Source organism: Pseudonocardia adelaidensis (assembly GCF_039543345.1).
Lineage (GTDB): Bacteria > Actinomycetota > Actinomycetes > Mycobacteriales > Pseudonocardiaceae > Pseudonocardia > Pseudonocardia adelaidensis.
The window spans coordinates 1-57,671 of sequence record NZ_BAABJO010000040.1 but is presented as its reverse complement, the minus strand read 5'-3'; the positions used below and the strand labels follow the sequence as shown (position 1 = coordinate 57,671).

The window sequence follows — 57,671 nt, the reverse complement described above, 5'->3', positions numbered from 1 at the left end:
CCGCCGGTCGGTGAAGGTGTCGATCGTGTCGGCGAGCTGGTCGCGGGCGGTCGCGTCCATGCCGGGGTCGATGATCCGGGCGAGGACGGCCTGGCCATCGGCCGAATCGGGCGCGATGCCGGCGGCGACGGCGGCGCCGGCGTGCTCGACGATCGGCCCCGGGTCGAACTGCGGCTGGTCGCCGCGGGACTCCGCACCGGCAACGGCCATCTCCCGGGCCCGCGCGCGGAACGCCGGATCGTTCACGAGCTCGGCGAGCTCCACCCAGGCCTCCACCTGCTCGGTGGTCGGTTCGTCGGGCAGTTCGGTCGGGAGCGTCCGCATGTTGTTCGCGATCCGGGCGCCGGGGGCGTCGGGGTCGGTGCCGGCGAACGTCGAGTCATCAAACACGAAATCGACGAACTCGTCGATCATCTGCTGGCGCTCGGCGGCGGAGAGCCGTGCGAGGTCGTTCATGAGTGCTGCCTTCCGTGGGGAGGGAGCGCCCCGCGCGAGCAGCGTGCACACGGCACGCTGCGTCCGCAGGACGCGGATCTGGTGGTCGATGGCCTGCACGTGGGCGGCAGCCACGTCCTCGACGCTGCGCCTGCGCTCGAGCACGAGCCGGACGTCGTCCAGACCCATGCCGAGCTCGCGCAACGTGCGGACGAGGTCGAGCCGTGCCACCGCCCGGCCGTCGTACCGGCGGTAGTTGCCGGACGACCGGTCCGTCTCGGGCAGCACGCCCTCGTCGGACCAGAACCGGATGGTGCGCACCGGCACGCCCGTGCGGCGCGCGAGCTGCCCGATCGTCAGCAGGGGTTCCTCGGCCATGAACCGATCCTCGAGTCTCCAGCGGCTGGAAGGTCAAGGCCGATTCTGGACCCGTGCCAGACTGGCTCGTGTGGGTGACGGAACGGCGACGGTCCAGCGCGTCGTCGACACCGTCACGGTGCTCCTCGACGAGCGGCCCACCGTGCTGCTCGCCGCGGCGCTCGCGCTGGTGGCCGTGAGCTGGACGGCCTCATGGCGCTGGACGCGCACCGTCGTGACGATCGCCCACGAGGGCGGCCACGCGCTCGTGGCGGTGGTCGCCGGGCGCGGCCTCACCGGGATCCGGCTGCACTCCGACACGTCCGGCCTCACCGTCTCCACCGGCGCCCGCCGCGGCCCGGGGCTGGTGTTCACGTTCCTCGGCGGCTACCCGGCGCCGTCGCTGCTCGGGGTCGGGGGCGCCCTGCTGGTGGCCGCCGACCACACCGCGCTGATGCTGTGGATCGCGATCGCGCTGCTCGTGGCCACGCTGGCGCACGTCCGCAACGCCTACGGCGTGTTCGCCGTCCTGGTCACGGGGGCGCTCGTCGGGGCCGTCGCGTGGTGGGGTCAGCCGCGGCTGCAGGACGGGTTCGCGGCGGCGCTGTGCTGGTTCCTGTTGTTCGGGGGCCTGCGCGCCGTGCACGAGCTGCAGCGCAGCCGCCGCCGCGGCGCGTCGGACGCGGACATGCTCGGCTCCCTCACGTGGGTCCCGCGGGGAATGTGGGTGCTGCTGTTCTGGTTGACGGCCGCAGCGGCCGTGATCGTCGCGGCCGGGGTCCTGCTCTTCGGGTGAGGGGAAGATGAGCGACTGGAACGACAAGATCATCGAGGAGTTCCGCGCCAACGAAGGCCGCGTCGGCGGGATGTTCGAGGGCGCACGGATGATCCTCATCCACCACATCGGCGCGAAGTCCGGGGCCGAGCGGGTCACGCCGCTGGCCCACTTCCCGGAGGACGACGACCACACGGTGATCGTTGCCTCCGCCGCAGGGGCGCCGAACCACCCGGGGTGGTTCCACAACCTCAAGGCCAACCCGAAGATCGAGGTCGAGGTGGGCACCGAGCGCTACACCGCGCTCGCCGAGGAGCTCCCCCGCCCCGAGCGCGACGAGTTCTGGAAGCGCGTGGTGGCCGAGAGCCCCGGCTTCGGCGACTACGAGCGGAAGACCGACCGCGTGATCCCGCTGGTGCGGCTGACCCGAGTGTCCTGAGGCAGGATCGGCTCATGCCGATCACTCTCGACCAGGCCCAGACCATCGTGCGCGCCGCCCTGCAGCACGGCACCGAGCAGGGCTTCCAGCCCCTGACGGTGGCGGTGCTCGACCCGGGCGGCGCGCTCGTCGCACTCGGCAGGCAGGACGGTTCCGGCTACCTCCGCCCCGACCTCGCCACGGCGAAGGCGTGGGGCCTGCTCGGCATGGGCATGAACAACCGCACGCTCGCCGCGCGCGCCGAGTCCGCGCCCGACCTGTACACCACGCTCGTCGCCCTCTCCGGCGGCAAGCTCGTCTCCGTGCCCGGCGGCGTGCTCGTCCGGGACGGGGACGGTCAGCTGCTCGGCGCCGTCGGCATCAGCGGCGACACCTCGCTGAACGACGAGGCCGCGGCCGTGGCCGGGGTCGCGGCGGCCGGGCTCGTCGCGGAGACCGGCGCGGAGGACTGATCGACGAGGTCTCCCTTCTGAATCGAAGCCGAGGCTCGACCCTTATCGTTTCAGTTCCCGCGCTAGACTCGTCCGCGTGAGCCGACGTACCAAGATCGTCTGCACCATCGGTCCCGCCACGGCGACGCCGGACCGGATCCGCGAGCTCGTGCAGGCCGGCATGGACGTCGCCCGCATGAACTTCAGCCACGGCAACCGCGACGACCACAAGCGGGTCTACGAGATGGTCCGCGCCGCGGCCGACGCCGAGGGCCACGCCGTGGGCATCATGGCCGACCTGCAGGGCCCCAAGATCCGGCTGGGCCGCTTCGCCGCCGGGCCCGTCGAGTGGCTCACCGGCGAGGAGGTGCGGATCACGGTCGACGACGTGGCCGGCACCCACGACCGCGTCTCCACCACCTACACCGGCCTCGCCAACGACGCTCGCACGGACGACCGGCTGCTCGTCGACGACGGCAAGGTCGCGCTGCGCGTCGTGAAGGTCGAGGGCAACGACGTCGTCTGCCGGGTCACCGAGGGCGGCCCGGTGAGCGACAACAAGGGCATCTCGCTGCCCGGCATGAACGTCTCGGTGCCGGCGATGTCCGACAAGGACTGCTCCGATCTCGAGTTCGCCCTGGACCTGCGGGTCGACACGGTCGCGCTGTCGTTCGTCCGCAGCCCGGCCGACATCGACATGGTCCACAAGATCATGGACAGCAAGGGTGCCCGGCTTCCCGTGATCGCCAAGCTGGAGAAGCCGGAGGCGGTCGACAACCTCGAGGCCATCGTCCTCGCCTTCGACGGCGTGATGGTCGCGCGCGGAGACCTCGGCGTGGAGCTTCCGCTCGAGCACGTGCCGCTGGTGCAGAAGCGCGCCATCCAGATCGCGCGCGAGAACGCCAAGCCGGTCATCGTCGCCACGCAGATGCTCGACTCGATGATCACCAACTCCCGGCCGACCCGCGCGGAGACCTCCGACGTCGCCAACGCGGTGCTCGACGGCGCCGACTGCGTGATGCTCTCCGGCGAGACCAGCGTCGGCCGCTACCCGATCAAGTCCGTGAGCACGATGGCGACGATCATCGAGGCCGTCGAGGACGGGCCGGTCAACGTCCCGCCGCTCAACCACGTGCCGCGCACCAAACGGGGCGTGCTGTCCTACGCGGCGCGCGACATCGGCGAGCGGCTCTCGGCCCGCGCGCTCGTGGCGTTCACGCAGTCCGGCGACACCGTGCGCAGGCTCGCCCGGCTGCACACCCGGCTGCCGTTGCTCGCGTTCACCCCGGCCCCCGAGGTGCGCAGCCAGCTGGCCATGAGCTGGGGCGTCGAGACCTTCCTCGTCGACTACGTCGAGTCCACCGACGCCATGGTCCGCCAGGTCGACCACGCGATGCTGTCGATCGAGCGCTTCCAGCCCGGCGACCTCGTCGTGATCGTGGCCGGCTCGCCACCCGGCACCATCGGCTCCACCAACCTCATCCGCGTCCACCGCCTGGGCGAAGAGGACCACGCCTGACGGGTGGTCGCCCGCCGGGCGCACCAGCGGAGCGATCACACGCCGCGGAGCTCGAAGTGGTCGGCAACCAGGTCGGCGAGCCCCTCGGCCGGCACCGACCCGTCGACCTCGATCACCCGGATGCCGAGCGCGGCGGCGGACCGGACCGCGTCCGCCGCGACCAGCCGGTCACGCTCCACGCGGTTGCGCCGCGCCCGCTCCGGGTCGCGCACGCCGTCGGGCGGAGCGGCCGCCCGGTCCAGCGTCGCGAGCTGGCGGCGCCGGAACTCCTCGGTGGGAACCATGACCACCACCTGCATCGTCGACCGCACGATCGGCGCCACCAGCTCGGGGCGCAGCCCCCAGCCCTCGGCCAGCAGCGGCCGCCCGGACACGAGGCCGCGGAGATCGTCCAGCGCCCATGAGAAGCGCTGCGGGAAGCCGGCGAGGGTGGTCGCGGCCATCTCCTCCGGCGACGGGTCGACCCACATCGCGTCCGGGGCCGGCCCCTCCGGCCGCACGCCGCGGCGCACCCGGTCGGCGATGCGCCGGTCCTCGTGGCCGCGGGCGTCGTGGTAGTCGTAGTGGTACGCGGTGAGACCGTGCCGGCGGGCGAGGATGCGGGCCACCGTGGACTTCCCCGCCCACTGGGAGCCGGTGATCCAGAGCGTTGCGGCGAGCGTGCCGAAGGGATCCCAGACCACATGCCGAGTGTGCCCTGAGAGGATGCGCCGGTGACGCGATCGCCCGCCGTTCCCGACACCGACGCCGACGGCGTGGCCCGTGGCCAGGCCGTGCTCGACGGCCTGGTCCGGCTGCTCGACCTGGAACAGCTGGAGGTCAACCTGTTCCGCGGGGTCAGCCCGCCCGAGCGCCCCACCAGGGTCTTCGGCGGCCAGGTGGCGGGGCAGGCCCTGGTCGCCGCAGGCCGCACCGTGCCGGACGACCGCGCCGTGCACTCCCTGCACGCCTACTTCGTCCGCCCGGGCGACCCCCGGGTTCCGATCGTCTACGAGACCGAGCGCGTGCGGGACGGCCGCTCCTTCACCACCCGGCGCGTCCTCGCGATCCAGCACGGGGAGGCGATCTTCTCGCTGTCGGCGTCGTTCCAGCTGCAGGAGGACGGGCTGGAGCACAGCGAGCCACCCCCGTCGGACGTGCCCGCGCCCGACACCCTGCCCAGCATCGGCGAGCGGGTCGTCCGCGGCGACGACGCAGGCTGGCTCGCCCGCACCCCACGCCCTATCGACATGCGGTTCGTCGACGAACCCGCGTGGTCGACGGCCCGGCACGGCGGCTCCGACGCGCCCGTCAGGGTCTGGATGCGCGCCGACGGCTCCCTCCCCGACGACCGCCTGCTGCACGTCTGCCTCCTCACGTACGCGAGCGACATGACCCTGCTCGGCTCGGTCGTCGCCCGCCACGACGTCCCCGCCGAGAGGCTGCAGATGGCGAGCCTCGACCACGCGATGTGGTTCCACCGCCCCTTCCGCGCCGACGAGTGGCTGCTCTACACCTGCTACTCCCCCAGCGCGTCCGGTTCCCGGGGGCTCGCGACCGGCCGGTTCACCACCGAGGACGGAGTACTGGTCGCCACCACCGTCCAGGAGGGCCTGGTGCGGCTGCGCCGCGAGCGCGGGTCGGGATGATCAGCGAGTGATCAGCGCGATCCGTCACCAGAGGGTGACCGGGCCGCTACGGTGCACGGGTGGCCGGGGTGCGGGGTGCGGTGGTGGTCCTGATCCTGCTGCTCCTCGCGGGGTGCACCACGATCAGCGGGCAGCCCGAGCCGGCTCCGCCCTCGCCGTCGGCGCCGGTGCGGCCGCGGGAAGTCCGGATCGACGGGGTGGACCCCTGCACCCTCCTCACCGAGCAGCAGCGGGCGGAGCTGGGGTTGGACGCCGAGCCCCGTCTCGATGTCGGCCCACTGCCGCCGTATCCCGGCAGTGATATCCCGTTGTGCGTGTTCGGTGGATTCCGGCCGCGCGCAGTCTCCTTGACCGTAGCTACCGTGACGACAACAGGCATTGATCTGTTTCGGTCGGGCAATCTGCTTGCTGAGGTGCGGCCGATCGAGGTCGGCAGCTTCCCTGCTCTCGTCGCAATCGCAACACGCAATACGGACTTTTGCACCATCGTCGTTGACGTCGCTCCGGGTCAGGTGCTTGATATCAGCTTCGGGCTTGACGGCCCGCAAGCGGCAGCATCGCTGGACTCGCTCTGCCAGGACGCAGAGCGAGCGGCACTCGCAGTGACCGACACTCTGCTGAGGATTCGCTGACCTGGAGCAACCACGTTCGCAATCGCGAACGATCACGAGCGTTCGCACCCGACAGGCTGAGTGGCAGTCGTACGGTCGCCCCGCCAGGGAAGCGAGGGGGTCCTATGCCCGGAACTCAGCCAGCCGTCACGCTCCGCGTCGATCCGCAGGCGCTACCGGCGGTCAAAGCGGTATTTGACGAGGCGATTGCAGAAGTACGGTCGCATGTCCGACGGCTCGGTCGTACTGCATTCATCCCGGAGCCGTGGCTCGGCGACCCGGTCAGCAGCTCGGTTCAGCAGCACTACAACAGCGTCGTCATGGAATCGGCCGATGGCCCCTATGCTGCGATGGTCGCCTACGCCGATGAGCTGATCCGGATCCGCGGCAGCCTCCAGGTGATGGAGGACAGCTACCTCCGCACCGACGGCGACATCGCCGGAGACCTGGGCCGGCAGGCGTGAGCGACGTCCGCTGGGAAGGCCTCAGCCACGACGAGATCTACGCCGCCGTGCACCAGGGCCCGGGGGCGGCGGTCTCGAAGCCTGCGGAGGATGCGTGGACGGAGACGGAAGCGCTGATCCTGCGGATCGACCAGCGGATCGCGTCGGCGATGGCCGGGTCGCAGGCCGTGTGGGAGGGCAGCGCCGCGGACGCGACGCGGTCGGCGATGACGCCGCTCGGTCAGTGGGCGCTGGATGCGGCGAGGAGCGCGAAGCTCACCGCGGGGGCCGTGACGGGGCAGGGCCTGCAAGCGAGCTACGTGCGGGAGAACATGCCGGAGCCGGTCACCGAGCAGCGCAACGCGATGATCGGGGACGCCCTGACCGACCCCACGTACATCTTCCACGGCCTCGACGACCTGCAGGCCGTGGAACAGGACGCGGCCAACAGGGCCGCCCGCGCCGTCGAACTGATGAACACCTACACGGACACCTCCGAGGGGAACCGGCAGTTCTGGGTGGCCGCGCCCTTCCCACCGCAGGTCACGGTGGTCACCGACGTTGCCAATGCGGGCCCGGCCGGGCCGGGAGCGCCCGGGGGTGTCGCCGGCGTACCGACGCCTCCCGCTGACGTCGCGCCACCTCCTCCGGGCGGCGGCCCACCGGTTGGGCCGGGCGCGGTCCCGCCTGCCGGCCCGGCCGGCGCGCCGCCGGGCGGTGGAGGTGGCGCCCCGCCGCCGGCGCCTCCGGCCGCCCAGGTGCCGGTGGCGCCCCTCCCGTCGCCGGTCGTCGCTCAGGCGCGCCCACCGCACGGGGATCGGCCGGGGACGGGTCCGCTCGCCACGCCCACGGTCCCCGCCGGCCAGGGCCGCGTCCCGCCCGCGAACGGCACGCCACCGCCCGGCCCTCCGGTCGTGCCGGGCACGAGGGCGCCGGGGCAGCCGGGCCTCGGATCCCGCCCCGTCGCCCCGGGCCCAGCCCGCCCGGGTCCCCCGCCCAGCTGGCGCGATGTGGTGGTCCCCCGGGGCCCGTCCTCACCGGGCACGCGGTTCCCCGCCCCCGGCGGAGCCGTCCCGGAGCGGGCCCTGTCTCCCGGGCCCCGCTCCCCCGCGCCAGAACCGCCGGGTGCCCGACCCGTCGGCGAGCTGGCCGCCCGATCCGCCACCCCCGGGACTCCTGCCGCGACCCGGGCGGGCACCACCGGGGGCCTGTACCCACCGCTCACCTCCGGTGGGACGGCCGCTCCGGAGCGGGAACGCCGCAGGCCCGACTACCTGCTCGACGACTCCGGCGCCTTCGTCGACGACCGCTGGTTCACCCCGGCCGTCATCACCCCGGACGACGACCCACCGCCGCGACGGTGAAGCGGCCGGCGGCCTCGAAGATCACCACCCCGGATCGCCGTACCGATCGGCGCGAGCAGCGCCTCACTGCTGCCGTCTCCGCACCGACGTACCGCTCGCGGCGATCACCCCGCGTCGTGGGCGCGAGCAGCGGGCCGCCGCTGTGGTCCTGACCGGGAAGCACTGCTCGGCGCGATCACGGGCCGCTCAGGGCGCGGCACACCACACCGACCCCCACGCCTGCGACAACAGCCTCACATCCGCCGGCCGCGACGATCACTATCTTCCGCGCGCACCTCTGACGCAGGATGGACGGCATGAGCAAGCAGGATCGCAGTTGGGGCTTCCGCACCCGCGCGGTGCACGCCGGGCACGTCCCCGACATCGCCACCGGCGCCCGCGCGGTGCCGATCTACCAGTCCACGAGCTTCGTGTTCGAGGACACCACCGACGCCGCGAGCCTGTTCGCGCTGCAGAAGTACGGGCTGATCTACAGCCGGATCGCGAACCCGACCGTCGCGGCGCTCGAGGAGCGGCTCGCGAGCCTGGAGGGCGGGCTGGGCGCGGTCGCGACGGCGAGCGGGCAGGCCGGGGAGTTCCTCACGTTCGCCTGCCTCGCGGGCGCCGGGGACCACATCGTCGCGGCCGCCGGGCTGTACGGCGGCACGATCACCCAGCTCGACGTGACGCTGCGCCGGTTCGGCGTGGACACCACGTTCGTCGCGGGCGGCGACGCCGACGCGTTCGCCGCGGCGATCACCGACCGCACGAAGCTGCTGTTCACCGAGGTCGTGTCCAACCCGGGTGGCGAGGTCGCCGACATCGCCGCGCTCGCCGACGTCGCCCACGCCGCGGGCATCCCGCTGATCGTCGACGCCACGGTCGCCACCCCGTACCTGTGCCGCCCGATCGAGCACGGCGCCGACATCGTGATCCACTCGGCCACGAAGTTCCTCGGCGGCCACGGCACGACGCTGGGCGGGGTCGTGATCGAGTCCGGCCGCTTCCCCTGGGGCAACGGGAAGTTCCCGCAGATGACGGAGCCGGTGCCCTCCTACGGCGGGCTCACCTGGTGGGGCAACTTCCAGGAGTTCGGCTTCCTCACCAAGCTGCGGGCCGAGCAGCTGCGCGACATCGGCGCCTCGCTGTCGCCGCACAGCGCGTTCCTGCTGATCCAGGGCGTGGAGACGCTGCCGCAGCGGATGGAGGCGCACGTCGCGAACGCGCGTGCCGTCGCGGAGTGGCTGGACGCCGATCCACGGGTCTCCTACGTCCGCTGGGCCGGACTGCCCGACCACCCCCACCACGACCGCGCCGCCCGCTACCTGCCGCAAGGGCCCGGCGCGGTGTTCTCGTTCGGGGTGGTCGGCGGCCGCGAGGCGGGTTCCCGCTTCATCGAGTCGGTGCAGCTGTGCAGCCACCTCGCCAACATCGGCGACGCGCGTACGCTCGTGATCCACCCGGGGTCCACCACCCACCAGCAGCTCACCGACGACCAGCTCCGCGATGCGGACGTGCCGCCGGACCTGATCCGGATCAGCGTGGGGCTCGAAGACCCCGAGGACATCCTGTGGGACCTCGACCAGGCGCTCGCCGCCGCGGCGAAGGAGGGTTCATGAGCTGGGAGAACCCGTCGGCCACCCGGCGGCAGCAGATCCTGCGGGCCACCCGCACCGTCGCGATGGTCGGCGCGTCGCCGAACCCGGCCCGCGCGAGCAACTTCGTGGCCACCTACCTGCTCTCGAGCACCGACTACGACGTGTACTTCGTCAACCCGAACGCCACCGAGATCCTCGGCAGGCCCGTCTACAAGAGGCTGGCCGACCTGCCGGTGGTGCCCGACCTGGTCGACGTCTTCCGCCGCCGCGAGGACCTGCAGTCCGTCCTGGACGACGTGCTGGCCGTCGAGGGCGTGCGGACGTTCTGGCTGCAGTTCGGCCTGTTCGACGAGGAGGTGGCGCGGCGCGCGGAGGTGGGCGGGCTCGAGGTCGTGATGGACCGCTGTCTCAAGGTGGAGCACGCGCGCTTCCACGGCGGGCTGCACATCGCCGGTTTCGACACCGGCGTGATCAGCTCGCGACGGCGCGCGTCTCGGTGAGGAAGGCGCGGATCGCAGCCGTGAGCGCCGCGGGCTGGTCCTCGGGCACCAGCGTGTAGCTGTCGGGGATCGTCACCAGCCTCCCCTGCGGGTAGAGCGCGGCGAGCCGGGCGCCGTGGTCGGCGGGCATCAGCCGGTCCTCGGCCGCCCACACGACGAGCACCGGCCCGGTGAACGACCGGTTTCGCTCGGCCCAGTCCAGCAGCACCTCGCGCGGCGGGACGCTGCGGCCGTAGGACGCGAGATCCCGCCGCACCGCGGCCTGCTCCCGCGCCGGCCGGAACCACTCGTCCATGACGCCGTCGGGCACGGGGCGCTTGCTCATCCAGCCCCAGCCGCCGGGCGCCCGCCGGACGGCGCGGAAGCGCAGCAGCTGGGTGAGCAGCGCGAGTCCGCCCGGCACGCGGGCGGTCAGGACGAGCAGGCGCCCCGGGATGCCCGGCGGGTAGTTGTCGAACGCCTCGCAGGCGACGAGCACCATCCGCGCCACCCGTTCGGCGCCGCCGTGGGCGACCAGGATCTGCGCACCACCCCAGTCGTTCTGCACGAGCGTGACGTCGCGCAGGTCGAGCTTCTCCAGGAACTCGCCGATCAGCATCGCCATCCCGGGCAGCGACAGGTCCGCGTCCGGCCGCATCGGGCGTGGGTGCGATCCGAGCGGGAGGTGCGGGAGCACGCACCGGTACTCGCCGGAGAGCTCGGCGACGACGTGGCGCCACTGCGACGGCGCGACCGTGACGCCGTGCAGGAACACGAGGACGGGGCCGCCCCCGCCGGTGTCGGCGTACTCGATGGCGCCGGCCGACAGCTCGATCTCCGCCATCGCTCCTCCGAGGCTCGACATGCGACTTGATAGATCGCTCTACTGATCCGAGGCTAGGGTGGGTGGGACCGGATCGCAAGGAGGAGCGGTGGCAGGGACCAAGGAGCGGATCGTCGCCACGACGAGCGAGCTGTTCCGGCGCCAGGGGTACCCGAGCACCGGCCTGAAGCAGATCGTCACGGAGGCGGGCGCGCCGTTCGGGTCGATCTACCACTTCTTCCCGGGCGGGAAGCAGCAGCTGGCCGCCGAGGTGATCCGGACGTCCGGGCGGGCGTACCAGCAGCTCGTCGAGGCGATCCTCGACCAGGCCCCGGACGCGGTCACCGCCGTGGAGACCGGGTTCGCGGCGGCCGCCGAGACCCTGGTCGCCACCGACTACGCCGACGCGTGCCCGATCGCGACCGTGGCGCTGGAGGTCGCGAGCACCGACGAGACGTTGCGCGCCGCCACCGCCGAGGTCTTCGACGCGTGGGTCGAGTCCGGCGCCACCCGGTTCGGGCGCTGGGGGTTCGCGCCTGCCGACGCCCGCCGGCTGGCGATCGTGCTGATCACCAGCCTGGAGGGTGCGTTCGTGCTGTGCCGGGCGGTGCGGAGCACCGAGGCGCTCGGCGCGGCGGCGAGCGCGGTGACGGCCGCCGTGCGCGCCGCCCAGGGCGGGGTCAGCTCGTCGGAAGGGTCATGAAGATCGCGCGGAACACCCAGAACAGGGGCGCTGCGACGAGCACGAGCAGCCAGAACGCCCACGCACGGCGGCGGGCGATCGACCACACCAGCACCGCGGCCAGCAGGGTGGGGAGGACCAGCGCGCCGACGAACTCTCCGAGTGCCGCGGCGCCGGGCGGAGCGCCGGCGACGGCGAGGACCAGGACGAGGTTCGCGGCCGCCCAGACGGCCGCCGCCCCCAGCGCCGTCCCGAACCGGGTCCGCCGCGGCCGCTTCCCCACCGGCGGCGGGCCGTGCTCCGGCGCCTCGGGGTACGGCGGCGCGCCGGGCATGGGGGCGTGCGGCAGGAGGTCGTCGGCGCCCGGTGTGAATCCCGGAGCGCCCGCCCACGACGGCGGGCGACCGTCGCCGGGCCGCGGATCCTGGGGCGGGGTGGCCACCCGCGCGACGGTAGCCGCATCGCCCTCCGCTGTCGCGTACCGCCTAACCGGATGACGCGGCGGGCTGCGACGTGCGGCGCGGGCCGTAGGTGAGGCGGCGCAGGAGGAGCTCCGCCGGGCCGCGGTAGCCGGTTCGGGCCGACCAGGCGGCCACCAGCAGGACCACCAACCAGGTGCCGACCGCGTAGAGCGCGGTCTGCCAGACGTGCGCGCCCGCGCCGAGACCGAAGGTCCAGGCCGGCAGCAGCGCCGCGAACGCGACGGACTGCGCGAGGTAGCTCGACAGCGACCGCTGCCCGCACGCCTGCAGCGCGGAGGTGACGGGGCCGGTGCCGCGGGCCGGCCGGATCGCGAGCAGCCCGAACAGCGCCGCGTACCCGAGGCCGCCCGCGTAACCCGCCATCCCGTGCAGGAAGCCGCCGAGCACCAGGGCGCCCGTCGAGGGCTCGGTCCAGATCTGCGCCGCCATCAGCGCGAACGGCATGCCACCGGCGACGGCGATCGCGATCCCCGGGATCGCGACCCGGACCAGCAGCCGCCGATGGCGCCCGGGGTCGTCGAGCAGCCCGCGGCGCGCCGCCCACGCGCCGACGGCCACCGCGGCGAACACCGAGAACGCCTGGAGGACGACGCCGATCCCCAGCCATTCCGGGAACCGCGCGGCGGCGGCGGCCAGCGGGTCGGCCACCGTCGTGGAGGGGAGGAGCGCCTCGGCCGGCGGGCCGGGCGGGGTCAGGCCGGAACCGGAGTAGAACAGCCCGGCCAGCAGGATGCCGACGGCGGCCGTACCGAGCAGGGCCCGGTCGGAGCCACGCACGAGCACCACCGCCAGCGCCACGGCGATCAGCCCGTACGCCCCGACGATGTCACCGGACCACAGCAGCAGCCCGTGGACGAACCCGATCAGGACCATCCACCAGCCCCGGCGCCGGACCAGCCGGGTGACGGCGTCGACCCGCATCCCGACGTCGGCGCGGCGGCGGGCGAGCTGCCCGATCCCGTACCCGAACAGGAAGCCGAACAGCGGGTAGGCGCGCCCGTCCACGAGCAGCATCTGGAGCAGGGTGACCACCTGGTCGGCGACCGTGAGGTCCCTCGGGTAGCCCCGGGGCCCGAGCGGGTGGCCGTAGGCCCAGAGGTGGACGTTGGCCAGCGCGATGAGCAGCAGCATGAAACCGCGGGCGATGTCGGGCGCGAGCGAGCGGGCGGCCGTCGGGACGGCGCCCGGGTCGACGGGCGGCGAGGCGGTCATACCGGACAACTTAGGCGGCGCGGGGTGTGATCCGGGTCCATCGATCGGAGGGTCCGCATGTGGTCCCCGTCGCGGCGCGGAACGGGCGGGAGGGCTAGCCTGCCCGCGTGTCTTCGTCGACCTCCTCCCCCGTCACCGTCACCGTCACCGGGGCCGCCGGCCAGATCGGCTACGCGCTGCTGTTCCGGATCGCGTCCGGCCAGCTGCTCGGGCCCGACACGCCGGTCCGGCTGCGCCTGCTGGAGATCCCGCAGGCGGTCAAGGCCGCGGAGGGCACGGCGATGGAGCTCGACGACTGCGCGTTCCCGCTCCTGGACGACATCACGATCACCGACGACGCGAACGTCGCGTTCGACGGCACCAACGTCGCCCTGCTCGTCGGGGCCCGCCCGCGCACCAAGGGGATGGAGCGCGGCGACCTCCTCGAGGCCAACGGAGGGATCTTCGCCCCGCAGGGCAAGGCCATCAACGACCACGCGGCCGACGACGTGCGCGTCCTCGTCGTGGGCAACCCGGCCAACACCAACGCGCTGATCGCGCAGTCGGCCGCGCCGGACGTGCCGGCGGAGCGGTTCACCGCCATGACCCGGCTCGACCACAACCGCGCGATCGCCCAGCTGGCCAAGAAGCTCGACGTGCCGGTCACCGAGATCCGCCGGATGACGATCTGGGGCAACCACTCCGCCACCCAGTACCCCGACCTCTTCCACGCCGAGGTCGGCGGCAAGACGGCCGCCGAGCAGGTCGACGAGTCGTGGCTGCGCGACGACTTCATCCCCACGGTCGCCAAGCGCGGTGCCGCCATCATCGAGGCGCGCGGCGCGTCGTCGGCGGCGTCGGCGGCCAACGCGGCGATCGACCACGTCTACGACTGGGTGAACGGCACCGCCGAGGGCGACTGGACCTCCGCCGCCATCCCCTCCGACGGCTCCTACGGCGTGGCCGAAGGCATCATCTCGAGCTTCCCGGTGACGTCGAAGAACGGGAAGTGGGAGACCGTCCAGGGCCTGGACATCGACGAGTTCTCCCGCGGCAAGATCGACGCCTCCGTCGCGGAGCTGGTCGAGGAGCGCGAGGCGGTCAAGGGCCTGGGCCTGCTCTGAACTCGGGACGAGATGTCAGCAAAGCCACTTTCCTGACGCCGGGCGTCGTGACAGTGGCTTTGCTGGCGTGAGCGAGCAGGGCGGCAGGGCTCACCAGCCGTAGAAGACCCGTTCCACCACCGCACGGGCGCGGCGGGTGGTGCGGCGGTAGTCGTCCAGGAAGACGCCGGGGTCGCCGCCGGGGTAGCCGAGCGCGGAGGCCACCGCCGCCAGCTCCCGGCCCGAGCGGGGCAGCTGGTCGCCCGGCCTGCCCTTCACGAGCATCACGGCGTTGCGCGCGCGGGTGGCCATCCGCCAGCCCGCGGCCAGCTCGTCGGCGTCCTCCGGCCGGAGGAGACCGGCCTCCGCGGCCTCGCGCAACCCCTCGACGGTCGAGGTCGTGCGCAGCTCCGGCACGTCGCCTGCGTGCTGCATCTGCATGAGCTGGACCGTCCACTCGACGTCGGCGAGCCCGCCGTGGCCGAGCTTGGTGTGCGTGCTGCGGTCGGCGCCGCGGGGCAGCCGTTCCTCGTCGACGCGGGCCTTGATCCGCCGGATCTCGGTGACGGTCGCGGCGTCGATGCCGTCGGCCGGGTACCGGATCGGGTCGACCATGTGCAGGAACCGCCTGCCGAGGTCCGGGTCGCCCGCCACGGCGCTCGCCCGCAGCAGCGCCTGCGCCTCCCAGGGCTCGGACCAGCGCGCGTAGTAGGCGCGGTACGACTCCAGCGTGCGGACCAGCGGGCCGGATCGGCCCTCCGGCCGCAGGTCGGCGTCGACGACGAGCGCGGGGTCGGGCGTCGGCGCGGCGAGCCTGCGCCGGACCGTCTCGGCGATGCCGGTGGCCCACTTGACCGCGTCGTGGTCGGACGCGTCGCCCAACGGCTCGCAGACGAACAGCACATCGGCGTCGCTGCCGTACCCCAGCTCCGCCCCGCCGAGCCTGCCCATCCCGATCACGGCGAGCCGCGCGACCGACGGCGCGGCGGCCCAGCGCAGCACCGAGTCCAGCGTCGCCTGGAGCACCGCCACCCACACGGAGCTGAGCGCGGCGCACACCTGCTCCACGTCGAGGAGGCCGAGCAGGTCGGCGGCCGCCACCCGCAGCAGCTCGTGCCGGCGCAGCGAGCGCGCGGTGGCGGCTGCCGCGTCCGGGTCATGCTGCCGGGCGACGGTGGTGCGCAGCGCCGCGGCGAAGTCGGCGGGGTCACGCTGCAGCTCGTCGGCCTGCCCCGCCACGGGCGCGGCGAGCAGCCGCAGCACCTCCGGGGCGCGCACCAGGAGGTCCGGCACCAGCGCCGACGTGCCGAGCAGCCGCATCAACCGCTCCGCGACCATGCCCTCGTCGCGCAGCAGCCGCAGGTACCACGGTGTCTCGGCGAGCGCCTCCGACACCCGCCGGTACGCGAGGAGCCCGCGGTCCGGGTCGGGGGTGTCCGCGAGCTCGTCGAGCAGCACCGGCAGCAGGGTCTGCTGGATCGAGGCCGCCCGCGAGACGCCCGAGGTGAGCGCCCGCAGGTGCCCGAGCGCCCCTTCCGGCGAGGCCCAGCCGAGCGCGGCGAGCCGGGCGACCGCCGCCTTCTCCGACAGCCTCGCGGTGTCGGCGGGCAGCCGCGACACCGCCGTCAGGAGCGGCCGGTAGAACAGCTTCTCGTGCAGGCGGCGCACCCGCAGCACGGTGCGCGACCACTCCGCGTCCAGCACGCCCACCACGTCGCGGCGCTTGTCGGGCCGCAGCCCGGCAGCGCGCGCGAGCCAGCGCCGCGTCTCGGTGTCGCCGTCGGCGGGCATGAGGTGGGTGCGCCGCATCCGCTGCAGCTGCAGCCGGTGCTCCAGGAGGCGCAGGAACCGGTAGGACGCGGCCAGGTCGGCCCCGTCCTCGCGCCCGACGTACCCGCCGTCGGCGAGCGCGGCCAGCGCCTCGAGCGTGGACGGGGAGCGCAGCGCCTCGTCGGTGCGGCCGTGCACGAGCTGCAGCAGCTGCACCGCGAACTCGACGTCGCGCAGCCCGCCGGCCCCGAGCTTGATCTCGCGCTCGGCGTGGTCGGGCCGGATGTGCTCCTCCACGCGGCGGCGCATCGCCTGCACGTCGGCGACGAAGTCGTCACGGCTCGCGGCGCTCCACACCAGCGGGGCGACGGCGTCGGCGTAGGCGGCGCCCAGCTCGGGATCGCCCGCCACCGGCCTCGCCTTGAGCAGCGCCTGGAACTCCCAGGTCTTCGCCCACCGCTTGTAGTACGAGACGTGCCCGTCGAGCGTGCGCACCAGCGCCCCCTGCCTGCCCTCCGGCCGCAGGTTGGCATCCACCTGGAAGCAGGCATCGCCCGCGATGCGCATGAGCCGGGTGGCGAGCCGCGTGGTCTGCTGGTCGGCCGGTTCGGCGACGAACACGACGTCGACGTCGCTCACGTAGTTCAGCTCGCGCCCGCCGCACTTGCCCATCCCGATGACGGCGACCCGGCCGTCCGTGGGGTTCTCCGCGACCGCGACGGCGTGCGCCGCCTGCAGGGCCGCGTCCGCGAGGTCGGCGAGCTGGGCGGCCACGTCGGCGATGTCCAGCACCGGAAGGTCCGGTTCCGCGACCGCCGCGAGGTCGGCGGCGGCCAGCACCAGCACCTCGTCGCGGTACGTGGTGCGCAGCGCGGTGACGGCCTCGGCGCCAGTGAGCGCGTCGGCCCCGGCCCCGACCGCCCGCAGGAGCGCATCCCGCGCGCCCTCCCCCGGCGGCGGCGCGGCCTCGGTGAGCCGGTGCCACCGGTCGGGGTGGGTGACCAGGTGGTCGACCAGCGCCGTGGAACTGCCGAGCAATGCGAGCAGCCGCCCCCGCAGCACCTGGTCGGTTCGCAGCGCCGCGTCGAGGTCGGTGCGGTCCGGCGCGGCCTGGAGCAGGCGTTCCGCGGAACGCAGCGCGAGGTCCGGGTCGGGGCTGCGGGCGAGCGCCCACATGATCGCCTCGGCACCCGCGGCCGGCCTGTCCCCCGCCCACCAGCCGAGCTCGGTCGCCGTGGCCTCGACCCACGGCTCGGTGAGCCCCAGCCGGGCGAGCGAGGTACCGGTGCGCGTCACGGGAGTCGATCCTGCCCCGCCGGGGGCGCTCAGGCTTCCCCGGATTGCAGCAAAGCCACATTCATGCAGCCAGATGGCAGGAAAGTGGCTTTGCTGCAACCGGGGTGCCCGGAGTTCACGCCGCGACCCCGGGCACCGCGCCCCAGCGCCGCAACGCCGCCGGCAGGCCGACGGGGGTCTGCCCGGCCCACGCGACGTAACCGTCGGGGCGCACCAGCAGCGCGGTGTCCGTGCCCGGCACCACGTGCGCGACGACACCGTCGGGCACCGCGAACCCGGGCGGGGCGACGAGCACGAACCGGCCACCGCGCAGCGCCTCGTAGAGCCTCGTGCCGTCGAGGGCGGTGACGTCGGGGGCGCGGGTCCCGACGAGTCGGTGCTCCCCGCGCCGCCGGCCGTACGCGATGCCGATGCCGCTCTGCTTCATCCGGACCAGTGCGCCGATCGGCGGCAGGGCGAACGCCGCTGGGAAGACCACGTTGCGGATCCTGCGGGCGAGCGGTGAGCGCAGCAGGGCCGCCCGCAGCAGCCCGCCGCTCATTCGCAGCACCATCCGGCCGACCGGGTGGCGCTCGTCCTGGTACGTGTCGAGCAGCTGCTCACCGCCGCGGCCCTGCACGGCTGCCGCGAGCTTCCAGCCCAGGTCGGCGGCGTCCTGCAGCCCGGTGTTCATCCCCATGCCGCCGGCGGGCGAGTGCACGTGCGCGGCGTCGCCCACCAGGAACACGCGGCCCACCCGGTAGCGCTCGGCCTGCCGTTCGTCGCTGTGGAACCGCGACATCCACCGCGGGTCGTGGACGCCGAAGTCGGTGCCGAACACCTGCTTCGCCACCCACTGGATCTCCCCCAGCTCGGCAGGGGCGTCGTCGGGGAGCTCCTTGCGCCGGTCCCGCACGATGATCCGGTACCAGCCGTCGCCGAAGGGCACCACGAAGCAGAATCCGGCGGCGTTGCCGTCGACGGTGAGCTGCTCCGTGGGCGGGTCGGTCATCCGCACGTCGGCGAGCACCAGCGACTGCGCCACGGACTTGCCGGGGAACGCCAGCCCCAGCTTGCTCCGGACCACGCTGTGGTGGCCGTCCGCTCCCACGAGGTACGCCGCGCGGACGGTCCGTTCGGCGCCGTCGGAGTCGGTGTAGGTCACCTCGACGTGGTCGGCGGTCTGCCGCACGTGGTGGACGTCCGCGCCGCGCAGCAGGTCCACCCCAGCCGCGAGCGCGCGCTCCCCGAGCACCTTCTCGACCTCGTACTGCGGGGTGACGAGCATGAACGGGTACCGGCTCCGCAGCGGGGCGAGGTTCACCGAGACCCGGCCGAAGAGCCGGAAGTGGTCGACCTTCGTGCCGGTCCCGAGGAGCCGGTCGGCGAGGCCACGGGCGTCGAGCTGCTCGAGCGTGCGGGCGTGCACCACGAACGCCCTGGTCAGGTTCGACTCGTGCAGCCGTCGCTCCAGCACGGTGACCCGCACGCCCGCGGTGGCGAGGTCTCCCGCGAGCAGCAGCCCGGCCGGCCCGGCGCCGACCACGACAACGTCGCTCCTCGCTCGGCCTCGCTCGCGCTCGGCCGGCCGCTGTGACGTTGATTCGCTCGCGAGCTCGCTCATCGCGCACCTCCTTCGGGGACCGCGTCGAGGACCGTGCGGGTGCCGGGGTCGGTGACACCGGCATCCCGCCACGCGGCCCGCAGCTCCTCGCTGCCCATGTGGGCCTGGGCCTGCGCCAGGTCCTCGAACTCGAAGAGCACCACGACCTCGTGCGGGTCCTCCCGGTTGCGGAACACGGCGCTGCTGCGGCAGCTCGCCGCGGCCCGGGCGGGCCCGAGGCGGTCGAACACCTCCTTCCAGCGGTCGAACTCCTCGATGCGCTGGTGGACGAGCACGTGCGGCATGATCGATTCCCTTCGCTTTGCCAACCTCTGTTGGCAAACAACTGTAGGCGAATCTGGCGCGTTTGCCAACACTCGTTGGCTAGACTCTCGTCATGGCCTTCACCGACCGCTCACTCCCGGCGCGCGAGGCGATCCTCGACGCGGCCCGCGCCCGCTTCGCCGCCGACGGGTACGACCGGGCCACCGTGCGGGCCATCGCCGCCGACGCCGGGATCGACCCCTCGATGGTGATGCGCTACTTCGGCAGCAAGCGGCAGCTGTTCGCCCGCACCGCGGAGTTCGACCTCCGGCTGCCCGATCTCACCGCCGCGCCGCGCCAGGAGATCGGCCACGCGCTCGCCACCCACCTGCTCGACCGCTGGGAGGACGACAACGGCCTGCAGATCCTGCTCCGCACCGCGACCACCGACGACGACGCCGCCGAACGGATGCGCTCGATATTCGCGGGGCAGCTGGCCCCGCAGATCGCCGCCCTCACCGGTGACCGGGCCTCCGCCGCCACCCGCGCCGGGCTCGTGGCCACCCAGGCCCTCGGCGTGGCGCTGTGCCGGTACGTCCTGCGGCTGCCCCCGGTAGTCGCGATGTCCCGGGCGGAGGTCGTCGCGTGGATCGCGCCCACCATCCAGCGCTACCTCGTCGGCAAGCCGCCGGACGGGGGACGTGTCGACACCGGACCGTAACCGGCGGGATGGCAGGCTCTGATCTCGTGCCCGGGCTCCTCGACGTGCCGCTCCTCAGCGGCCCCGCCCAGGTGCTCGTGGGTGCGGCCGGCGTGGCCGGGGGGCTCTTCCTCCTCCTGCGGCCCTCCCGCCGCTGGTGGACGCGCACCGTGCCCGCCGTGCTGCTGGTCGCCGCCGCCTTGACCGCCCTGATCGCGGTGCTGGTCGACCAGGTGTGGCAACCGTTCCCGGATGCGCTGCCGCTGTCGGTGCTCCTCCTCGTCGGCGCCGTCCTCGCCGCCATCGGGCTGGCCGCGACGGGGATGCCCGCGCGGCGATGGCCCGGCCGGGCCGTCGCCGTCGTGGCGGTGCTGCTGGTGGTGCTGGGGTCCGCCGAAGGGATGAACGTCGTGTACCGCGAGTACCCGACGCTCCGCACGGCGCTGGGGCTCCCGGCCGTCGACGAGATCCCGTTCACCCAGATCCCGCTGCGCGAGCAGGTCATCGGCGCCCGGTCCGGGCTGCCGCTGTCGGCGATCTGGCGCCCGCCCGCCGGGATGCCGGCCGCCGGGGTCGTCACGGAGGTGGCGATCCCGGCCCCGACGTCGGGCTTCGCCGCCCGCCCCGCGTGGCTGTACCTGCCGCCGGCCTACCTGGCGCGGCCCCGGGCGCAGCTTCCGGTGCTGGTGCTGCTGTCCGGCCAGCCGGGCTCGCCCGACGACTGGCTGGACAGCGGCGCGCTCGCCCAGCGGATGGACGCCTTCGCCGCGGCCCACAACGGCCTCGCCCCCGTGGTCGTCATGCCCGACCACCTCGGCGCTCCCCTGAACAACCCGCTGTGCATGGACTCCCGCCTCGGCAACGTCGCCACCTACCTGTCCGTCGACGTCCCCGCGTGGATACGCGAGACCCTCCAGGTCGACCCGGACCCGTCCGGATGGGCGATCGGCGGGTTCTCCAACGGCGGCACCTGCTCGCTGCAGATGGCCGTGACGGCGCCGGAGGTGTACCCCACATTCGTGGACATCTCCGGCGAGGACGCGCCGACGCTCGGCGACCACGCCGCCACCGTCCAGGCCGCGTTCGGCGGCGACGAGGCCGCGTTCGCGGCCGTCAACCCGCTCGACGTGCTGGCCCGCCGGCAGTTCCCGGACACGGCCGGGTTCCTCGTCGCCGGCGAGCAGGACCCCGAGTACCTGCCGCAGGCGCAGCGGGTGCTCGCGGCCTGCCAGGCGGCCGGCATGGACATGCAGCTCCACCTCAGGCCCGGCGGGCACAATTGGGAGGTATGGGGCCCCGGCCTGGAGGACGCCCTGCCCTGGCTCGCCACCCGGCTCGGGATGACGCCGTGACTGGGCTCGTCGGGCTCGTGCGGTCGCTGGTGCGGGTGATCCGGCGGGCGCCGCTCTCCGTCGCGTTCGTCCTGATGGTCTGGGCCTACGGGCTCGCGACCCGCAGCCTCCCCGGTGGCCCGGGCGACCGGTTGCTGCAGCACGTCGGCACCGGGGTCGGCCCGCTCGAGGCAGGCCGCTGGTGGACGCCGGTCTCGGCGATGCTCTGGTGGGGCACGATCGGCGCGGCGCTCGTCACCACCGCGCTCGTGCTGTTCGGCGGGGCGCTCGCCGAGCACCGGATCGGCGGCTACCGCACGGGCGCCCTGCTGGTCGGCACGCAGGTCGTCGGCACGCTGATCGCGCTGAGCCTGGTCGGGGCCGGCGCGGCGCTCGGCAGCGGGTGGCAGTCCGACCTGGCCGCCGAGGTGGTCGTGGGCGCCGCACCCGGCGCCGTCGGGCTCATCCTCGCGGCGAGCAGCACGATGACGGCCCTGTGGCGGCGCCGGCTGCGGCTGCTCGTGCTGGCCGCGCTCACGATGCTGGTGGCGTACTCCGGCGAGCTGCCGGAGGTCATCATGCTGTGCTCCGGCCTCGTCGGGTTCGCCGCCGGCCGGCTGCTCGGCAGGCCCGAGCGGCACCCGGGCCCGGCGAGTCGCACCGAGGTCCGGGTGCTCATCGCGCTCGTGGTGGCGGCTTCGGCGGTCGGCCCGATCGTCGCCGCCATCTCCCACTCGCCGATCGGCCCGCTCTCCGTCCTGCAGTTCGTGGTGCTCTCGCCGCCGCCGGACGCGGCGACCGTGCAGCAGATCTGCGCCACGAGCGATGTCGGGATGTGCCGGGGTCTGCAGGCGCAGCTGCGCCTGTCCGGGATCGGCCCCGCGTTGGCGTCCACGATCCCGGTGCTGTTGCTCCTCGTGGTGGCCGACGGGCTGCGCCGCGGACGGCGCGCCGCACTCGTCGTCGGCATCGCGCTGAACCTCGTGCTCGCCGCGCTCGGCGTGCTGCTCGCCGCCCTGGTGGTGTCCACCCCCGTCGAGCAGCTGATGGTCTACCAGGCCGCGCCCGGCGCCCGGCGGATCCTCGCGCTGACGCTGCCGCCGCTCCTACCGCTGGCGGTGGCCGCCCTGCTCTGGTGGACGCGCGACCGGTTCGCGGTGCGCGCCCCCACCGGCACGTACCGGAGGCTGCTGGTCACCTCGGTCAGCGTGCTCGTCGCGGTGAGCGCGGCGTACGTGCTGCTCGGTGCGGCCGTCGCCGACCAGTTCGACCGCCCGCCCACCCTCGGCCAGCTGCTCGTGGACCTGCCGGAGCGCTTCCTGCCGCCCGGCTACCTCGGCGAGGTCGACCCGGACTTCCTGCCGCAGGGCTTCCTCGCCACCCTGCTGTTCGAGTGGACCGGCGTCGTGTTCTGGCTGGTCGTGGCGGGCGGCCTGCTCTCCGCGTTCCGCCGCCCGCGCGCCGGCCCCGAGGCGGGCGACGCGGCGCGGGCCCGCGAGCTCGCGCGCCGCGGCGGCTCCAACCTCGGCTGGCTCACGACGTGGCCCGGCAACGCCTACTGGTTCGACGAGCGGGGCGAGGCGGCCGTCGCGCACCGCGTGATCGGTTCTGTCGCCCTCACCACCGCCGACCCGATCGGAACGCCGGACGGCGACACGGTGGCCGAGTTCGGCCGGTACTGCCAGGAACACAGCTGGACCCCGGCGTTCTACAGCGTCACCGACGACACCCGGAAGGTCTGCGAATCCCTCGGCTGGAGCTCGGTGCAGGTGGCGGAGGAGACCGTGCTGCCGCTGCCGGAGCTCACGTTCACCGGCAAGAAGTGGCAGGACGTGCGCACCGCGCTCAACCGGGCCGCGAAGGCCGGGATCACCGCCGAGTGGATCCGCTACGCCGACGCGCCGCTCTCACTCACCGACCAGGTCCGGGCGATCAGCGAGGAGTGGGTGGCCGACAAGGGCCTCCCCGAGATGGGCTTCACCCTCGGCGGCCTCGACGAGCTCGCCGACCCCGAGGTGCGCTGCCTGCTCGCCGTGGACGCCGACCGCACCGTCCACGGCGTGACCAGCTGGCTCCCGGTGCACCGCGACGGCGCCGTGATCGGCTGGACCCTCGACTTCATGCGCCGCCGCGAGAGCGGCTTCCGCGGCGTCATGGAGTTCCTCATCGCGTCGGCCGTGCAGCGGTTCCAGGAGGAGGACGCGCAGTTCCTGAGTCTCTCCGGGGCCCCGCTGGCCCGCCTCGACCGCGGCGAGCAGCCGGCCGCACTGCAACGCCTGCTCGACGTCATCGGGCACGCACTCGAACCCGTGTACGGGTTCCGGTCCCTGCTCGCGTTCAAGGCGAAGTTCCAGCCGGAGTACCGCCCGCTGCACCTGTGCTACCCCGACCCGGCGGCCCTGCCCGCCATCGGCCTGGCGATCGCCCGCGCCTACCTGCCCGAGGTCACCGCGCGCCAGTCGGCCCGGTTGCTCACGCTGCGTGCTCGCGCACGTAGCGGATGAGCCCGACGACGTCCTCGGGAACGAGCCGGCCGATGGCGCCGCTGGAGTAGACGCTGACGATGACGGCCCCGCTCGGGTCGAGGACGAACCCGGTGGACTGCAGGTGCAGCGGTTCCTCGTTGACGAACGCGCCGGTGGCCTCGCCGACGGCGCGGGCGTCGGCGCTGTGGCCGACGGGGAAGCGCAGGCGGAGCTTGTCGACGAGGGCCCGGGTGGTGGGTTCGTCGTCGACGGAGAGCGCGACGACCCGGGCGTCGACCTCGGCCAGGCCGTCGTGAGCCCGCTCGAAGGCGCGCAGCTGGGCGTTGCAGTACGGGCACCAGGAGCCCCGGTAGAAGAGCACGACGCCGTAGTGCCCGGCCAGGGCGTCGGGCAGCTGGAGGGTCGCACCGCCGGGGAGGTCGACGGACAGGGCGGGGAACACGTCACCGACACCGAGTACGGGCACGGTCTACTCCTCTTCCGGGGTGTGGTCGGAAACGGTCCAGGTCCGGCCGGTCTCGGCCGTGCGCAGCAGCGCGACCAGTGAGCGCGCCGACCGCTCCGGCGTGATCAGGCTGCCGTCGGCGTGGTACCGGGTGAACTGCTCGTGGAGGTCGGTCCCGATCCGCCGCGGGTCCTGGCTCCGGATCCATTCCTGCATGCCGGTGTCGACGGTTCCCGGCCGGAACACGTTGACGGTGACCCCGGTGCCGGCCAGCTCGGCGGCCAGGTTGAGCGTGTGCGCCTCGAGCGCGGTCTTGCTGGTGACGTAGGCGTTTCCGCCGATCATCGACCTCGCGTCGGCAGCGACGCCGCTGGAGATGTTGACGACGTGGCCGCGCCGGCGCTCGAGCATCCCCGGGAGGAGCGCGAACGTGAGGGTCGCGACGGCCGTCAGGTTGATCGTGATGGCTCTCGCCCACTCCGCGGGATCGTTCTCGGTGGACGGTCCGAGGGGCGCGACCACCGCCGCGTTGTTGACGAGGACATCCAGGTCCCCCAGCCGGTCCCGGATGCGCTCCGCCGCGGCCTCGACCTGCGCGAGGTCCCCGAGATCAGCCTGCACGACGACCGCCGTCCCGCCTGCGGCCCGGACCCGCCGTGCGCTCTCCTCCAGCTCGTCGCCGGAACGGGCCAGCAGCGCCACGGTCGCGCCCGTGCGTGCCAGCTCCACGGCGACCGCGCGGCCGATCCCACGGCTTGCTCCGGTGACGACCGCGGCCGTCTGTCTTTTCTGGATCACACACTCCATAATGGGCGCGTTTTCTGGATTGTCAACTCCAGAAGTCGGTACCCTGCAACCGTGCCGACGAGCGCAGGGCATCGACTCACCCCCAAGGGCCGGGCGACGCGGGAGCGGATCGTGGCGGCCGCGGCGGCGCTGATGTTCGACCGCGGTGTCGCCGGGACCAGCACGGAGGACGTCCGCGCCGCGGCCGGGGTCAGCAGCTCGCAGCTGTACCACTACTTCGAGAACAAGCAGCAGCTGGTCCGCGCGGTCATCGCCCACCAGACCGAGGCGGTCCTCGCCGCCCAGGAGCCGCTGCTGAGCCGGCTGGACAGCCTCCCGGCGCTGCAGGCCTGGCGCGACCTGATCGTCGACCTGCAGCGGCAGCGTCACTGCGTCGGCGGCTGCCCGATCGGGTCCCTCGCGAGCGAGCTCGCCGACGCCGACCCCGAGGCGAGGCAGGACCTCGCGGCCGGCTTCGCCCGGTGGGGGTCGGCCATCCGCGACGGTCTCGCGGCGATGCGCGACCGCGGCGAGCTGCGCGAGGAGGCCGACCCCGAGCGACTGGCGCTGGCCACACTGACGGCCCTGCAAGGCGGCCTACTGATGACGCAGACGAGCCGAAGCACGGCCCCCCTGGAGGCTGCGCTGGACATGAGTCTGGACGCAATTCGCGTCATGGCTCCACAGCACTGATCTCGGGGCCGTGAAAGAGCGTTACGGCTCCATGGTGCTCAGAACTCGCCTGCTCGGACGCCTGCGAGGAACGCCTTCCACGCCTGGACCGTGTGGTGGTGCGGGGCGCGTGCGCGGTCCTTCGTGTCCCGGACGGCCACCCCGCCGTCGGGGAGGGCCGCCACCTCGATGCAACCATCGCCGTTGCCACCGCTCCCGCTGAAGCTGCTCTTCCGCCAACAGACGTCGGTCGGGATCGGGGCGGGCATCGAGCACCTCTCACGTCGCGGCTACATCTGCGCGGCCACCCGCTCGATCAGTGCGGCCGACTCGGCCGGGCTGAGTGCCACCGATCGCAGGTGGTCGAAGACCAGCCTAGCCCGCGCGACATCCTCTTCCTTCTCCACGTGAACCGAGCCCATCGGGTGTTCGACGTAGCCCACGTCCGGCTCGCCGAGGCCGTCGAAGCTGAGGACGGTGAACGCGCCGCCCATCGCCGGATGAGCGCCGATGCCGCAGGGGAGAACCCGCAGCTCCACGGTGTCGAGTGCCGCTGCGGAGACGAGATGCCGTAGCTGGGCGTTCATCACCGAGGGGCCGCCGACCGGTCTGTGCAGCACCGGTTCGTCGATGACCGCGAACAGCTCGATCGGGTCGCTGGGCGAGACGAGCCGATCCTGGCGGATCATCCGCACGCGCACGTCACGCGCCAGAACCTCAGCGGAGCGGCGTTGAAGCGACGCTTCGAACATCGCGCGCGCGTACTCCTCGGTCTGCAGCAGCCCGGGCACGTAGGTCACCGTGTAGTCGCGCACCGCGCTGGCTTCCGACTCGAGGGGGAGATACCCCTTGTCGTCCAGCCCGTAGGCCCGCCACCACCCCTTGGCGCTGGCCTCCCGGGTGAGCTCCAGGATCTCGGTCCACCGCTCGCCGCCGACGTCGAAGAGGTCGAGCATGCTGCGCACGATGTGCACGTCGACGCCCTGGTGGGCGTTCTCGATGCGGCTCAACTTGCTCGGCGAGAAGTCCAGGAGCGGCGCGGCGGCCTCGATGGTCAGGCCCGCGTGCACCCGCAGCTCGCGGAGGGTGCGGGCGAGCTGCCGTCTCCGGACGAGCGAGCCGTTGCGCACGTCCCACCCTCCCTGCTCTCCGCGACGGGTCGATGACAGATGGTGGCAGCGGGAGGTGACAAGTGAAAGATCCAGCCGACGCCGATCACCCGGACCCTCCCCCGGCATGCAGAAGCCGAGAGACCGGATCACCGAGGCCGGCGCCGTGATCGCCGGGTGGACGCGGCTGTGGTCGCAGCTGCTGGTGGTGCACGTCGCGGGGCCGGACGGACGCTGCCGTGGCTGCCCGAGCAGCCTGCACGCCGCGCCGCGCTCACCGTGCCGGCTCGCCGAGCTCGCGGGGGCGGCGCAGGCCGCCCACCGGGCGCGGTGCGGTAGGCCCAGGCCGGAAAGTTCAGGAACGCCACGTTCCTGAACCTGGAGGACAGCAACGTGGCGTTCCTGAACCCGGGGGCGAGCCGTCACGCGCCGAAGCGCAGCTCCACCGCGTCGTGCACCGGGCGGTAGCCGATGCGGGGGTACAGGCGGTTGGTCGTGGGGTTGTCGAGGTCGGTGAAGAGCACCACGCGCCGGGCGCCCGCGTCGAGCGCCCACCGCGACGCCGCGGCCGTCACCGCGGCGGCGTAGCCGTGCCCGCGGTGCTCCGGCGGGGTGTAGACCGGGCCGATCCGGGACGCCCCGGCGATCATCGGCTTGGCGCACGCCTGCGCGACGGGCGTGCCGTCGACCTCCCAGATCATCTCGCCCGCGCCGAGCCGCAGCGAGCGCGCGACGATCTCCTCCGCCTCGGCGGTGCCGGCCTGTCCCCCGTCGTGCTCGGCCTCCACGCCGAACGCGCGGCGCCACACCCCGAGCAGCGGGACGTCCCGGGCGTCGGCACGGCGGGCCCGGCCGGGCACCCCGTCCGGCGGCACGAGCGCGTCCAGGACGAACAGGCGCATCCGCATGGCGGGCTCCGCCCGGCACCCGGTGCGGGCGACCCGGGCGGCGGCGAAGGCCTCGGCCTCGGCCACCGGAGCGCTCACCCCGTCCACGGCCGGGTCGGCCTGCGCCAGCGCCCGGTCCACGGCCGGCGCGAGCCGGGGCGGCACCGCGGAGACGAGGGCCGGGCGGCCCGGCGAGCGCAGCGCCGCCCCCGTCACCTCGCCCCCCTCGTGCACGGTGAGCAGCACGGCACTCGGCTCGCCGCCCCGGCACATCGCGTCGAGCACGCTCAGCGCGACGGTGTGGCGCAGCGGGTCGGCCTGCAGGAGCGGGCCGGCCGCGGCGGCGAAGGCACCGGCGTCACGGTGCAGGACGATCTCCACGAGGGGCCACGATGCCGCCCGGGCCCCGTTGCAGCAAAGCCACTTTCCTGACGTCTCACGGAACGCCGGAGGTGATCAACGCGGTCGCACGAGATCAGCCAATGACGTCGATCTTGTCCACCTGCAGCCGCGGAACCGTCGTGCTGCCACCGATCTGCGTGTTGTAGGAGTACGAGCCCAGCACGGTCACGTCCGCCCGGAACATGTCCCCATCGACCACGTTCTCGAACATCGAGGCGCTGCCGGAGAAGGCGGTGTTCGTGTCGTACTCGTACGACCGCCTGTGCCGCACCCCGTCGACCTGGGCGAGGAACCCATCCGGCCCAGTGGCGCTGTCGAACTGGAACACGTACCCGTACACCGTGATGCGCTCCCCGATGTGCGAGTCGGGGGACTTCGCGATCAGCTGCCAGTCGCGGGCCGAGAGCTCCCGGTGCGGCGTCGGTGGAGGGGCCTCCAGGGTGAGGTGGATGGCCTCGGTGGCCTGTTGGCAAGTGCCAGGCGTCGGAGACTGCGAGATCACTTTGTTCGTCATCGGAGCGAAGTTCACGGCAAACCGGATGTCCAACGCTGCGGTGGCATCCAGCGCGGCGCTGGCCTCGTCCCCGGTCATACCGACCAGGTTCGGGACGCGCACCTCGCAGCTCGGCTGGATCGCTGAGACCGGGACGGGAGGCGAGGTCGAGGCGGGCGCTGCCCGGCCGGCGACGACCTCGGGGGCGCCGCACCCCGCGAGGGCGAGCAGGCCGAGGGCCATGGCGGGAAGCACGCGGCCGAGGTTCATCAGAACCGCAGCGTGGAGAGGGCCGGGTCGTGCAGGAATCCCGAACGCGCGCATGGGCGATCTCCTGTGGGAGGGGTGGACTCCGCCGGAACCGGCGGCGCTCGGCTCGGCGGGACCGTCCTTCGTGCAGGTACGCCACCCTGCCGATCAGAACAACCCGTCCGCCCGCTTGCCCGCGCCATGCCCCGGCCTCTTGGTCGCCTGGCGTGGGGCAACCGGAGGCCGTGCAGTGCGCTGCTTGCGGCCCGCGAGGGAGCCGCCTGCATGTTCGCCACGCATTCGGGCATTGTTTCAGCGGCCCAGGTCACGATTCGGTCTCCGAGATCTCCGAGGGTGCTCCCGACAGCGCCCGGCCGGGGCATCGACCCGCAGTCGCAACGATCCCTCGTCTCCGTCGCCAACCTCGGAACCGGATCGCTAGAGCACCGGCAGGTACGTCGCCAGCTCGTAGGGCGTCACCTGGCGGCGGTAGCCGTCCCACTCGGTGCGCTTGTTGCGCAGGAAGAAGTCGAAGACGTGCTCGCCGAGGATCTCGGCCACCAGCTCCGAGTGCTCCATGGCGGCGAGCGCCTCGGTGAGGTTCTGCGGCAGCGACTCGTACCCGAGGGCGCGGCGCTCGGTCTCGGTGAGCGACCAGACGTCGTCCTCGGTGGGCGGCTGCAGCTCGTACCCCTTCTGCACGCCGGTGAGGCCGGCGCCGAGGATCACGGCGAAGGCGAGGTAGGGGTTGCAGGCGCTGTCCAGCGTGCGGATCTCCACCCGGCGGGTGGACGCCTTGCCCGGCGAGTACATCGGCACCCGCACCAGCGCCGACCGGTTGGCGTGCCCCCACGAGACGGCCGTGGGCGCCTCACCGCCGGTGATCAGCCGCTTGTAGGAGTTGACCCACTGGTTGGTGACGGCGCTGATCTCCCGGGCGTGGCGCAGCACCCCCGCGACGAACGCCTTGCCGGTGTCGGAGAGCTCGTACGGGTCGTCGGGGTCGTGGAAGGCGTTGCGGTCGCCCTCGAAGAGCGAGAAGTGGGTGTGCATCGCCGAGCCGGGGTGCTCGGAGAACGGCTTCGGCATGAAGGAGGCCCGCACGCCCTGCATGAGCGCGACCTCCTTCACCACGTAGCGGAACGTCATGATGTTGTCCGCCATCGTCAGCGCGTCGGCGTAGCGCAGGTCGATCTCCTGCTGGCCGGGCCCGCCCTCGTGGTGGCTGAACTCCACCGAGATGCCCATCGACTCGAGGGTCTCGATGGCGTTGCGGCGGAAGTGGGGGGCGACGTCGTGGCTGGACTGGTCGAAGTAGCCGCCCGAGTCGGCCGGTTCGGGGCGCGAGCCGTCCGCCGGGAGGCCGCGCAGCAGGTAGAACTCGATCTCCGGGTGGACGTAGCAGGTGAAGCCCGCCTCACCGGCCCGGGACAGCGCCCGGCGCAGCACGTGCCGCGGGTCGGCCCACGACGGCGAGCCGTCCGGCATCGCGATGTCGCAGAACATGCGGGCCGAGTAGTGCTCGCCGGGCGAGGTCTCCCAGGGCAGGACCTGGAACGTCGAGGGGTCGGGGCGGGCCACCATGTCCGACTCGTAGACGCGCGCGAACCCCTCGATCGCGGACCCGTCGAAGCCGATGCCCTCGGCGAACGCGCCCTCCAGCTCCGCGGGGGCCACGGCGACCGACTTGAGGTACCCGAGCACGTCGGTGAACCAGAGCCGGACGAAGCGGATGTCGCGTTCCTCGAGGGTGCGGAGCACGAACTCCTGCTGACGGTCCATGGGCGCCGAGCCTAGGAACGCCGCGTTACAGGCATGTTTCCTGGGTGGTCGTGCCGTGCGATGTGGCCCACTTCCCCCGGACGTGCGGCGGCGCCCGTCCGTGCCCGGACGGGCGCCGCCAGTGGTCCGGCCGCACCGTGTGGTGTGCCCCTCGGCTCACCGGCCCTGCACGTCTGTCGTGGCCGATCTCGCCGGTGTTACCCGGGTCACCCCCCAGGCGTCGGCGCGAGGCTGCAGCGCGCGCCGTCGGGCGGGGTACGCAGGTCGACGAGGTAGCCGCTGACGATGTCGTCGACGCACCTGTTGCCCTGCAGCGCCACGGTGTGCTGGGCACCATCCACGGTCAACAGGCTCCCACCCAGCGCCTTCGACAGGTCCACCCCGGCCTGGTAGGGCGTGGCGGGGTCGCCGGTGACCGAGACGGTGAGCGTCGGCGGCAGGCCCTGCACCTGCGGGACGTGCGGCTCGCTCGTGGGCGGCGCGGGCCAGAACGCGCACGGGTCGAGCGCGGCGACGACACCGCGGCCGTCGTCGCGGAACGGCGCGGCCTCGTTGGATCGGCGGATCAGCTCGCCCTGCTCGGCGCGGTCGGTGATGCGTTCCTCGTCGACGCAGCTGATGACGATGAACGCCTCGATGCCGTTGCCGTAGTGCCCGTCCTGGCCGCGGTCGTTGTACATGTCGGCAAGGCGCAGCAGGATCGTGCCGTCGCCCGCGGCGAGGGACGACAGCCCCCGGTTGAGCAACGGCCAGAAGTCCGACAGGTACAGCGCCTGGATCGTGCCCGTCACGGCGTCCGGGTAGGACAGCGTGCGGGCCCCTCCGTCGGCCGCGGCGGGCCGGTCCATCAGCGGGCGGGTGAGGGCCTGGAAGGTGGCGGTGGCCCGGGCGGGGTCGGTGCCCAGCGGACAGTTCGGCTGCTTCGCGCAGTCGGCGGCGAAAGCGTCGAACGCCTGCTGGAAGCCTGCGTTCTGGTCCACGGTGCGCTGCACGGTGGTCTGCTCGGGATCGAGCGCGCCGTCGAGCACGAGCGCGCGCACGTTCTGCGGGAACGCCTCCGCGTACGCCGAGCCGAGGCGGGTGCCGTACGAGTAGCCGAGGTAGGTGAGCTTCTCGTCGCCGAGGGCCTGCCGCAGGATGTCCATGTCGCGGACCACGTCGCGGCTGCCGACGTTCGCCAGCACGTCGGCCCCGCCGGACCGCTCGGTGCACCGCTGCGCGTACTGCTGGTTCTCCGCCTCCGTCTGCGCGACGCCCTGGGGCGACGGGTCGACGTCGAGGTCGGCGCGCTCGACCTCCCACTCGGCGTCGTTCAGGCAGTCGATGGTCGGGGTGCTCGCCCCGACGCCCCGCGGGTCGAACCCGACGACGTCGAAGCGCTGCCCGAGCTGGCTCTGCGCGAGCCTCCCCGACATCGTCGCGCCGAGGCTCATCCCGGACGCGCCCGGCCCGCCGGGGTTCACCACCAGCGACCCGATCCGGTCACCGCTCGCCCGGTGGCGCAGCACGCCGATCCGGGCGGTGCGCCCGTCGGGCTGGTTGTAGTCGAGCGGCACCTCGAGCCGCGCGCACTCCAGGGTCGGGTCGTCGAAGGTCGCCCGGTCCGTCGCGCTCGTGGCGTAGTCCGCGCATCCGCCCCAGCTCAGCTGCTGGTCGTAGAAGCGCGAGAGCTCGGGCGGTGGCGCCTGCGGCTGCGGATCCGGCGCCGGCACCGCCGGCTGGCTGCACCCGGACAGCACGAGCACGGCGGAGCAGACGGCGACGGCGAGGGATCGGAGTGGGTCGAGCACGGCGCCCATGGTGCCAGCGGGAGGCGTACCCGCACGGTGAACCGCTGGGCGCGCCCGGGTGCCGGCGCCCGTCCCGGCCGTGTGAACCTCGTCCCAGCAGCGCAGCGGCGCTCCGGTCGCGGTGTCACGCTTCTCCCGTCATCACCTGACGACCCGGGGACCCCGACGGGCCTCGAGGGAGGACGGACACAGATGCCCGAGGAAGCCCCCTACCGCTCCGCGGAACGCCCGAAGCGCACCCGCATCCCGCACCTGCTCGCACTGAAGGAGCGCGGCGAGCGCTGGGCCATGCTCACCGCCTACGACGCCTACACCGCGGAGATCTTCGACGACGCCGGCATCAGGGTGCTGCTCGTCGGCGACTCCGCCGCCAACAACGTCTACGGGTACGACAACACGCTGCCCGTCACGGTCGAGGAGCTGTTGCCGCTGGTCAAGGCGGTCACGCGGGGAGCGCGCAGTGCCCTCGTCGTGGCCGACCTGCCGTTCGGCAGCTACCAGATCGGTCCGGAGCAGGCGCTCGCCACGGCGTTCCGCTTCATGAAGGAGGGCGGAGCGCACGCCGTCAAGCTCGAGGGCGGGGCGCGGTTCGCGCCGCAGGTCGAGGCGCTCGTCGGCGCGGGCATCCCGGTGATGGCGCACCTGGGCTTCACGCCGCAGAGCGAGCACGCGCTCGGCGGCTACCGCGTGCAGGGCCGCGGCGAGGCCGCCGACCGGCTCGTCGCGGACGCGCTCGCCCTCCAGGCGGCAGGCGCCTTCGCGGTGGTGCTGGAGATGGTGCCCGCCGACGTGGCGAAGCGGGTGACGGCCGAGCTGGACATCCCCACGATCGGGATCGGTGCCGGCCCGGACTGCGACGCGCAGGTGCTCGTCTGGTCGGACATGGCCGGCATGAACCGGGGCCGCAAGCCGCGGTTCGTGAAGCAGTACGCGGACGTCGGCACGGTGCTGCTCGACGCGGCGCGCCGGTTCGGCGCGGACGTGGCCGACGGCCGCTACCCGGCGGCGGAGCACTCCTACACCTGATCAGCAGGATGATCAGCGGTGCAGGCCGGCCACCGGCTCGCCCGCGCGGTAGGCCGCGAGCATCGCGTCGGCGGGCGACTCCCGCCGCCGCCACCGCTCGCGCAGCCGGGCGAGCCTGCCGAGGTCGGCCGGCCGGCCGGCGAGGGCCCGCTCGGCCGCGTCCAGGAGCTCACCGGTGCCGGCGTGCACGTCGTCGTCGGCGAGCCCGACCCCGGCCACGTGCTTGTGCAGGCCCGCGTCCGGCGTGGTCCGCCTGCCCGGCAGCGTCTCGTCGAGCACGACGCCGGTGAGCAGGGAGAGCAGCTCGCCGTAGAGCTCGGGGTCGGGGCAGGCGTCGAACGCCTTGAACTCGATGCGGCCCACCTCCGCGGGCAGGCGCGCCACCTGTGTGAGCGACGGGTCGGCGGCCAGCTGCCCCTCGGACCCGGCGAGGAACACGAGCGCCGCCGGCCGGACCCCGGTGCGCACGGCCGTGCGCGCCGACAGCCCGCCCCAGGGGCCGCCGTCGCGGAACGGCGAGGAGAACGACAGCGGTACCAGCCACGGGCTGTAGTGCGTGAGCTTGCGGGCCGCGTCGACGAGGGCCGCCTCGTCGAGGGCCGAGCAGGACAGGTTCAGGTCCGGGCCGTAGGTCGACATGTGCAGGTGCGCCGTGCGCTCCTCCGGCGAGCCCAGCCGGTGCGTCCGCTCCCACTCGTTCAGGGGCGGCTCGATCCGGTACTCCGACCGGACGGGGTTGAACGAGACCGTGGTGGTGCGCAGGCCGGTGCGGGCCAGCCCCGCGTCGAGGAGCCGCAGGTCCTCGCGCAGGGCCGCGACGGCGGGCTCGATCGCCCGGTGGATGCGCGTGCGCACCTCCAGGCCCTTCGGGTCGCAACGGACGAGCTCGCCGCGCTCGTCGAACCGCTCGTAGCCCTCCACGTACCACCGCTTGCGCTTGATCCCCTGGTCGCCGACGCGCAGGTCCGGGTAGTCGGCCGGGTCCTCGGGCAGTGCGTCCACCACGGCCTGCAGCTCGTCGAACGTGACCGAGGTGTAGTCGGCGAACCCGCCGCCGACGTGCACGAGCGCGCTCTCGTGCTCGATGCCGTACCGGAACGCGCGGTCGGGCACCGCCCACCTCCCCGGGATCGTGGCGGACCGCCCGCCGCAGATGAGGGTAGCCTCACCCGGCGCCGTCGGGACGCCGTTCGCCGGGTCCGCGGACGCGACGCGCCGAACGACCTCAGGCGACGGCGAACTCGATCCGGCCGGTCTCCGGGTCGGCCTCGGTGAGACGCACCCGCACCACCGCGCCCGCGGTGAGCCCGCCCGTGCACCGCGCGAGCACGGGTGGGTCGGGCACGTACACCTCGCCCGCCTCACCGTCCGCCCGCAGCACCACCCCGTCGAACTCCCGCCCGACGCTCCGCCGCAGCAACGCGGCCTCGGTGCGGTCGACGCACGCCCGGTCCACGCGCCCGGCCAGCGCATCCGACTCGTCCATCACGGCCGGGAGCGCCGGGAGCGCCTCCCGGAGCCACTCGGGTGGCTCGGCGCCCGCGCTCACCGCCAGGCAGACCTCGGTGCCGAACCGGTCGACGAGCCGCCGCAGCGGCGCCGTGACGTGCGCGTACGGCGCCCCGACCCCGCCGTGGCCCGCGTCCGCGGGGGGCTCGGTGCCCGCGGAGCGGTCGAACGCGTGGTACCCCGCGCCCCGCAGCAGCGCGGTGGCCGCGCGGCGCACCGCCAGCGCGGACGGGGTGTCCGCCGGCAGGCCGGCCAACAGCTCCGCCACCGGCGCGTCCTCGGGCCACCCGAAGCCGAGCTCGCGCGCCGAGCGCCGGAACGCCGCCAGCGCGTCGGGCTCGGGTGCGGGCAGCGTGCGGAGCAGGCCGATGCCGGCATCGAGCATGAGCTGCGCCGCCGCCATGCCGGTGAGCAGGGAGATCTCCGCGTTCCACGACTCGACGTCCAGCCGCCTGCGCACGCGCACCGTCCAGCCGCCGGACCCGTCCGGAACGACTTCGTGCTCGGGCAGCTCCAGCTCGATCGCCCCGCGCCGCACCGCGTGGGCCCGGCGCAGCGGGCCGAGCTCGGGAAGGGCCGCCAGCGCCGGGTGCACGCTGCCCGCGTCCACGTCGGCCTGCACGCCCGCGTAGTCCAGCCGTGCCCGCGACCGCACCACCGCCCGCTCCACCGCGACCCAGGCCTGCTGGCCCGCGTCGTCCAGGTCGAACGTCCACAGCACGGCCGCCCGCGGCCCGTCCGGGAGCAGGCTCGCAGCGTCCTCGGACAGCACGGGCGGGTGCAGGGGCACCGACCCGTCCGGCAGGTAGACCGTCTGCCCCCGCCTGCGCACGTCCGCGTCCAGCTCCCCGCCGGGCGCGACGACGGCCCCGAGGTCGGCGATCGCGTAGTGCACGCGGAAGCCGGCCCCGCGCCGGACGACCCCGAGGGCCTGGTCGAGGTCCTTCGAACCGGGTGGGTCGATCGTCACCAGCTCGACGTCGGTGGCGTCCCGACGACCCGGCCCCGGACCGGGCCGGACCGCAGCGGCCCTCGCGGCCTCGGCCAGTACGGCGGCCGGGAAGGCGTCGGGGAGCGCGAACTCGGCGCGGACAGCGGCGAAGTCCGGGGCGGGACGCGGGCGCGGCTGCACGGCGGGAGCCTCCCACGGATCACCCGCAGGCGGGGAGGGCGATGCGGGACTCGCGTGCGCCGGGCGGCCGGGTGCCGGTCAGAGCCAGCGGGGCACAGCCGGCAGCCGCCCGCCCTCGGAGCTGCGCAGGTCGCGCCCCTTGCTGCGCCCGAGCAACCAGGCCGCGAGGCCGGCCGCCGGGCCGGAGACGGTGATCGCCGCGGCCGGGTCGCCGACGTCCCACGTGGAGCCGTCCGGAGCGGTCAGGCGCAGGGCCGGGCAGTCCGGTTTCTCCCCCATCGCCCTGGCGACGTCGGTGAGCAGCGCCACCAGCATCGGGGCCGGCAGGTCGGCGAACGACGCCCCGACGTCCAGGTCCACCGCGTGGATCCACATCTCGCGGGCGCGCAACCACGGGATGTCGGTGGCGGGCATGTCGCCGCCCCGCGCGTTCTGCACGCGCGCGGACCACGCGGACTCCGGCATCGCCCGCACCACCCGGGCGAGCCGATCGGAGGACTCCACGACGTCCGCGCGGATCTCCGCGGGCGCCCGGCGCGCGCCCGCCTCGATGTCGGCGTCCCGCTGCTCGCGGCTCGCGTACGCCGGGGTGCGGACGCCGGTGCGGGCCCAGTCCAGCAGGTTGATCAGCGCGTCCGCGTTGCGCGCGACGTGCGTCAGCACGTGTGCCCGGCTCCACCCCGGCAGCGCCGACGGGGCGGCGAACGCGTCCTCGCCCATCCGCATCATGTGCCCGCGCAGGTGGGCGGCACCGTCGCCGGCCCACGCGAGCGTGTGGGCGAGGGAGCGGGCTCCGGGGGCATCCATCGCCCGCTGTTTCACGGGGCGGCCTCGAGCCTGCAGGTGTTGCGGCACTCACCGACACCCTCGATGCGGGTGACGAGCTCGGCGCCGTCGGTGAGGTACCGCGGGGGCTTGCGGGCGTGACCGACCCCGCCGGGGGTACCCGTGGCGATCACGTCGCCGGGGTTCAGCGTCACGATCCCGGACAGGTAGACCACCAGGTCCACCGGCGAGAACACCAGCTCCTTCGTGGACGAGCGCTGCATCGTCTCGCCGTCGAGCACGGTGGAGACCTCCCAGCCGCCGTCCGGGAGCTCGTCGGGCGTCACGAGCCACGGGCCCAGCGGTGTCGTGCGCTCGAACGTCTTGCCCTGCAGGAACTGCGACGTGCGGCGCTGGAAGTCGCGCACGCTCACGTCGTTGAGCACCGTGTAGCCGGCGATCGCCGCCTGCGCCTGCTCCGGGGTGGCGTGCCGCACCGACCGGCCGATCACGACCGTCAGCTCGACCTCCCAGTCGATCGCCGTCGACGCGCGCGGCAGCACGATGTCGTCGTGGGCGCCGACCAGCGCCGGGGCGAACTTCGCGAAGACCGTCGGGTGGTCGGGCAGCTGGTTGCCCATCTCCAGGACGTGGTCGCGGTAGTTGAGGCCGACGCAGATGATCTTCTCCGGCGACGGCACGAGCGGCGCGTAGTCGAGCGACTCGAGCGCGTGCGACGGCCCCGCCGCCGCGGCCGCGTGCTCGGCCCAGTCGGGCCGCTCCAGCAGCGCGCGCACGTCGGCCTGACCGGTCTCCACCGCCCCGGTCGCATCCACCCGGACCGCGCGGTGGCCCGTCGCCGTGCGGATCGTGGCCAGCCTCATTCCCTCACCTCACCGGTCGTCACGGCGGGCAGTCTCGTCCAACCGGCCGCGCGGCACACGATCGGGGGGCCATCCACCGCGAACCCGACATCCGTAACGGAAAGCGCAAGCAGTGCGAACGGGAACAACCGATCGGCCATCCTCCGAACGGGCCCCATCCCTGATACCGCACAGGCATCGATCAATGCTGAGATGGTGTTGGACGAGTATCGCCACCAGCTCTAGCCTCGCGGAACCGGCCGACGGGGGCTGAAACGTGCAGACGCTGGGTCGACGAGAGTTCGTGGCGCTGATGGCGGGAATCACGGCTGCGGCCGCATCGGGCACCGCATGCGCGCCGGCCCAGCCGGTCCCGCCCACCCGCACGGTCTTCTACGCCTCGGTCGGCCCCGATCTCGGCTCATACACGGTGGACGAGGCGGCGCTGACCCTCACCCGGGACAGCGTGACCCGCACCCCCGGGCCCGTGCAGTACGTCTGGGTGCATCCGACCGCGCCGGTGATGTACGTGGCCTACAGCAACCGCTCCACGGCGAACGACGACCACGGCGTCGCCGCCTACCGGATCGACCGCGCAACCGGACGCCTGACCGGGCTCGGCGCCCCGCTCACGCTCGACAACCGGCCGATCCACCTCACCGTCCACCCGGCCGGGCGCCAGCTCCTGATCGCCTACAACCAGCCGTCCGCCCTCACCGTGCACGAGCTGGGCCCGGACGGCTCGATCGGCTCCCCCGTCGCACAACGGGAACCCGTCGACGCCGGCAACTACGCCCACCAGGTGCGGGTGGCCCCCTCCGGGACCGTCGTCGTGCTCAGCACCCGCGGCAGCGACGCCACGCCCACGACGCCCGCCCAGCCGGGCGCGCTCGAGGTGTTCCGGTTCTCCGACGGCATGCTGACGGACCAGCGGACGATCACCGAAGGCGACGGCACGGCTTTCGGTCCACGCCACGTCGACTTCCACCCGACGAAGCCGTGGATGTACGTCTCGATGGAGCGCAACAACGAGGTGCTGACCTTCGAGGTGCAGGACGACGGGATCGCCGCGTCCCCGCGGTCCACCGCCGCGACCGTGAGCCACCCCGAGCTCCGCGCGCCCACCCAGTACCTGGGGCCGATCCACGTCCATCCGAACGGCAGGTACGTCTACGTCGTCAACCGGTCCGACGGCACCGTCGACTCCGGCGGGCAGGAGGTGCACGGCCCGGGCGAGAACACCGTCGCCGTCTTCGCCGTCGACGAGGCGGGCGGCGAGCCGACCCTGATCCAGACGATCGGCATCGAGGCCTTCCACGCGCGCACCTTCTCCATCCACCCGAACGGGAAGATGCTGGTGACGGCGGCGGTCGCCCCGCTGGCCGAGCGCGACGGCGAGGACGTGCGGGTCGTGCCCGCCGGGTTCTCCGTGTTCGGCATCGGCGACGACGGGCGGCTGACCTTCGTGCGCAAGTACGACGTCGACGTGGGGGCCGGACCGCTGTTCTGGTGCGGGATGGTCCCCCTCTGAGAGCCCGGTGACCCCGGCCCGCGTGCGCCGCGACGGTCGCACGCGGGCCCGGGTGGCGGATCTCAGATGGTGCCCTCCCCGGCTCCGTCGCCCCCGGCGCGCACCGGGAGCGTCGCGAAGACCGCAGGGGGCTCGCGCCACGGGTCGGCGGGCTGCCCGGCGCGCGCATCCTGCACGGCCCGCCACACCCGCTCCGGCGTGCACGGCAGGTCGACGTGCCGCACGCCGAGGTGGCTCAGCGCGTCCACCACGGCGTTCTGCACGGCCGGCGTCGAGCCCACCGTGGCCGACTCGCCGATGCCCTTCGCCCCGAGCGGGTTCAGCGGCGTGGGCGTCTCGGTGTTGGCGGTCTCGAACATCATCAGGTCCGCCGCGCTCGGCATCCGGTAGTCGGCGAGGGTGCCGGTGAGCGGCTGGCCGTCGGCGTCGAAGACGACCTCCTCGTACAGCGCCTGCGCGACCCCCTGCGCCAGCCCGCCGTGCTGCTGGCCCTCCACGATCAACGGGTTGAGCACCCGCCCGCAGTCGTCCACCGCGACGTGGCGGCGCGGCGTGACCCGGCCGGTCTCGGTGTCGACCTCCACCACCGACACGTGCGCCCCGAACGGGAACGTGGCGCCGTCCTGGTGGAAGTCCAGCCCGGCGAAGATCCGCTCGCCGTCGGCCTCGGCCCCGCCCGCGACCTGCGCCCACGTGAGCGTGACCGACGGGACGCCGGCCACGCCGAACTCGCCGTCCTCGGTGAGCTGCACGTCGTCGACGGACGCCTCGAGCATCGCGGCGGCGCGCCTGCGCCCCTGCTCGAGCACGTCGTCGGCCGCCGCCTGCACGGCGTTGCCCGCCATCTGCAGCGACCGCGACCCGCCCGTGCCGCCGCCGCGGGGCACCGCGGCGGTGTCGGACTGGACGAACCGGATCCGCTCCACCGGGATCCCGAGCCGGTCGCTCGCGACCATGGCGAACGACGTGGCGTGGCCCTGGCCGTGCGCCGACGTGCCCGCCGAGATCGTCGCGGAGCCGTCGGGGTGCACGACGACGGAGCCGTACTCGTCGCCCGCCCCGCCGGTGATCTCGACGTACACGCTCACGCCGATGCCCAGCTGCACCGGGTCGCCCGCCTCCCGCCGGGTGGCCTGCTCCTCCCGCAGCTTCTCGTAGTCGACGAGCCGCAGCGCCTCGCGCAGCGGCAGGTCGTAGTCGCCGATGTCGTAGCGCACCCCGGAGAGGGTGTCGTACGGGAACTCGTCGGGCTGGATGAAGTTGCGCCGCCGCAACTCGACCGGGTCGACGCCCAGCTCGGCCGCGGCGAGGTCCATCATCCGCTCGATGTGCGCCGTGGCCTCGGGCCGGCCCGCGCCGCGGAACGCGCCCATCGGCGTGGTGTTGGTGAGCGCGACCGCCCCGTCGAAGGCGAGCTTCGGGATCCGGTACACGCCGGTGGCCATCGTGCGCGTGGACATGAAGATGAGACCGCCGCCGAACCCCGCGTACGCGCCGCTGTCGCCGACGACCCGCGCCCGCAGCCCCGTGATCATGCCGTCGCGCGTGAGGCCCAGCTCGTAGTAGGCCACCTGCCCGCGTCCCTGGGGCATCGACACGAGGTTCTCCGAGCGGGTCTCCACCCACGTGACGGGCCGGCCGAGCCTGCGCGCGACCCCGACCGCCGTGGTGTGCTCGGCGATCATGCCCGCCTTGCCGCCGAACCCGCCGCCGACGTGCGGCGCGATCACCCGCACCCGGTCCTGCTCGAGCCCGAACAGCGCGGCCGCCTGGGCGCGGAAGCCGTGCGGCATCTGGGTGGAGACCCAGATCGTGAGGTCGTGGTCCCCGCCGTCGTAACCCCCGGGCAGGACGGCGATCGCGTTGCCCTCCATCGGCACCACCGCCACGCGCTGGTTCACCAACCGGGCCCGCACGACCACCTCGGCGTCCGCGAGCACGTCCTCGTCGGTGGACCGGTTGCCGTCGGCCAGGTTGCTGCCCAGCTCCGGGAACTGCAGCTCCGCGCCCGGCTCGAGCGCGGCCTCCATGTCGACGACGGCCGGTAGCGGGTCGTAGTCCACCTCCACCAGCTCGACCGCGTCGACGGCGGCCGCCTTGGTCTCGGCGACCACGACCGCGACCGCCTCCCCCACGAAGCGGACGCGGTCGGTGGCGAGCGGCGGGCGCGGCAGGTCCTTGTTCACGACCATGAGGCCGTGGTGGGCGGGCAGGTCGAGGTCGGCTGCCGTGAACACCGCCACGACACCCGGGGCCGCCGCGGCGGCGGCCGTGTCGATCCCGGTGATGACGGCGTGGGCGAACGGGGAGCGGACGAAGGCGAGGTGCAGGACGCCCTCGAGGGCGAGGTTTCCGACGTAGGTGCTCGCGCCGGTGATGAGGTCACGGTCCTCGACGCGGCGCACGGAGGTCCCGAGAATCGATCCAGGCATGCAATGACCCTACGGTCCGGCGCCAGGCCCTGCCCAGAAGTTGACGGGAGGCCGTTGGCGGGAGAACCTCTCCCACCGGAGACCTCGCGCGCGCCGGCCCGCCGGACGCGCCCACCCCGGGAGGTCGGACTGGTCGGGGGCCGGTCCGGCCTCCCGACCCATTCCGGCGCTGTGCGCTGGTGGTTTCTCGCGCTGTTAGGTTCTCCAGGTGCCCGAGTTCCACCACACCGACGTTCTCCCCCTCGGCCCGGACGACACCGAGTACCGGCTCCTCGACCTCCCACCGGGGCGGGTCGTCGAGGCGGCGGGCCGCACCTTCCTCGAGATCGACCCGTCCACGATCACCGCGCTCGTGCGCGAGTCGGTGCGCGACATCCAGCACATGCTGCGGCCGTCGCACCTCGCGCAGCTGCGGGCCATCGTCGACGACCCGGAGGCGTCCCCCAACGACCGCTTCGTGGCCACCGACCTGATCCGCAACGCGTGCGTGTCGGCGGGCGGGGTGCTGCCGATGTGCCAGGACACCGGCACGGCGATCGTGATCGCGAAGCGCACCGAGACCGTGCTGACCGGCGGCGACGACGAGCGCGCCATCTCCCGCGGCGTGTTCGAGGCCTACGACCAGCTGAACCTGCGCTACTCGCAGATGGCGCCCACCTCGTTCTGGGACGAGAAGAACACGGGCACGAACCTGCCCGCGCAGGTGGAGCTCTACACCGCGCCGGGGCAGACGCCGAAGTACGAGCTCCTGGTGCTGGCCAAGGGCGGTGGCTCGGCGAACAAGACCTTCCTCTACCAGGAGACGAAGGCGCTGCTGACGCCGAAGAAGCTCGCGGCGTTCCTCGACGAGAAGCTGCGCTCGCTCGGCACCGCCGCCTGCCCGCCCTACCACCTCGCGGTGGTGGTGGGTGGCATGTCGGCCGAGTACACCCTCAAGGTCGCCAAGCTCGCCTCCGCCCGCTACCTGGACAACCTGCCCACGCAGGGCACGGAGCTGGGCCACGCCTTCCGCGACCGCGACCTCGAGCAGCAGGTGCTGGAGCTGACGCGCGAGTTCGGCATCGGCGCGCAGTTCGGCGGCAAGTACTTCTGCCACGACGTGCGCGTGATCCGGCTCCCGCGCCACGGCGCCTCGCTCCCGGTGGGCGTGGCGGTGTCCTGCTCCGCCGACCGCCAGGCCAAGGCCAAGATCACCCCGGAGGGGGTGTTCCTCGAGCAGCTCGAGCGCGACCCCGCCCGGTTCCTGCCGGAGACCACCACCGAGGACCTGTCCGACGAGGTGGTGCGCGTGGACCTCAACCGGCCGATGGCCGACATCCGCGCCCAGCTCTCGACGCTCCCGGTGAAGACGCGCGTGTCGCTCACCGGTCCGCTCGTCGTGGCCCGCGACATCGCCCACGCCAAGATCGCGGAGCGGCTGGAGGCAGGTGAGCCGATGCCGCAGTACCTGCGCGACCACCCCGTCTACTACGCCGGTCCGGCCAAGACGCCGGAGGGCTACGCGTCCGGCTCGTTCGGCCCCACCACCGCGGGCCGGATGGACTCGTACGTGGAGCAGTTCCAGGCCGCGGGCGGCTCGCTCGTGATGCTGGCCAAGGGCAACCGGTCGAAGCAGGTGACCACCGCCTGCGCCACGTACGGCGGGTTCTACCTCGGCTCCATCGGCGGCCCCGCGGCCCGGCTGGCCCAGGACTGCATCCGCAAGGTCGACGTGCTCGAGTACCCCGAGCTCGGGATGGAAGCGGTCTGGCGCATCGAGGTGGAGGACTTCCCCGCCTTCGTGGTGGTGGACGACAAGGGCAACGACTTCTTCGCCGGGGTGAGCCAGCCGACGCTGCAGGTCTCCTTCCGCCGGTAGCTCCACACTCGATCAGTTGTCGACGGCGAGCCCGGGCTGGGGCCGGCCACGCACCCGTCTCGCGTCACGCACCAGGCGCCGAAGATTGCCGATTCGGTCCGCTCACTGCCGCTCGGGAGGGTGTTGCCGAATCGCCGCTGCCGGGGTGTTCGACGATCACGGACCGATGGTGGCTGGTCCCGGTCTCCCACAGCGACCAAGGCGGTGTGGCGACCGTGATCGCCCGGATCGGGACCTCACGCTCATGTGTGGACGCCAGGTCCCGCTCCCGCCGATCAACCCCCGTCCGATCGAACCCCGTCCGGCCCCCGCTGCCGCGCCTCCCGGCCGCGCACGTTCCGCACGACGAGGCAAGGGCGCCGCGGCCCCGATCCGGCAACACCCTGCGGACGACGGTGACTGCCCCGGATCGGCGATCACCAAGCCCCGGAGTCAGGGCAGGCGCCGCGGCCCGCTGTCCCGCCGGGTGGGCGGTGGGCCGAGGACGATCCGGGCGCCGGTGACGAACGCCCCCTCGGCCGAGGTGAGCACCGGGTCGAGCACGAGCGAGCGCACCTGGGGCAGGTCCTCGGCGATCCGCCCGACCCTCAGCACCAGGTCCTCCAGCGCGGCCAGGTCGACCGGCTCGGTGCCGCGGTAGCCGGCCAGGAGCGGCGCGGCCCGCGGCGCGCGCACCAACGCGGCGGCGTCCTGGTCGGACACCGGGACCACCCGGAACGCGCGGTCGCCGAGCAGCTCGGTGGCCATCCCGGAGAGCCCGAACGACAGCAGCGACCCGAACGACGGGTCGTCGACGATCTCCAGCACGCAGGAGATGCCCTTCGGGGCCATGCGCTGCACGTAGACCTCGCTCTGGCCGGTGAGCCGCGCGAGGTCGGTGTGGGCGCGGCGCACGCCGGACGGGGCGTCCAGGTCGAGCCGGACACCCGCCTGGTCGGTGCGGTGTCGCCAGCGGTCGCCGACCGCCTTGATCGCCACCGGGTAGCCGAGCTCCTCGGCCGCCGCCACCGCCGCGTCGGCGTCGGACACCATGCGGAAATCGGTGACCGCCACGCCGTAGCAGCCCAGCAGCTCGACCGTCTCGCCGTCACCGAGCCGGTGGGGGCGGGCCGCGCCGAGCCGGGCCACCAGGGCCCGTGCCCGCTCCGCGTCGATCCCCGCCGGGCTGACGAACTCCCCCACCGGCCGCGCCCGCCACTGGGCGTACCGGCTGACCCGGGCGAGGGCCGCCGCCGCGCGCTCCGGGCTGGGGTAGCTCGGCACCGATCCCGGCCCGGGCGAGCCGTCCTCCCGCTCGACCGAGAGCTCGACCGGCACGCCCTCGGCCGCGAGGAACACCGCGGCCACCGGCTTGTCGGACCCGGCCACCGCCTCCCGCAGCGCGCGGGCGTACGCCGCGCCGGGGATGGCGACCGGCGGGACGAACACGGCGATGAGGGCGTCGGCCCGGGACGCCTCGTCGTGTCCCGCCTCCTGCGCGGGGTCGTCCCGGATCGCCCGGGCAACCGCGGCGGCGAACTCCTCCGGCGGCGCCGCGGTGCCGACGTCGACCGGCGGGCCCGCGAGCTCCATCCCGCCGTCGAGCAGCGCGTCGGCGACCAGGACGCCCAGTGCGCTGGAGTTGCCCACCACCGCGACCCGCGGACCGGCCGGGAGCGGTTGGTAGGCCAGCAGCAGTGCCGTGTCGAACAGCTGGCTGAGCGTCTCGACCCGGATCACCCCCGCCTGCTCGAACAGCGCCCGCACGCTGGCTTCGTCGATGGGCGCCGCGCGGGCCGCCAACGCGGCCGTGGGGCCGGAGTGGCGGCCGCTCTTCACCGCGACGATCGGCTTGGTGCGCGCGAGCCGCCGCGCCAGCCGGGCGAACTTGCGCGGGTTGCCGAACGTCTCGAGGTAGAGCAGCACGACGTCGGTGTTGGGGTCGGTCTGCCAGTACTGCAGCAGGTCGTTGCCCGACAGGTCGGCCCGGTTGCCCGCCGAGACGAACGTGGACAGGCCGAGCCCGCGCTCCTTCGCCGCCGCGAGGATCGCGATGCCCAGCGCGCCCGACTGCGAGAAGAAGCCGACCCGGCCCGCGCCCGGGAGATCGGGGGCGAGGGTGGCGTTGAGCCGCACCGCGGGGTCGTTGTTGACCACCCCGAGCGCGTTCGGCCCGATCACCCGCATGCCGTGCGCCCTGGCCTCGGACACGAGCCGCCGCTCCGCGACGACACCGCTCCCGCCCACGTCGGCGAACCCCGCGCTCACCACGACGAGCGTGGTGACCCCCTTCTCGAGGCAGGAGTCCATCACCTCGTCGATGTTCGCGGCGGGTACCGCGACCACGGCCAGGTCGACCTCGTCGGGAATCTCGGTGACCGACGCGTACGCCCGCACCCCGCGGACCGACCGCGTGGCCGGGTTGACCGGGTAGACGGGCCCGGTGAAGTTGCCGCGCAGGAGGTTGGCCAGCACGGCGTGCCCGATCTTCGACGGTTCGGTGGACGCCCCGATCACGGCCACCGACGTGGGGTGCAACGCGTTGTGCACGCTGCGGGCCTCGGCCCGTTGCTCCCGGGAGTCGCGGACGGCGAGCGAGCGCTCCGTGGGGTCGATGTCGAACTCGAGGTGCAGCACGCCCTCGGCGAACTCGCGGCTCACCTGGTACCCGGCGTCCCGGAAGACCCGGACCATCTGGTGGTTCTCCACCAGCACCTCGGCCTCGAACCGGCGCAGGCCGTTCTCGCGCGCGGCCGCCGCGAGGTGTTCGAGCAGGATCGAGCCCAGCCCACGGCGCTGGTGGTCGTCGCGCGCGACGAACGCGACCTCGGCCGCCTCGACCCGCCCGTCCGGGCCCGGCCCCAGCCCCTCGTAGCGGCCCACTGCGATGATCTCGTCGCCGAGCAGGCAGATGAGCGCCACCCGGGTGCGGTGGTCGACGGTGGTGAACCGCTCGAGGTCGCGCGGGGGGATGCGCGGGTACGGGCCGAAGTAGCGCAGGTAGCGGGTGCGCTCCGAGAGGCTCTGGTGGAACCGCAGCAGCGCCTCGGCGTCGCCGGGCACGATCGGACGCAGGTGCACGATGCCGCCGTCGGTGGCCACCACGTCGGCCTCCCAGTGCTGCGGGTAGCCGGGGCCGGAGACCGCAGGCGCCGTGCCGCCGCCGGTGGTGCCGCTGCTCGTGGTCATGCCCGTCAGTCCCTCGGGTCGTCGGGGTCGAGGCCGTACAACGGGAAGACCGCCCGCCTGGTCTCCAGGACGGCGGTGTCGACCCGGTCGGCCCCCTCGGTCCACGGGATGTACCCGGTGTCGCCGCCGTCGGTCATCGAGATCGGCAGCTGCTGGCTGGTGAGGCTCGCGGTGTGGGCCACCCAGCCGGCGGGCAGCGGGCGGTCCGGCCCGACGTCGCGGTCGAGCACGGTGGCGATCAGGTGGGTCCACGACCGGGGCACCACCCGGAAGAGCCCGTACCCGCCCCCGCCCACGGCGAGCCACTTGCCGCCCGCGGTGTGGGTGGCAAGCTCCCTGAGCGCCCGGTAGATGGTGCGGTGGCCGTCGACCGTGAGACCGAGGTCGGCGAGCGGGTCCTCGACGTGGGTGTCGACGCCGCACTGGGTGACGAGGATCTGCGGCCGGAACTCCGTGAGGAGCGACGGCACGACCGCGTGGAAGGCACGCAGCCAGCTAGCGTCGGGTGTGCCCGGCGGCAGCGGGATGTTGACGGCCCGCCCGGCCGCCTCCCCCTCCCCGTACTCGCCCGGCCAGCCGGTGCCCGGCCACAGCGTCATCGGGTGCTGGTGCAGCGAGATCGTGAGCACCCGCGGGTCGGTGTAGAACGCGGCCTGCACGCCGTCGCCGTGGTGGACGTCGACGTCGACGTAGGCGATGCGGTCGAACCCGTGGTCGAGCAGCCAGGAGATCGCCACCGCGCAGTCGTTGTAGACGCAGAAGCCGGACGCGCGGTCGCGCATCGCGTGGTGCAGCCCACCCGCGATGTTGACGGCGCGGTCGGTCCGGCCCTCGGCGATCTCGCGCGCCGCGAGCAGCGATCCCCCGCAGACCAGCGCGCTGGCCTCGTGCATGCCGAGGAAGATGGGGTTGTCCTCGGTGCCGAGCCCGTGGCCCACGCCGAACGGCTGCTCGGGCGCGGACTTGACCGCGGTGATGTACGACGGGACGTGGACCCGCTGCACCTCCTCGTCGGGCGCCTGCTCGGGCGCCAGCGGCTCGACGCCCTCGAGCACCCCCAGCTCGGTGGCCAGCCGCATCGTGAGGTCGAGCCGCACCGGGTCGAGCGGGTGCTCGTCGCCGAGGTCGTAGCCCAGGAAGTCGGGGGTCCACACGACCGCGGCCCGCACGCTCACGGTGCCGACCCGGTGGCCACGGGTCGCGCCGGGTCGGCCGACCAGTTCGACCACGACCCGACGTACAGCCCGATCGGCCGATCCGGCGGGCGGAAGCCGGCGTGCTCGGCGGCGAGCACCAGCGCCGCCGCGGTGGCGCCGGACCCGCAGTACGCCGCGACGTCGCACTCCCCCGCCTCCGCCAGCCCGCCCAGCCACTCGGCCAGCGACACCGGCGGGAGCCAGCGTCCGTCGGACGCGAGGACGTCGGTGGCCGGCGCGTTGCGGGCGCCGGGGATGTGGCCTGCCTTCGGGTCGACCGGCTCGTGCTCACCGCGGTAGCGCTCCGGTGCGCGGGCGTCGAGCAGCACCCCGCTGCGGGCGAGCGCGGCCGCCTCGTCGGCGTCGAGCACCGGCATGCCGCCGGTCCGCACCGTGACGTCGCCGGGCACCGGCCGGGACGGCTCGGCCGTGGTGGGCAGCCCCGCGTCGACCCAGCCCCGGAACCCGCCGTCGAGCACCGCGACGCGACCCGCGGCGAACCCGGCCCACCTCAGCAGCCACCACGCCCGCGCCGCCTGCACGCCCTGGGCGTCGTCGTGGGCGACGACCAGCGACCCGTCTCGCACCCCCGCCCGGCGCAGCGCGGCCTGCAGCCGTTCGACCGACGGCAGCGGGTGGCGACCGGCAGGCCCGGGCGGGTCGGCCAGGTCGGTGTCCATGTCGAGGAAGACGGCTCCGGGGATGTGTGCGGCGTCGTGGTCGGGCCTCGCGGGCGGGCCGCCGAGCCGCCACCGCACGTCGAGCACCACGGGCCGCTGCTCCGGATCCGGGTCGGCGAGGAGTCGGGCGAGCCGGGAGGGAGCGACCAGGGGATCCATCAGTGCGAACACCCGGTCATCCTGCCCGGGATGGCGGGGCGGCTGCGAGCCGTTGCACCGATAGAATGGGGTCTTGACGGAAGGGCTGGGGGCGTGAACGAGCTCATCGATACCACCGAGATGTACCTCCGCACGATCTACGAACTCGAGGAGGAGGGTGTCGTTCCGCTGCGCGCGCGCATCGCGGAACGGCTCGGCCAGAGCGGGCCGACGGTGAGCCAGACCGTGGCCCGGATGGAGCGCGACGGGCTGGTGGTGGTGGCCGGCGACCGGCACCTCGAGCTCACGGAGGCCGGCCGCGGTCGTGCGGTGGCCGTGATGCGCAAGCACCGGCTCGCGGAGCGGCTGCTCGTGGACGTGATCGGGCTCGAGTGGGAGTTCGTGCACGCCGAGGCCTGCCGCTGGGAGCACGTGATGAGCGAGGCGGTGGAGCGCAAGCTCGTGAAGCTGCTCGACAACCCCACGATCTCCCCGTACGGCAACCCCATCCCCGGCCTCGACGAGCTCGTGAACGCCCTCGACACCGCCGCCGCCACGCGTTCCGCCTCGGCCCCGCCGGTGCTGGAGGTGGGCCTGCAGCGCCTCGACGAGTTCGCCCGCCGCGGTGGTGGGCCGGTGGAGGTGCGCCGCATCGCCGAGCACGTGCAGGTGGACGCCGACCTCATGGCCGATCTCAAGTCGGCCGGCATCGTGCCGGGTCAGGACGTGGACGTGGACGCCATCTCGCGTTTCGGCGACGCCGTGACCGTGGCGAGCAACGGCGCCTCCTCGTCGGTGGCGCCGCTGATCGCCCACGCGGTGCTCGTGCGGGCTCGCTGACCGGAGCCCTCCGAGTACGTCGCGGTGCGCCGTGAGACGGTGTGCCGCGACGCGCGCCGGCCGGGCGACGCGCGCCGAACCCCGAGGAGGAGTTCTGTGAAGCTGCTCGTGACCGGTGGCGCCGGCTACGTCGGCAGCGTGTGCGCCGCGCACCTGGTGGACGCGGGCCACGACGTGACGGTGCTCGACGACCTGTCCACCGGGCACAAGGACGCTGTGCCCGAGGGCGCGCGGTTCGTGGAGGGCGATCTCGCGGCCGTCGCGGACGACGTGCTCGCCGACGGTTTCGAGGGCGTGCTCCACTTCGCGGCCAAGTCGCTCGTGGGCGAATCCGTGCAGCGGCCGGAGCTGTACTGGAACGGCAACGTGGTGACGAGCTTCCGGCTGCTCGAGGCGATGCGCCGCCACGGCACCCCCCGGCTGGTGTTCTCCTCCACCGCGGCGACGTACGGCGAGCCGGAGCAGGTGCCGATCCGCGAGGACGCACCGACCAGGCCGACCAACCCGTACGGGGCGAGCAAGCTCGCCATCGACCACGCGATCGGCTCCTACGCCGTGGCACACGGGCTGGCCGCGGTGAGCCTGCGGTACTTCAACGTGGCCGGCGCCCACGGCCGATTCGGCGAGCGGCACACGGTGGAGACCCACCTGATCCCGCTCGTGCTGCAGGTGGCGTCGGGCATCCGCGATGCGGTGCAGGTGTACGGCGAGGACTGGCCCACCCCGGACGGCACGTGCGTGCGCGACTACATCCACGTGGACGACCTCGCCGACGCCCACCTGCTGGCGCTCCAGCACGCGCGGCCGGGGCGGCACGCGATCTACAACCTGGGATCGGGAAGCGGCTTCTCGGTGCGCGAGGTGGTGGAGGCCTGCCGCACGGTGACCGGACACCCGATCCCGGCCGTGTCCGCCCCCCGCCGTGCCGGCGACCCGGCCGTGCTGATCGCCTCGAGCGAGGCGGCCAAGGCCGAGCTGGACTGGCGGCCGCACCGCACCGACCTCGCCACGATCGTGGGCGACGCCTGGGAGTTCACCCGCACCAGGACGGCGTGACCGGCCGCTGAGCACGGCGCTCACCGCGCGTCCCGCGTGGGCCCGCCGAGCAGCGTGTCGCGCACCTGGGACGGCCGGACGCCGGCCGCGGCGCAGCGGCGGACGAGTCCCGCGAAGGCGTGTCCCGGCCACGCCCGCTCCGCGCGGTCGAGCGCGATGTTGGCCAACGCGCCGTCACCACGCAGCAGCGCCGAGACCGCCAGCAGCGCCGCAGGCTCGGCCGCCTCGGGATCGGGCGTCTCCCGGACGAGTGCGGCCCACAGGTGTTCGGCGGCCGCCCCGCCCGGCCCGGCGGTGCGCTGCAGCGCCCAGCCGCGCACCTCGGCGATCCCGAGCGCCGTGGCCAGCGCGACGACGTCGTCGTCGGACAGGGCGAGCCGCCCGGCCGCGGAGTCGGCGATCGCGGCGTCGACGAGGAACACGCCCGCGTCCGGTTCGAGGACGACCGCGCCCGTGTCCCCCTCGAGCTGCCCGTCCACCGACTGGATCAGCCGCTTCTCGCGGCGCCGGAGCACGTCCTGGTCGACCGGGGCGACCACTGCCTCCAGCGCGGCGCGATCTGCGTGCACCACCTTGCCCTCCGCCACCACGGCGGCCACGAACGGTGTGGTGGCGGGGTCGGGGACCGTGCCCGCGCAGCCGCACGCCTGGTAGCAGGCCCAGCGGGCTCCACCGGTGGTGCGCTCGGTCCACATCACGGCCCGGATCGGCACCTGCTGCGCCGCGAGCGCCGACTCGACGCGGCCTGCGAGCAGCGAGTGCGGGAGCGGCCCGGGTGGATCACCGGACTCGCTCACCACGACGGCGACCGCTCCCGTGGGTTCGTCGAGGAGCAGTCCGCACACCGCCGACGCCACGACGAGCTCGGCGTGTTCGGCGTACTGCGGGTGCTCCGGCGGCGGCAGGTCGACGCGCAACGTGAGGCCGAGCCTGCGGCCCGACAGGCCGCCGGTTGCCATCAGGACGAGCGACTCGCGTGGGTGGAACCCGAGCATGGCCGGGACGGCGGCCACCAGCTCGCCCTGGTCGCGTACGCGGAGCACGGGCCGCTGGTCGACCGGCGGTGCGGCGGGAGGGTGGTCGGCGGGAGGCGTCATGCGGCGAGGATGCGTGGCGGGGGCCGGGCGATGGGGGCGTTGCTCCGTTCGGCTGTGGGCAACGTGCGGCGGAACGGGCGGGATCGCCGCGATGTGGACAACCGGCTGTGAGCGCGCGGCGCGTTGACCGCCGTGTCGTCGTCGACTGTTAACCTCCCGCGCTTGCCGCGCGGCACCGGTGGGGCAACGCTGTCCCCCGTGCGGTCCGTCGATGGCCCGCCGACCGTGGGGAGGACCGCCGGGTGTACGACTACGACCTGCTCGTGATCGGATCCGGACCGGGTGGCCAGAAGGCCGCGATCGCGGGTGCGAAGCTGGGCAAGCGCGTCTGTGTGGCGGAGCGGCGCAACATGATGGGCGGCGTCTGCGTCAACACGGGCACGATTCCGTCCAAGACGTTGCGCGAGGCCGTGCTGTACCTCACCGGCTTCGCGCAGCGCGACATGTACGGGGCGAGCTACCGCGTCAAGAGCGAGATCACCATCGCCGACCTGCTCGCGCGCACGCAGCACGTGGTCGGCCGCGAGGTCGAGGTGGTCCGCAGCCAGCTGCTGCGCAACCACGTCGAGATCATCGGCGGCACCGCGCGCTTCGAGGACGAGCACACCGTCACCGTGCAGGGCGACGCGCGGGGCGACCGCAGCACCGTCACGGCCGAGAACATCGTGATCGCCACCGGCACGAAGCCCGCCCGTCCCGCCGAGGTCGAGTTCGACGACGAGCACGTGCTCGACTCCGACGGCGTGCTCAAGCTGCAGCGGGTCCCGGGAACGATGGTGGTCGTCGGCGCCGGCGTGATCGGGATCGAGTACGCCTCCATGTTCGCCGCACTCGGCACCAGGGTCACGGTGGTCGAGAAGCGGCCGGCCATGCTGGACTTCTGCGACCCCGAGGTGGTCGAGTCGCTGAAGTTCCACCTGCGCGACCAGTCCGTCACCTTCCGGTTCGGCGAGGAGGTCGAGAAGGTCGAGGTGGCGCAGCGCGGCACCGTCACCAGCCTGGCCAGCGGCAAGCGGATCGCGGCCGACATGGTGATGTACTCGGCGGGCCGCCAGGGCGTGACCGACGAGCTGGACCTGGAGAAGGCGGGCCTCGCGGCCGACAAGCGCGGCCGCATCACCGTCGACAAGCAGTACCGCACCGAGGTGCCGCACATCTTCGCCGTCGGCGACGTGATCGGCTTCCCCGCGCTCGCGGCCACCAGCATGGACCAGGGCCGGCTCGCGGCCTACCACGCTTTCGGCGAACCGGCCCGCGAGCTGCAGGAACTGCAGCCGATCGGCATCTACACGGTGCCGGAGATCTCCTACTGCGGCCGCACCGAGGCCGAGCTGACCTCCGCGTCCGTGCCCTACGAGGTGGGCATGTCGCGCTACCGCGAGCTCGCGCGCGGCGCGATCGTCGGCGACTCCTACGGCATGCTCAAGCTGCTCGTCTCCACCGACGACCGCACGCTGCTCGGCGTGCACGTCTTCGGCACCGGCGCCACCGACCTCGTGCACATCGGGCAGGCGATCATGGGCTGCGGGGGCACCGTCGACTACCTCGTCGACACCGTGCTCAACTACCCGACGCTCTCCGAGGCGTACAAGGTGGCCGCCCTCGACGCGACGAACAAGATCCGCGCGCTCGAGGTGTTCGAGAACGGGTCGCTCTAGCACCCGATCCGCGGAGTCAGCCCGACGCGCGCGTGATCAGCTCCCACGGTGCGGAGAGCTCCGCCCCGGGGAGGGCGGCCTCGGCGTCGAGGCGTTCGAAGAGGCGGGCGACCGCATCGGAGAAGTCGAGGGCCACGGCGCCGACGCTGGTCAGCGGCGGGGAGATCATCAGGCCTTCGGGGATGTTGCCGATGCCGATGACGGCGAGCCGGTCGGGCACGGTGACACCCAGGTCGCGGGCCGCCCAGATGCCGTCGATCGCAGCACGGTCGGTGGCCGAGAGCAGCGCGGTGGGCGGGTCGGGGAGCCGCAGGAGGTCGCGGACCGCGGCGTAGGCGTCGGGCCGGGAGTCCGCAACGGCCCGGACGAGCTGCGGGTCCTGCGCGATGCCGTGGGCGGCGAGGCCGTCGGTGTAGCTGCGCAGCTTGACGTCGGCGAGCGGGTCGCCGTGATCGTCGGCGTGGGAGAGGAAGGCGATGCGGCGGTGGCCCGCGGTGATCAGCCGCTCGATCGCGGCCCGGCAGGCGCGCAGGCGGTTCTGGCGGACCACGTCGAAGCCGTCGGGTTCGAGGTCGTCGTCGAACACCACGAGTGAGCGGCCCTGCGCGGCCAGCGCGGCGAGCTCGGCGCCGTCGAGCGGGCAGTCGTGCAGCAGGACGGCGCCGTCGATGTAGCGCTGCCGCAGGATCCGCAGGATCGCCGCCGTCGAGGCACCGGTGATGACTGGGAGCGCGACGACCGCGAGCCCCCGGTCCGCCGCCGCCACCTGCAGCTCCTCGGCCAGCCGGTCCGACCACGGGCTGGACGGCGCCGGGTACATCAGCGCCACCACGTCCGTCCGCTGCCGGCGCAGGCTGCGCCCGGCCTGGTCGAGCTGGTACCCGGTCTCGGCGACCGCGCGCAGCACGCGCTCCCGCGTCTCCGGCGGCGGTGGTTTCGCCCCGCCGCGGCGGCCGGAGAGCACGTAGGACACCGTGGCGGTGGAGACGCCCGCGCGCTCCGCGATGTCGCGCTGGGTGGGTCGGCGCGGCGGCACGCACCGACAGTAGCCGACTTCGGGCCGGCGGCTTTACAGGCGAGACGCCAGGGCCTACGGTGCCTTGTTAATCGAATAACATGACGGGAGCAGCGATGACGCAGCAACCGCACGACGCCCCACCCCGCCAGTCGATGCCCAAGGTGGCGGCGGCCAGCATGTCCGGCGCGCTGCTCGAGTGGTACGACTTCAACCTCTACGGCATCTCCGCCGCACTGGTGTTCAACAAGCTCTTCTTCCCCGACGTCGACCCGGTGATCGGCACCCTCGCCGCGCTGGCGACGTTCGGCGTCGGGTTCGTCTCCCGCCCGATCGGCGCCCTGATCTTCGGGCACTTCGGGGACCGGCTCGGGCGCAAGAAGGTGCTCGTCACCACGATGATGATCATCGGAGGGGCGACCTTCCTGATCGGCCTGCTCCCGGACTTCCACACGGTCGGCTTCTGGGCGCCCACCCTGCTCGTCCTGCTGCGCCTGCTGCAGGGCCTCGGGCTCGGCGGGGAGTTCGGCGGGGCATCGCTGCTCGCGGTCGAGCACTCGCCCCGGCACCGGCGTGGCTTCTGGGGCAGCCTCCCCCAGTGCGGCGGCGCGACCGGATACCTGATCGCCGTGTCCGTGGTGGGGCTGTTCACCGGCCTGTCCGAGGAGCAGTTCCTGAGCTGGGGCTGGCGCGTGCCGTTCCTGTTCAGCGCGGTGCTGCTCGTCGTCGGCCTGATCGTCCGCCTCAAGATCGAGGAGACGCCCGCGTTCCAGGTGGTGCGGGACGCCGGGAAGCAGGAGCGCATTCCGCTGCTCACGGCCCTGCGCCGCTACCCGCGCAACATCGCCGTGGCCTTCGGCGTGCGCATCGGCGAGGCCGGCACGTCGCAGATCTACCAGCCGTTCGCCATCAGCTACGTGACCACGAGCCTCGGGTACGGCCAGGGGGTCGCGCTCACCGGGATCGTGTTCTACAACCTCATCGGGCTGGCGCTCATCCCCGTGGCGGGCGCGCTCTCCGACCGGATCGGCCGCCGGCCCATCTACCTCGCGGGCGGGATCTTCGTCGTGCTCACCGCGTTCCCCTACGTCTGGCTGCTCGGGTCCGGTTCGACGGCGCTCGTGTGGCTCGCGATGGCGCTGGTCGGGCTGGGCGGCGCCGTGTGCATGTCCAGCCTGCAGCCCACGATGTTCGCGGAGATGTTCGGCGTGGGCGTCCGCTACTCCGGGATGTCCTTCGCCTACCAGCTCTCGGCGATGGTCGCGGGCTTCGTACCGGCGATCGTCACCTCGTTCCTCGTGGCGTCGGGCGGGGCGAGCTGGCCGATCGCCACCGTCGCCGTCGTGCTCGGGCTGGTGTCGGTGGTCTCCACGCTCTTCCTGCGCGAGACCCGCACCGTCGACACGTCCGAACTCGAGGCCCGCCGAGAGGTGCATGCATGAGCCCCGCCGTCAACCGCAACGTCCTCGTCTTCTTCACCGACCAGCAGCGGTTCGACACCACCGGTGTCCACGGCAACCCGCACGGGCTCACGCCGCACTTCGACCGGATGGCGCGCGAGGGAGTGCACGTCGAGCGGTCCTTCACCTGCCAGCCGGTGTGCGCGCCGTCGAGATCGGCGCTGCAGACCGGCCGCTGGCCGACGTCGACCGGTTGCTTCCGCAACGGCATCCCGCTGCCGGCCGGCGAGCCGACGCTCGCCCACCGGTTCGCCGCCGCCGGCTACGAGACCGCCTACATGGGCAAGTGGCACCTCGCCGACGACGACGTCGCCGGCCCGGTGCGGCCCGAGCAGCGCGGCGGCTACGAGCGGTGGCTCACGTCGAACCTGCTCGAGTTCACCTCCGACGCCTACGAGACCACCCTCTACGACGAGCACGGCGAGCCGCACGACCTGCCCGGCTACCGGGCCGACGCCCTCACCGACGCCGCGATCTCCTACCTGCGCGAGGGGCGGGACCGGCCGTTCTTCCTGTTCCTGTCCTACCTGGAGCCGCACCACCAGAACAGCCGCGACGACTACCCCGCACCCCACGGCTACGCCGAGCGCTACGCCGACCCGTGGCTCCCCGGCGACCTCGCCGCGCTCGACGGCAACACCCGCGACCACCTCGCCGGCTACTACGGCATGGTCCGGCGGGTCGACGAGTGCCTCGGCCGGGTCCGCGCCGCGCTCGAGGAGCTCGGCCTGGCCGACGACACGGTGCTGCTCTTCACCTCCGACCACGGCTGCCACTTCAAGACGCGCAACGACGAGTACAAGCGCAGCTGCCACGACGCGTCCATCCGCGTGCCCACCGCCGTGACGGGGCCGGGGTTGCGCACCGGGGAGCCGGTGCGGAGGCTGGTCAGCCACCTCGACCTGCCGCCGACCCTCCTCGACGCGGCCGGGCTCCCGGTGCCGCCGGAGATGGACGGCCGCTCGCTGCTGCCCGTCGTGCGCGGCGAACCGGACCCGCGGCCCGACGACGTGCTGGTGCAGATCAGCGAGTCGCAGGTCGGGCGGGCACTGCGGACCCCGCGGTGGAAGTACGCGGTGGAGGCGCCCGACGCGGACGGGTGGACGACGCCGGCCGCCGAGCGCTACGTCGACGCCCACCTCTACGACCTGGATGCCGACCCGCACGAGCTGCACGACCTCGTGGACAGCCCGGCTCACGGGGCGGTGCTCGCCGAGCTGCGGGCCCGCCTGGAGGAACGGATCGTGGAGGCGGGCGAGAAGCGGCCGGTGATCGAGCCCGCCCGGCAATGATGATCACGGCGGTGGGAGGCCCTGTGAGCGCCACCCCGATGCCCGCCGCGGGCGGACCGGGAACGCCTCAGTACCCGATGCCGTGCTGGTCCAGCCACGGGCGCGGGTTGACCTTCTTGCCGCCCGGGGTGGTGACCTCGATGTGCAGGTGCGGGCCGGTGGAGTGCCCGCGGTTGCCCACCTCGGCGATCACCTCGCCCGCCGCGACGTGCTGCCCCTTGCGCACGAGCGAGCGGTTGATGTGACCGTAGGTGGTGACGGTGCCGTCGTCGTGACGCACCCGCACCCACAGCCCGAAGCCGCTCGCGGGGCCCGAGTCGATCACGGTGCCGGCGAGCGGGACGCGGATCGGTGTGCCGATCGGGGCGGCGATGTCCACGCCCTCGTGCGCGCGGCCCCAGCGGCCGCCGAACCCGGACGTCACGCGGCCGGTGACCATCTGGACGGCGCCACCCGCCGATGCGGTCTCGGCCGCCTTGGCCGCCTCGGCCGCGCGGGCCGTCACCACCGCCGCGGCCGCGCGGGCCGAGTCCGCCGAAGTCGGATCGTAGCCATGTCGTTCTGTGAGCCAA

General features: G+C 73.6%; 50 protein-coding genes (1 of these 50 running past the window's edge). 24 read left to right on the top strand and 26 right to left on the bottom strand.

Going from position 1 to position 57,671, the window contains the following annotated elements:
- Nucleotides 1–813 carry the 5' portion of a helix-turn-helix domain-containing protein gene (locus ABEA81_RS36320; protein ID WP_345611612.1) on the bottom strand. The gene continues 108 nt to the left of window position 1, outside the view, so the window shows 813 of its 921 coding nt (coding positions 1–813); the start codon lies at nt 811–813; its stop codon lies beyond the left edge, outside the window.
- A 70-nt stretch (nt 814–883) separates the two neighbouring features.
- On the opposite strand from ABEA81_RS36320, the gene ABEA81_RS36315 reads away from it, so the two are divergent.
- The 4 genes from ABEA81_RS36315 (at nt 884) to pyk (ending at nt 3,956) form a co-directional block, all read left to right on the top strand.
- Nucleotides 884–1,588, top strand: coding sequence for a M50 family metallopeptidase (locus tag ABEA81_RS36315; RefSeq protein ID WP_345611610.1), 705 nt, complete (start codon nt 884–886; stop codon nt 1,586–1,588).
- A gap of 7 nt (nt 1,589–1,595) precedes the next feature.
- Nucleotides 1,596–2,006: a nitroreductase family deazaflavin-dependent oxidoreductase gene (locus ABEA81_RS36310; protein WP_345611608.1), complete on the top strand. Its 411-nt coding sequence runs from the start codon at nt 1,596–1,598 to the stop codon at nt 2,004–2,006.
- 14 nt (nt 2,007–2,020) lie between these two features.
- A complete protein-coding gene (locus ABEA81_RS36305) occupies nt 2,021–2,458 on the top strand; it encodes a GlcG/HbpS family heme-binding protein (protein ID WP_345611606.1) in 438 nt (145 codons plus the stop codon).
- A gap of 76 nt (nt 2,459–2,534) precedes the next feature.
- The gene (gene pyk, locus ABEA81_RS36300) at nt 2,535–3,956 is read left to right on the top strand and encodes a pyruvate kinase (RefSeq protein WP_345611604.1); all 1,422 of its coding nucleotides are present in this window, start codon (nt 2,535–2,537) and stop codon (nt 3,954–3,956) included.
- Between the two features lie 35 nt (nt 3,957–3,991).
- On the opposite strand, the gene ABEA81_RS36295 is transcribed toward pyk, so the two are convergent.
- The gene (locus ABEA81_RS36295; RefSeq protein ID WP_345611602.1) at nt 3,992–4,639 is read right to left on the bottom strand and encodes a hypothetical protein; all 648 of its coding nucleotides are present in this window, start codon (nt 4,637–4,639) and stop codon (nt 3,992–3,994) included.
- A 30-nt stretch (nt 4,640–4,669) separates the two neighbouring features.
- On the opposite strand from ABEA81_RS36295, the gene ABEA81_RS36290 reads away from it, so the two are divergent.
- From ABEA81_RS36290 to ABEA81_RS36265, 6 genes are all read left to right on the top strand, one after another.
- Nucleotides 4,670–5,584, top strand: a complete 915-nt coding sequence (locus ABEA81_RS36290; RefSeq protein WP_345611600.1) for an acyl-CoA thioesterase — start codon at nt 4,670–4,672, stop codon at nt 5,582–5,584.
- 59 nt (nt 5,585–5,643) lie between these two features.
- Nucleotides 5,644–6,216: a DUF3558 domain-containing protein gene (locus ABEA81_RS36285; RefSeq protein ID WP_345611598.1), complete on the top strand. Its 573-nt coding sequence runs from the start codon at nt 5,644–5,646 to the stop codon at nt 6,214–6,216.
- Nucleotides 6,217–6,320: 104 nt separating this feature from the next.
- Nucleotides 6,321–6,659 carry a hypothetical protein gene (locus ABEA81_RS36280; protein ID WP_345611596.1) on the top strand — a complete coding sequence of 113 codons (339 nt, stop codon included), beginning with the start codon at nt 6,321–6,323 and terminating at the stop codon, nt 6,657–6,659.
- Nucleotides 6,656–8,002, top strand: coding sequence for a PPE domain-containing protein (locus ABEA81_RS36275; RefSeq protein ID WP_345611594.1), 1,347 nt, complete (start codon nt 6,656–6,658; stop codon nt 8,000–8,002). Before ABEA81_RS36280 ends, ABEA81_RS36275 begins: the two co-directional genes overlap by 4 nt.
- Nucleotides 8,003–8,298: 296 nt before the next feature.
- Nucleotides 8,299–9,600 (top strand): O-acetylhomoserine aminocarboxypropyltransferase/cysteine synthase family protein, encoded by a 1,302-nt coding sequence (locus ABEA81_RS36270; RefSeq protein ID WP_425570803.1) that lies wholly within the window; start codon nt 8,299–8,301, stop codon nt 9,598–9,600.
- Entirely contained in the window at nt 9,597–10,079 is a 483-nt protein-coding gene (locus ABEA81_RS36265) for a CoA-binding protein (protein WP_345611591.1), read from the top strand. Before ABEA81_RS36270 ends, ABEA81_RS36265 begins: the two co-directional genes overlap by 4 nt.
- On the opposite strand, the gene ABEA81_RS36260 is transcribed toward ABEA81_RS36265, so the two are convergent.
- Nucleotides 10,051–10,902, bottom strand: coding sequence for an alpha/beta fold hydrolase (locus tag ABEA81_RS36260; RefSeq protein ID WP_345611589.1), 852 nt, complete (start codon nt 10,900–10,902; stop codon nt 10,051–10,053). The two genes, ABEA81_RS36265 and ABEA81_RS36260, sit on opposite strands and share 29 nt — an antisense overlap.
- An 88-nt stretch (nt 10,903–10,990) precedes the next feature.
- Between ABEA81_RS36260 and ABEA81_RS36255 the strand changes: the two genes are divergently transcribed.
- Nucleotides 10,991–11,584 (top strand): TetR/AcrR family transcriptional regulator, encoded by a 594-nt coding sequence (locus ABEA81_RS36255; protein ID WP_345611587.1) that lies wholly within the window; start codon nt 10,991–10,993, stop codon nt 11,582–11,584.
- Here ABEA81_RS36255 and ABEA81_RS36250 read toward each other — a convergent pair.
- Nucleotides 11,562–12,005: a hypothetical protein gene (locus ABEA81_RS36250; RefSeq protein WP_345611585.1), complete on the bottom strand. Its 444-nt coding sequence runs from the start codon at nt 12,003–12,005 to the stop codon at nt 11,562–11,564. The genes ABEA81_RS36255 and ABEA81_RS36250 overlap by 23 nt on opposite strands.
- Nucleotides 12,006–12,048: 43 nt before the next feature.
- A complete protein-coding gene (locus ABEA81_RS36245; RefSeq protein WP_345611583.1) occupies nt 12,049–13,257 on the bottom strand; it encodes a DUF418 domain-containing protein in 1,209 nt (402 codons plus the stop codon).
- 107 nt (nt 13,258–13,364) lie between these two features.
- On the opposite strand from ABEA81_RS36245, the gene ABEA81_RS36240 reads away from it, so the two are divergent.
- On the top strand, nt 13,365–14,360 hold the full coding sequence (locus tag ABEA81_RS36240; RefSeq protein ID WP_345611581.1) for a malate dehydrogenase: 996 nt from the start codon (nt 13,365–13,367) through the stop codon (nt 14,358–14,360).
- Between the two features lie 90 nt (nt 14,361–14,450).
- Here ABEA81_RS36240 and ABEA81_RS36235 read toward each other — a convergent pair whose 3' ends face one another.
- From ABEA81_RS36235 to ABEA81_RS36225, 3 genes are all read right to left on the bottom strand, one after another.
- Nucleotides 14,451–17,405: a bifunctional [glutamine synthetase] adenylyltransferase/[glutamine synthetase]-adenylyl-L-tyrosine phosphorylase gene (locus ABEA81_RS36235; protein WP_345611579.1), complete on the bottom strand. Its 2,955-nt coding sequence runs from the start codon at nt 17,403–17,405 to the stop codon at nt 14,451–14,453.
- A 115-nt stretch (nt 17,406–17,520) separates the two neighbouring features.
- Entirely contained in the window at nt 17,521–18,930 is a 1,410-nt protein-coding gene (locus tag ABEA81_RS36230; RefSeq protein WP_345611577.1) for an FAD-dependent monooxygenase, read from the bottom strand.
- A 74-nt stretch (nt 18,931–19,004) separates the two neighbouring features.
- Nucleotides 19,005–19,292, bottom strand: coding sequence for an antibiotic biosynthesis monooxygenase (locus ABEA81_RS36225; protein ID WP_345611575.1), 288 nt, complete (start codon nt 19,290–19,292; stop codon nt 19,005–19,007).
- A gap of 92 nt (nt 19,293–19,384) precedes the next feature.
- On the opposite strand from ABEA81_RS36225, the gene ABEA81_RS36220 reads away from it, so the two are divergent.
- Genes ABEA81_RS36220 through ABEA81_RS36210 form a run of 3 tightly spaced genes read left to right on the top strand, consistent with a single transcriptional unit; the run spans nt 19,385 to nt 23,786 of the window.
- Nucleotides 19,385–19,972: a TetR/AcrR family transcriptional regulator gene (locus tag ABEA81_RS36220; RefSeq protein ID WP_345611573.1), complete on the top strand. Its 588-nt coding sequence runs from the start codon at nt 19,385–19,387 to the stop codon at nt 19,970–19,972.
- A gap of 8 nt (nt 19,973–19,980) precedes the next feature.
- Nucleotides 19,981–21,303, top strand: a complete 1,323-nt coding sequence (locus ABEA81_RS36215) for an alpha/beta hydrolase (RefSeq protein ID WP_345611571.1) — start codon at nt 19,981–19,983, stop codon at nt 21,301–21,303.
- On the top strand, nt 21,300–23,786 hold the full coding sequence (locus tag ABEA81_RS36210) for a bifunctional lysylphosphatidylglycerol flippase/synthetase MprF (RefSeq protein WP_345611569.1): 2,487 nt from the start codon (nt 21,300–21,302) through the stop codon (nt 23,784–23,786). Before ABEA81_RS36215 ends, ABEA81_RS36210 begins: the two co-directional genes overlap by 4 nt.
- Here ABEA81_RS36210 and ABEA81_RS36205 read toward each other — a convergent pair.
- Together ABEA81_RS36205 and ABEA81_RS36200 are read right to left on the bottom strand one after the other, a co-directional pair.
- Nucleotides 23,755–24,234, bottom strand: coding sequence for a peroxiredoxin family protein (locus ABEA81_RS36205; RefSeq protein ID WP_345611567.1), 480 nt, complete (start codon nt 24,232–24,234; stop codon nt 23,755–23,757). The genes ABEA81_RS36210 and ABEA81_RS36205 overlap by 32 nt on opposite strands.
- A gap of 3 nt (nt 24,235–24,237) precedes the next feature.
- Nucleotides 24,238–25,011, bottom strand: a complete 774-nt coding sequence (locus ABEA81_RS36200) for an SDR family NAD(P)-dependent oxidoreductase (protein WP_345611566.1) — start codon at nt 25,009–25,011, stop codon at nt 24,238–24,240.
- Nucleotides 25,012–25,071: 60 nt separating this feature from the next.
- Here ABEA81_RS36200 and ABEA81_RS36195 point away from each other — a divergent pair, with 60 nt between their 5' ends.
- A complete protein-coding gene (locus tag ABEA81_RS36195; protein ID WP_345611564.1) occupies nt 25,072–25,692 on the top strand; it encodes a TetR/AcrR family transcriptional regulator in 621 nt (206 codons plus the stop codon).
- Between the two features lie 38 nt (nt 25,693–25,730).
- Here the strand turns inward: ABEA81_RS36195 and ABEA81_RS36190 are convergent, their stop codons facing one another.
- The 6 genes from ABEA81_RS36190 to ABEA81_RS36165 form a co-directional block, all read right to left on the bottom strand.
- Nucleotides 25,731–25,940, bottom strand: a complete 210-nt coding sequence (locus tag ABEA81_RS36190) for a DUF397 domain-containing protein (RefSeq protein WP_345611562.1) — start codon at nt 25,938–25,940, stop codon at nt 25,731–25,733.
- 21 nt (nt 25,941–25,961) lie between these two features.
- Nucleotides 25,962–26,801: a helix-turn-helix domain-containing protein gene (locus ABEA81_RS36185; RefSeq protein ID WP_345611560.1), complete on the bottom strand. Its 840-nt coding sequence runs from the start codon at nt 26,799–26,801 to the stop codon at nt 25,962–25,964.
- Nucleotides 26,802–27,202: 401 nt separating this feature from the next.
- Nucleotides 27,203–28,048, bottom strand: a complete 846-nt coding sequence (locus tag ABEA81_RS36180) for a GNAT family N-acetyltransferase (RefSeq protein ID WP_345611557.1) — start codon at nt 28,046–28,048, stop codon at nt 27,203–27,205.
- Between the two features lie 94 nt (nt 28,049–28,142).
- A complete protein-coding gene (locus ABEA81_RS36175) occupies nt 28,143–28,832 on the bottom strand; it encodes a PASTA domain-containing protein (RefSeq protein WP_345611556.1) in 690 nt (229 codons plus the stop codon).
- Between the two features lie 417 nt (nt 28,833–29,249).
- Nucleotides 29,250–30,593 (bottom strand): type I glutamate--ammonia ligase, encoded by a 1,344-nt coding sequence (gene glnA / locus ABEA81_RS36170; protein ID WP_345611555.1) that lies wholly within the window; start codon nt 30,591–30,593, stop codon nt 29,250–29,252.
- Nucleotides 30,594–30,799: 206 nt separating this feature from the next.
- Nucleotides 30,800–32,392 (bottom strand): alpha/beta hydrolase, encoded by a 1,593-nt coding sequence (locus ABEA81_RS36165; RefSeq protein ID WP_345611554.1) that lies wholly within the window; start codon nt 32,390–32,392, stop codon nt 30,800–30,802.
- 183 nt (nt 32,393–32,575) lie between these two features.
- Here ABEA81_RS36165 and panB point away from each other — a divergent pair, with 183 nt between their 5' ends.
- Nucleotides 32,576–33,409, top strand: a complete 834-nt coding sequence (gene panB / locus ABEA81_RS36160; RefSeq protein WP_345611553.1) for a 3-methyl-2-oxobutanoate hydroxymethyltransferase — start codon at nt 32,576–32,578, stop codon at nt 33,407–33,409.
- 12 nt (nt 33,410–33,421) lie between these two features.
- Here panB and ABEA81_RS36155 read toward each other — a convergent pair whose 3' ends face one another.
- The 4 genes from ABEA81_RS36155 to ABEA81_RS36140 form a co-directional block, all read right to left on the bottom strand.
- A complete protein-coding gene (locus ABEA81_RS36155; RefSeq protein WP_345611552.1) occupies nt 33,422–34,522 on the bottom strand; it encodes a glutamate-cysteine ligase family protein in 1,101 nt (366 codons plus the stop codon).
- A gap of 112 nt (nt 34,523–34,634) precedes the next feature.
- Entirely contained in the window at nt 34,635–36,050 is a 1,416-nt protein-coding gene (locus ABEA81_RS36150; protein WP_345611550.1) for an RNB domain-containing ribonuclease, read from the bottom strand.
- 78 nt (nt 36,051–36,128) lie between these two features.
- Entirely contained in the window at nt 36,129–36,857 is a 729-nt protein-coding gene (locus tag ABEA81_RS36145) for a maleylpyruvate isomerase family mycothiol-dependent enzyme (RefSeq protein WP_345611549.1), read from the bottom strand.
- A gap of 11 nt (nt 36,858–36,868) precedes the next feature.
- Nucleotides 36,869–37,699, bottom strand: a complete 831-nt coding sequence (locus ABEA81_RS36140; protein ID WP_345611547.1) for a fumarylacetoacetate hydrolase family protein — start codon at nt 37,697–37,699, stop codon at nt 36,869–36,871.
- Nucleotides 37,700–37,991: 292 nt separating this feature from the next.
- Between ABEA81_RS36140 and ABEA81_RS36135 the strand changes: the two genes are divergently transcribed.
- Nucleotides 37,992–39,209, top strand: a complete 1,218-nt coding sequence (locus tag ABEA81_RS36135; protein ID WP_345611644.1) for a lactonase family protein — start codon at nt 37,992–37,994, stop codon at nt 39,207–39,209.
- Between the two features lie 62 nt (nt 39,210–39,271).
- Here the strand turns inward: ABEA81_RS36135 and ABEA81_RS36130 are convergent, their stop codons facing one another.
- Nucleotides 39,272–41,641, bottom strand: a complete 2,370-nt coding sequence (locus tag ABEA81_RS36130; RefSeq protein ID WP_345611546.1) for a xanthine dehydrogenase family protein molybdopterin-binding subunit — start codon at nt 41,639–41,641, stop codon at nt 39,272–39,274.
- 208 nt (nt 41,642–41,849) lie between these two features.
- Between ABEA81_RS36130 and ABEA81_RS36125 the strand changes: the two genes are divergently transcribed.
- Nucleotides 41,850–43,499 (top strand): fumarate hydratase, encoded by a 1,650-nt coding sequence (locus ABEA81_RS36125; protein ID WP_345611544.1) that lies wholly within the window; start codon nt 41,850–41,852, stop codon nt 43,497–43,499.
- Between the two features lie 432 nt (nt 43,500–43,931).
- On the opposite strand, the gene ABEA81_RS36120 is transcribed toward ABEA81_RS36125, so the two are convergent.
- From ABEA81_RS36120 to ABEA81_RS36110, 3 genes are read right to left on the bottom strand one after another with little or no spacing between them, the layout of a single operon-like run.
- Nucleotides 43,932–46,667 (bottom strand): bifunctional acetate--CoA ligase family protein/GNAT family N-acetyltransferase, encoded by a 2,736-nt coding sequence (locus ABEA81_RS36120; RefSeq protein WP_345611542.1) that lies wholly within the window; start codon nt 46,665–46,667, stop codon nt 43,932–43,934.
- Between the two features lie 5 nt (nt 46,668–46,672).
- The gene (locus ABEA81_RS36115) at nt 46,673–47,836 is read right to left on the bottom strand and encodes an acetoin utilization protein AcuC (protein WP_345611642.1); all 1,164 of its coding nucleotides are present in this window, start codon (nt 47,834–47,836) and stop codon (nt 46,673–46,675) included.
- A 2-nt stretch (nt 47,837–47,838) separates the two neighbouring features.
- Nucleotides 47,839–48,702 carry a sulfurtransferase gene (locus ABEA81_RS36110; RefSeq protein ID WP_345611541.1) on the bottom strand — a complete coding sequence of 288 codons (864 nt, stop codon included), beginning with the start codon at nt 48,700–48,702 and terminating at the stop codon, nt 47,839–47,841.
- A gap of 93 nt (nt 48,703–48,795) precedes the next feature.
- Between ABEA81_RS36110 and ABEA81_RS36105 the strand changes: the two genes are divergently transcribed.
- Both ABEA81_RS36105 and galE read left to right on the top strand, forming a co-directional pair.
- Nucleotides 48,796–49,521: a metal-dependent transcriptional regulator gene (locus ABEA81_RS36105; RefSeq protein WP_345611540.1), complete on the top strand. Its 726-nt coding sequence runs from the start codon at nt 48,796–48,798 to the stop codon at nt 49,519–49,521.
- 96 nt (nt 49,522–49,617) lie between these two features.
- A complete protein-coding gene (gene galE, locus ABEA81_RS36100) occupies nt 49,618–50,577 on the top strand; it encodes a UDP-glucose 4-epimerase GalE (RefSeq protein ID WP_345611538.1) in 960 nt (319 codons plus the stop codon).
- 20 nt (nt 50,578–50,597) lie between these two features.
- Here galE and ABEA81_RS36095 read toward each other — a convergent pair whose 3' ends face one another.
- Complete coding sequence (locus tag ABEA81_RS36095; protein WP_345611537.1) at nt 50,598–51,674, bottom strand: DUF4192 domain-containing protein; 1,077 nt, start codon at nt 51,672–51,674, stop codon at nt 50,598–50,600.
- A 242-nt stretch (nt 51,675–51,916) separates the two neighbouring features.
- On the opposite strand from ABEA81_RS36095, the gene sthA reads away from it, so the two are divergent.
- A complete protein-coding gene (gene sthA / locus ABEA81_RS36090) occupies nt 51,917–53,332 on the top strand; it encodes a Si-specific NAD(P)(+) transhydrogenase (RefSeq protein ID WP_345611536.1) in 1,416 nt (471 codons plus the stop codon).
- 16 nt (nt 53,333–53,348) lie between these two features.
- Here the strand turns inward: sthA and ABEA81_RS36085 are convergent, their stop codons facing one another.
- Complete coding sequence (locus tag ABEA81_RS36085; protein ID WP_345611534.1) at nt 53,349–54,368, bottom strand: LacI family DNA-binding transcriptional regulator; 1,020 nt, start codon at nt 54,366–54,368, stop codon at nt 53,349–53,351.
- Nucleotides 54,369–54,463: 95 nt separating this feature from the next.
- Between ABEA81_RS36085 and ABEA81_RS36080 the strand changes: the two genes are divergently transcribed.
- Both ABEA81_RS36080 and ABEA81_RS36075 read left to right on the top strand, forming a co-directional pair.
- A complete protein-coding gene (locus tag ABEA81_RS36080; RefSeq protein ID WP_345611533.1) occupies nt 54,464–55,789 on the top strand; it encodes an MFS transporter in 1,326 nt (441 codons plus the stop codon).
- Entirely contained in the window at nt 55,786–57,099 is a 1,314-nt protein-coding gene (locus tag ABEA81_RS36075; RefSeq protein ID WP_345611532.1) for a sulfatase-like hydrolase/transferase, read from the top strand. Before ABEA81_RS36080 ends, ABEA81_RS36075 begins: the two co-directional genes overlap by 4 nt.
- Nucleotides 57,100–57,671 lie beyond the last annotated feature (572 nt).

Coding starts and splice junctions, on each gene's coding strand:
- ABEA81_RS36305 (WP_345611606.1), top strand. CDS start 2,021: ATGCCGATCACTCTCGACCAGGCCCAGACCATCGTGCGCGCCGCCCTG.
- ABEA81_RS36145 (WP_345611549.1), bottom strand. CDS start 36,857: ATGGATGCCCCCGGAGCCCGCTCCCTCGCCCACACGCTCGCGTGGGCC.
- ABEA81_RS36080 (WP_345611533.1), top strand. CDS start 54,464: ATGACGCAGCAACCGCACGACGCCCCACCCCGCCAGTCGATGCCCAAG.
- panB (WP_345611553.1), top strand. CDS start 32,576: ATGCCCGAGGAAGCCCCCTACCGCTCCGCGGAACGCCCGAAGCGCACC.
- ABEA81_RS36110 (WP_345611541.1), bottom strand. CDS start 48,702: ATGGATCCCCTGGTCGCTCCCTCCCGGCTCGCCCGACTCCTCGCCGAC.
- ABEA81_RS36265 (WP_345611591.1), top strand. CDS start 9,597: ATGAGCTGGGAGAACCCGTCGGCCACCCGGCGGCAGCAGATCCTGCGG.
- ABEA81_RS36165 (WP_345611554.1), bottom strand. CDS start 32,392: ATGGGCGCCGTGCTCGACCCACTCCGATCCCTCGCCGTCGCCGTCTGC.
- ABEA81_RS36175 (WP_345611556.1), bottom strand. CDS start 28,832: ATGAACCTCGGCCGCGTGCTTCCCGCCATGGCCCTCGGCCTGCTCGCC.
- ABEA81_RS36075 (WP_345611532.1), top strand. CDS start 55,786: ATGAGCCCCGCCGTCAACCGCAACGTCCTCGTCTTCTTCACCGACCAG.
- ABEA81_RS36140 (WP_345611547.1), bottom strand. CDS start 37,699: ATGAGGCTGGCCACGATCCGCACGGCGACGGGCCACCGCGCGGTCCGG.
- glnA (WP_345611555.1), bottom strand. CDS start 30,593: ATGGACCGTCAGCAGGAGTTCGTGCTCCGCACCCTCGAGGAACGCGAC.
- ABEA81_RS36190 (WP_345611562.1), bottom strand. CDS start 25,940: ATGCCCGCCCCGATCCCGACCGACGTCTGTTGGCGGAAGAGCAGCTTC.
- ABEA81_RS36220 (WP_345611573.1), top strand. CDS start 19,385: ATGGCCTTCACCGACCGCTCACTCCCGGCGCGCGAGGCGATCCTCGAC.
- ABEA81_RS36120 (WP_345611542.1), bottom strand. CDS start 46,667: ATGACCACGAGCAGCGGCACCACCGGCGGCGGCACGGCGCCTGCGGTC.
- ABEA81_RS36225 (WP_345611575.1), bottom strand. CDS start 19,292: ATGCCGCACGTGCTCGTCCACCAGCGCATCGAGGAGTTCGACCGCTGG.
- ABEA81_RS36130 (WP_345611546.1), bottom strand. CDS start 41,641: ATGCCTGGATCGATTCTCGGGACCTCCGTGCGCCGCGTCGAGGACCGT.
- ABEA81_RS36135 (WP_345611644.1), top strand. CDS start 37,992: ATGGCGGGAATCACGGCTGCGGCCGCATCGGGCACCGCATGCGCGCCG.
- ABEA81_RS36215 (WP_345611571.1), top strand. CDS start 19,981: ATGGCAGGCTCTGATCTCGTGCCCGGGCTCCTCGACGTGCCGCTCCTC.
- ABEA81_RS36095 (WP_345611537.1), bottom strand. CDS start 51,674: ATGACGCCTCCCGCCGACCACCCTCCCGCCGCACCGCCGGTCGACCAG.
- ABEA81_RS36280 (WP_345611596.1), top strand. CDS start 6,321: ATGCCCGGAACTCAGCCAGCCGTCACGCTCCGCGTCGATCCGCAGGCG.
- ABEA81_RS36270 (WP_425570803.1), top strand. CDS start 8,299: ATGAGCAAGCAGGATCGCAGTTGGGGCTTCCGCACCCGCGCGGTGCAC.
- ABEA81_RS36310 (WP_345611608.1), top strand. CDS start 1,596: ATGAGCGACTGGAACGACAAGATCATCGAGGAGTTCCGCGCCAACGAA.
- ABEA81_RS36260 (WP_345611589.1), bottom strand. CDS start 10,902: ATGGCGGAGATCGAGCTGTCGGCCGGCGCCATCGAGTACGCCGACACC.
- ABEA81_RS36245 (WP_345611583.1), bottom strand. CDS start 13,257: ATGACCGCCTCGCCGCCCGTCGACCCGGGCGCCGTCCCGACGGCCGCC.